Source organism: Streptomyces sp. NPDC091287, from assembly GCF_044768525.1.
Classification (GTDB): domain Bacteria; phylum Actinomycetota; class Actinomycetes; order Streptomycetales; family Streptomycetaceae; genus Streptomyces.
Map to the genome: position 1 here is coordinate 224,900 of NZ_JBIVUV010000013.1, position 45,589 is coordinate 270,488.

The 45,589-nt window shown below is 72.3% G+C and carries 47 protein-coding genes (1 of these 47 only partly in view); 32 read left to right on the forward strand and 15 right to left on the reverse strand.

What is annotated here, in order from left to right; translation table 11 throughout:
• On the reverse strand, positions 1–134 hold the 5' portion of the coding sequence (locus ACIQRW_RS23265; RefSeq protein WP_403763472.1) for a DMT family transporter. 817 nt of this gene lie to the left of the window's left edge; 134 of the gene's 951 nt are visible here — the first part of the coding sequence; it begins with the start codon at positions 132–134; the stop codon falls past the left edge of the window.
• Positions 135–199: 65 nt separating this feature from the next.
• Here ACIQRW_RS23265 and ACIQRW_RS23270 point away from each other — a divergent pair, with 65 nt between their 5' ends.
• The 3 genes from ACIQRW_RS23270 (at position 200) to ACIQRW_RS23280 (ending at position 2,458) form a co-directional block, all read left to right on the forward strand.
• Positions 200–805, forward strand: a complete 606-nt coding sequence (locus ACIQRW_RS23270; RefSeq protein WP_403763475.1) for a TetR/AcrR family transcriptional regulator — start codon at positions 200–202, stop codon at positions 803–805.
• A gap of 95 nt (positions 806–900) precedes the next feature.
• Complete coding sequence (locus ACIQRW_RS23275; RefSeq protein ID WP_403763478.1) at positions 901–1,629, forward strand: SseB family protein; 729 nt, start codon at positions 901–903, stop codon at positions 1,627–1,629.
• A 115-nt stretch (positions 1,630–1,744) separates the two neighbouring features.
• Entirely contained in the window at positions 1,745–2,458 is a 714-nt protein-coding gene (locus ACIQRW_RS23280) for an MIP family channel protein (protein ID WP_403763481.1), read from the forward strand.
• A 90-nt stretch (positions 2,459–2,548) separates the two neighbouring features.
• On the opposite strand, the gene ACIQRW_RS23285 is transcribed toward ACIQRW_RS23280, so the two are convergent.
• Positions 2,549–2,911 carry a DUF1844 domain-containing protein gene (locus tag ACIQRW_RS23285; protein WP_018959482.1) on the reverse strand — a complete coding sequence of 121 codons (363 nt, stop codon included), beginning with the start codon at positions 2,909–2,911 and terminating at the stop codon, positions 2,549–2,551.
• A 370-nt stretch (positions 2,912–3,281) separates the two neighbouring features.
• Between ACIQRW_RS23285 and infC the strand changes: the two genes are divergently transcribed.
• The 9 genes from infC to ACIQRW_RS23330 all read left to right on the forward strand — a co-directional run bounded on the left by infC (position 3,282) and on the right by ACIQRW_RS23330 (position 13,280).
• Positions 3,282–3,998 carry a translation initiation factor IF-3 gene (gene infC, locus ACIQRW_RS23290; RefSeq protein WP_361869557.1) on the forward strand — a complete coding sequence of 239 codons (717 nt, stop codon included), beginning with the start codon at positions 3,282–3,284 and terminating at the stop codon, positions 3,996–3,998.
• Positions 3,999–4,118: 120 nt separating this feature from the next.
• Entirely contained in the window at positions 4,119–4,313 is a 195-nt protein-coding gene (rpmI, locus tag ACIQRW_RS23295) for a 50S ribosomal protein L35 (protein WP_003970213.1), read from the forward strand.
• A 107-nt stretch (positions 4,314–4,420) separates the two neighbouring features.
• Positions 4,421–4,804: a 50S ribosomal protein L20 gene (gene rplT / locus ACIQRW_RS23300; RefSeq protein ID WP_007457565.1), complete on the forward strand. Its 384-nt coding sequence runs from the start codon at positions 4,421–4,423 to the stop codon at positions 4,802–4,804.
• A 127-nt stretch (positions 4,805–4,931) separates the two neighbouring features.
• On the forward strand, positions 4,932–5,777 hold the full coding sequence (locus tag ACIQRW_RS23305) for a TrmH family RNA methyltransferase (RefSeq protein WP_403763486.1): 846 nt from the start codon (positions 4,932–4,934) through the stop codon (positions 5,775–5,777).
• 172 nt (positions 5,778–5,949) lie between these two features.
• The gene (locus tag ACIQRW_RS23310) at positions 5,950–7,128 is read left to right on the forward strand and encodes an ATP-binding protein (RefSeq protein ID WP_403763489.1); all 1,179 of its coding nucleotides are present in this window, start codon (positions 5,950–5,952) and stop codon (positions 7,126–7,128) included.
• A 116-nt stretch (positions 7,129–7,244) separates the two neighbouring features.
• Complete coding sequence (gene pheS / locus ACIQRW_RS23315; protein WP_403763492.1) at positions 7,245–8,384, forward strand: phenylalanine--tRNA ligase subunit alpha; 1,140 nt, start codon at positions 7,245–7,247, stop codon at positions 8,382–8,384.
• Positions 8,384–10,897 (forward strand): phenylalanine--tRNA ligase subunit beta, encoded by a 2,514-nt coding sequence (gene pheT, locus ACIQRW_RS23320; RefSeq protein ID WP_403763494.1) that lies wholly within the window; start codon positions 8,384–8,386, stop codon positions 10,895–10,897. Before pheS ends, pheT begins: the two co-directional genes overlap by 1 nt.
• A gap of 416 nt (positions 10,898–11,313) precedes the next feature.
• Positions 11,314–12,663 carry a transcriptional regulator gene (locus ACIQRW_RS23325; protein ID WP_403763497.1) on the forward strand — a complete coding sequence of 450 codons (1,350 nt, stop codon included), beginning with the start codon at positions 11,314–11,316 and terminating at the stop codon, positions 12,661–12,663.
• 86 nt (positions 12,664–12,749) lie between these two features.
• Positions 12,750–13,280: an NUDIX hydrolase gene (locus ACIQRW_RS23330; protein WP_403763499.1), complete on the forward strand. Its 531-nt coding sequence runs from the start codon at positions 12,750–12,752 to the stop codon at positions 13,278–13,280.
• 88 nt (positions 13,281–13,368) lie between these two features.
• Here the strand turns inward: ACIQRW_RS23330 and ACIQRW_RS23335 are convergent, their stop codons facing one another.
• The gene (locus ACIQRW_RS23335; protein WP_403763502.1) at positions 13,369–14,229 is read right to left on the reverse strand and encodes a 3-hydroxybutyryl-CoA dehydrogenase; all 861 of its coding nucleotides are present in this window, start codon (positions 14,227–14,229) and stop codon (positions 13,369–13,371) included.
• 233 nt (positions 14,230–14,462) lie between these two features.
• On the opposite strand from ACIQRW_RS23335, the gene ACIQRW_RS23340 reads away from it, so the two are divergent.
• Complete coding sequence (locus tag ACIQRW_RS23340; RefSeq protein WP_403763617.1) at positions 14,463–15,734, forward strand: glycoside hydrolase family 10 protein; 1,272 nt, start codon at positions 14,463–14,465, stop codon at positions 15,732–15,734.
• A 129-nt stretch (positions 15,735–15,863) separates the two neighbouring features.
• Here the strand turns inward: ACIQRW_RS23340 and ACIQRW_RS23345 are convergent, their stop codons facing one another.
• Complete coding sequence (locus tag ACIQRW_RS23345) at positions 15,864–16,067, reverse strand: DUF1918 domain-containing protein (RefSeq protein ID WP_403763505.1); 204 nt, start codon at positions 16,065–16,067, stop codon at positions 15,864–15,866.
• A gap of 47 nt (positions 16,068–16,114) precedes the next feature.
• Complete coding sequence (locus ACIQRW_RS23350) at positions 16,115–17,155, reverse strand: DMT family transporter (protein WP_403763508.1); 1,041 nt, start codon at positions 17,153–17,155, stop codon at positions 16,115–16,117.
• On the opposite strand from ACIQRW_RS23350, the gene ACIQRW_RS23355 reads away from it, so the two are divergent.
• From ACIQRW_RS23355 to ACIQRW_RS23370, 4 genes are all read left to right on the forward strand, one after another.
• Positions 17,154–18,608 (forward strand): PLP-dependent aminotransferase family protein, encoded by a 1,455-nt coding sequence (locus ACIQRW_RS23355; RefSeq protein ID WP_403763511.1) that lies wholly within the window; start codon positions 17,154–17,156, stop codon positions 18,606–18,608. The genes ACIQRW_RS23350 and ACIQRW_RS23355 overlap by 2 nt on opposite strands.
• Positions 18,609–19,037: 429 nt before the next feature.
• The gene (locus tag ACIQRW_RS23360; RefSeq protein ID WP_403763514.1) at positions 19,038–19,613 is read left to right on the forward strand and encodes a histidine phosphatase family protein; all 576 of its coding nucleotides are present in this window, start codon (positions 19,038–19,040) and stop codon (positions 19,611–19,613) included.
• 132 nt (positions 19,614–19,745) lie between these two features.
• A complete protein-coding gene (locus tag ACIQRW_RS23365; protein ID WP_403763517.1) occupies positions 19,746–20,915 on the forward strand; it encodes a serine hydrolase domain-containing protein in 1,170 nt (389 codons plus the stop codon).
• Positions 20,916–20,989: 74 nt separating this feature from the next.
• Positions 20,990–21,487, forward strand: coding sequence for a peptidylprolyl isomerase (locus ACIQRW_RS23370; protein WP_215109274.1), 498 nt, complete (start codon positions 20,990–20,992; stop codon positions 21,485–21,487).
• Positions 21,488–21,653: 166 nt separating this feature from the next.
• Here ACIQRW_RS23370 and ACIQRW_RS23375 read toward each other — a convergent pair whose 3' ends face one another.
• Positions 21,654–22,052: a DUF5997 family protein gene (locus ACIQRW_RS23375; protein WP_403763520.1), complete on the reverse strand. Its 399-nt coding sequence runs from the start codon at positions 22,050–22,052 to the stop codon at positions 21,654–21,656.
• A gap of 58 nt (positions 22,053–22,110) precedes the next feature.
• Between ACIQRW_RS23375 and ACIQRW_RS23380 the strand changes: the two genes are divergently transcribed.
• Both ACIQRW_RS23380 and ACIQRW_RS23385 read left to right on the forward strand, forming a co-directional pair.
• Positions 22,111–22,935, forward strand: coding sequence for a LysR family transcriptional regulator substrate-binding protein (locus ACIQRW_RS23380; protein WP_403763523.1), 825 nt, complete (start codon positions 22,111–22,113; stop codon positions 22,933–22,935).
• 114 nt (positions 22,936–23,049) lie between these two features.
• Positions 23,050–24,435 carry a hypothetical protein gene (locus ACIQRW_RS23385; RefSeq protein ID WP_403763525.1) on the forward strand — a complete coding sequence of 462 codons (1,386 nt, stop codon included), beginning with the start codon at positions 23,050–23,052 and terminating at the stop codon, positions 24,433–24,435.
• On the opposite strand, the gene ACIQRW_RS23390 is transcribed toward ACIQRW_RS23385, so the two are convergent.
• The 3 genes from ACIQRW_RS23390 to ACIQRW_RS23400 are packed head-to-tail and all read right to left on the reverse strand — an operon-like array spanning position 24,414 to position 26,915.
• Entirely contained in the window at positions 24,414–25,412 is a 999-nt protein-coding gene (locus ACIQRW_RS23390; RefSeq protein WP_403763527.1) for a MerR family transcriptional regulator, read from the reverse strand. The two genes, ACIQRW_RS23385 and ACIQRW_RS23390, sit on opposite strands and share 22 nt — an antisense overlap.
• Positions 25,413–25,415: 3 nt before the next feature.
• Positions 25,416–26,261 carry a HEAT repeat domain-containing protein gene (locus tag ACIQRW_RS23395; RefSeq protein WP_403763530.1) on the reverse strand — a complete coding sequence of 282 codons (846 nt, stop codon included), beginning with the start codon at positions 26,259–26,261 and terminating at the stop codon, positions 25,416–25,418.
• Positions 26,262–26,306: 45 nt separating this feature from the next.
• Complete coding sequence (locus ACIQRW_RS23400) at positions 26,307–26,915, reverse strand: GPP34 family phosphoprotein (RefSeq protein ID WP_403763533.1); 609 nt, start codon at positions 26,913–26,915, stop codon at positions 26,307–26,309.
• Between the two features lie 184 nt (positions 26,916–27,099).
• Here ACIQRW_RS23400 and ACIQRW_RS23405 point away from each other — a divergent pair, with 184 nt between their 5' ends.
• A complete protein-coding gene (locus ACIQRW_RS23405) occupies positions 27,100–27,429 on the forward strand; it encodes a deoxyxylulose-5-phosphate synthase (protein WP_403763536.1) in 330 nt (109 codons plus the stop codon).
• On the opposite strand, the gene ACIQRW_RS23410 is transcribed toward ACIQRW_RS23405, so the two are convergent.
• Positions 27,416–28,279: a hypothetical protein gene (locus ACIQRW_RS23410; protein WP_403763539.1), complete on the reverse strand. Its 864-nt coding sequence runs from the start codon at positions 28,277–28,279 to the stop codon at positions 27,416–27,418. The genes ACIQRW_RS23405 and ACIQRW_RS23410 overlap by 14 nt on opposite strands.
• A gap of 211 nt (positions 28,280–28,490) precedes the next feature.
• Here ACIQRW_RS23410 and ACIQRW_RS23415 point away from each other — a divergent pair, with 211 nt between their 5' ends.
• Complete coding sequence (locus ACIQRW_RS23415; RefSeq protein WP_403763542.1) at positions 28,491–28,835, forward strand: hypothetical protein; 345 nt, start codon at positions 28,491–28,493, stop codon at positions 28,833–28,835.
• A gap of 69 nt (positions 28,836–28,904) precedes the next feature.
• On the opposite strand, the gene ACIQRW_RS23420 is transcribed toward ACIQRW_RS23415, so the two are convergent.
• Positions 28,905–29,321: a hypothetical protein gene (locus tag ACIQRW_RS23420; RefSeq protein ID WP_403763545.1), complete on the reverse strand. Its 417-nt coding sequence runs from the start codon at positions 29,319–29,321 to the stop codon at positions 28,905–28,907.
• Between the two features lie 7 nt (positions 29,322–29,328).
• Between ACIQRW_RS23420 and ACIQRW_RS23425 the strand changes: the two genes are divergently transcribed.
• Positions 29,329–29,979 carry a hypothetical protein gene (locus ACIQRW_RS23425; protein ID WP_403763548.1) on the forward strand — a complete coding sequence of 217 codons (651 nt, stop codon included), beginning with the start codon at positions 29,329–29,331 and terminating at the stop codon, positions 29,977–29,979.
• A 76-nt stretch (positions 29,980–30,055) separates the two neighbouring features.
• Here ACIQRW_RS23425 and ACIQRW_RS23430 read toward each other — a convergent pair whose 3' ends face one another.
• Positions 30,056–30,409: a VOC family protein gene (locus ACIQRW_RS23430; RefSeq protein WP_403763551.1), complete on the reverse strand. Its 354-nt coding sequence runs from the start codon at positions 30,407–30,409 to the stop codon at positions 30,056–30,058.
• A 139-nt stretch (positions 30,410–30,548) separates the two neighbouring features.
• On the opposite strand from ACIQRW_RS23430, the gene argC reads away from it, so the two are divergent.
• Genes argC through ACIQRW_RS23455 form a run of 5 tightly spaced genes read left to right on the forward strand, consistent with a single transcriptional unit; the run spans position 30,549 to position 35,430 of the window.
• The gene (argC, locus tag ACIQRW_RS23435; RefSeq protein ID WP_403763554.1) at positions 30,549–31,577 is read left to right on the forward strand and encodes an N-acetyl-gamma-glutamyl-phosphate reductase; all 1,029 of its coding nucleotides are present in this window, start codon (positions 30,549–30,551) and stop codon (positions 31,575–31,577) included.
• A complete protein-coding gene (gene argJ / locus ACIQRW_RS23440; RefSeq protein ID WP_403763557.1) occupies positions 31,574–32,728 on the forward strand; it encodes a bifunctional glutamate N-acetyltransferase/amino-acid acetyltransferase ArgJ in 1,155 nt (384 codons plus the stop codon). Before argC ends, argJ begins: the two co-directional genes overlap by 4 nt.
• The gene (gene argB, locus ACIQRW_RS23445) at positions 32,725–33,672 is read left to right on the forward strand and encodes an acetylglutamate kinase (RefSeq protein WP_403763560.1); all 948 of its coding nucleotides are present in this window, start codon (positions 32,725–32,727) and stop codon (positions 33,670–33,672) included. The genes argJ and argB overlap by 4 nt, the downstream gene beginning before the upstream one ends.
• Complete coding sequence (locus ACIQRW_RS23450) at positions 33,669–34,868, forward strand: acetylornithine transaminase (RefSeq protein ID WP_403763563.1); 1,200 nt, start codon at positions 33,669–33,671, stop codon at positions 34,866–34,868. The genes argB and ACIQRW_RS23450 overlap by 4 nt, the downstream gene beginning before the upstream one ends.
• Positions 34,869–34,893: 25 nt before the next feature.
• Complete coding sequence (locus tag ACIQRW_RS23455; RefSeq protein WP_006123291.1) at positions 34,894–35,430, forward strand: arginine repressor; 537 nt, start codon at positions 34,894–34,896, stop codon at positions 35,428–35,430.
• Positions 35,431–35,440: 10 nt separating this feature from the next.
• On the opposite strand, the gene ACIQRW_RS23460 is transcribed toward ACIQRW_RS23455, so the two are convergent.
• Both ACIQRW_RS23460 and ACIQRW_RS23465 read right to left on the reverse strand, forming a co-directional pair.
• Complete coding sequence (locus ACIQRW_RS23460) at positions 35,441–36,148, reverse strand: L,D-transpeptidase (RefSeq protein ID WP_403763566.1); 708 nt, start codon at positions 36,146–36,148, stop codon at positions 35,441–35,443.
• An 84-nt stretch (positions 36,149–36,232) separates the two neighbouring features.
• Positions 36,233–36,832: a pyridoxamine 5'-phosphate oxidase family protein gene (locus tag ACIQRW_RS23465; protein WP_403763569.1), complete on the reverse strand. Its 600-nt coding sequence runs from the start codon at positions 36,830–36,832 to the stop codon at positions 36,233–36,235.
• 195 nt (positions 36,833–37,027) lie between these two features.
• Between ACIQRW_RS23465 and ACIQRW_RS23470 the strand changes: the two genes are divergently transcribed.
• From ACIQRW_RS23470 to ACIQRW_RS23480, 3 genes are all read left to right on the forward strand, one after another.
• Positions 37,028–38,224, forward strand: coding sequence for an argininosuccinate synthase (locus tag ACIQRW_RS23470; RefSeq protein WP_403763572.1), 1,197 nt, complete (start codon positions 37,028–37,030; stop codon positions 38,222–38,224).
• 134 nt (positions 38,225–38,358) lie between these two features.
• On the forward strand, positions 38,359–39,786 hold the full coding sequence (argH, locus tag ACIQRW_RS23475; protein WP_403763575.1) for an argininosuccinate lyase: 1,428 nt from the start codon (positions 38,359–38,361) through the stop codon (positions 39,784–39,786).
• Positions 39,787–39,894: 108 nt separating this feature from the next.
• Complete coding sequence (locus ACIQRW_RS23480) at positions 39,895–40,866, forward strand: aldo/keto reductase (RefSeq protein WP_403763578.1); 972 nt, start codon at positions 39,895–39,897, stop codon at positions 40,864–40,866.
• 31 nt (positions 40,867–40,897) lie between these two features.
• Here ACIQRW_RS23480 and helR read toward each other — a convergent pair whose 3' ends face one another.
• Entirely contained in the window at positions 40,898–43,063 is a 2,166-nt protein-coding gene (gene helR / locus ACIQRW_RS23485; protein ID WP_403763581.1) for an RNA polymerase recycling motor ATPase HelR, read from the reverse strand.
• A 302-nt stretch (positions 43,064–43,365) separates the two neighbouring features.
• Here helR and ACIQRW_RS23490 point away from each other — a divergent pair, with 302 nt between their 5' ends.
• Both ACIQRW_RS23490 and ACIQRW_RS23495 read left to right on the forward strand, forming a co-directional pair.
• On the forward strand, positions 43,366–43,917 hold the full coding sequence (locus ACIQRW_RS23490) for a TetR/AcrR family transcriptional regulator (protein ID WP_403763584.1): 552 nt from the start codon (positions 43,366–43,368) through the stop codon (positions 43,915–43,917).
• Entirely contained in the window at positions 43,914–45,458 is a 1,545-nt protein-coding gene (locus ACIQRW_RS23495; protein WP_403763587.1) for an MFS transporter, read from the forward strand. Before ACIQRW_RS23490 ends, ACIQRW_RS23495 begins: the two co-directional genes overlap by 4 nt.
• The last annotated feature ends 131 nt before the right edge of the window (positions 45,459–45,589 follow it).

Genomic DNA, 45,589 nt, shown 5'->3' on the forward strand with positions numbered 1-45,589 from the left:
GCCAGGACGACCGTCAGCGGCAGGAACCGCCACATCAGGATCGTGAGGGCGGACGCGCTGCCGGCGCCTAGCTTGGCCCCGATGAACCCGGAGCTCCAGCACAGCACGAAGGCGACCGGGAGCAGGATGTTCATGACGCACCTCGCTATACAGATCGGTATACCTGCCCTCGACTATACAGATCGGTATACTCGTCGCCATGGGTACTTCCGAGGAGCTGCGACGGATCACCATGACGCCTGCCGCGCGACGGGCCCTGGCGGCCGCCGAGCGGCTCTTCTACGACCGGGGCATCCATGCCGTCGGGGTGGACCTGATCGCCGCCGAGGCCGGGGTGACCAAGAAGACCCTCTACGACCGCTTCGGCTCCAAGGAGCAGATCGTCGTGGAGTACCTCGCCGACCGCGACGAACGCTGGCGCGCCTTCCTCGCCGAGCGCCTCGACACCGCGCCACCCGTGCCTCGCGCTCGGCTCCTGGCCGTCTTCGACGCCTCGCGCGCCTGGATGGCGGACAACGGCTCCAAGGGGTGCAGCATGGTCAACGCCCATGCGGAGATCAGTGACCCGTCCCACCCGGCGCACGCGGTCATCACCGGCCAGAAGCAGTGGATGCTGGACCTGTTCACCCGGCTCGCCCGAGGCATCGAGGGCCTCGGCCCCGACGCCGCCGACCGGCTGGGCCGGACGCTCATGCTGCTGCACGAAGGAGCCCTGGTCGCCCACGGCATGAAGGTCTTCCCGGACCCCCTCGCCCACGCCCGCGAGGAGGCGGCCGCCCTGCTGGCCGCGGCGACGGAACGCTGAGTCCGTGCCGGCTCCCGGCGACGGCCGGAGCGCCGAGGCCCGCGCCCGTCCCACCTGCGGGCAGGCCCCCGGACCCCAGGCACTACCCTCGTCCCGTGGAGCTCAAGAACATCCCGGACCCCGGTTTCTCCGACGACGACGGCTCGGCGTCCCCCGCCCTGACCAGGGCCCTGGACGCCTGGTCCCGCGACCGGAGCTCCGTCGGCCCGGTCCTGACGGCCCTGCGCGACGCCCGGCTCCTGGTCCCCGTCGTCGCCGTGCTCGGCGAGGTCGAGGTTGACGAGAGGGGGCTCCGGCGCGAGAAGACCAGCGACATGGCCGTACCCACCCTCCAGGCCGGCGACCGGCGAGCGCTCCCCGCCTTCACCTCGACCGCGTCGCTGGCGCTCTGGGACCCGGAGGCGCGCCCCGTCGCCGTACCGCTGCACCAGGCGCTCCAGGCCGCCGCCCACGAGAAGGCCGACACCGTCGTGCTGGACCTCGCCGGGCCCGTCGCCTTCGAGCTGAGCGGGCAGGCGCTCCTGGCCCTCGCCGAGAACCGCACCAGCACCGACCCGCTCCAGGACCCCGCCGTCATCGCGGCCGTACGGGAGGCCGTGGCCGCTGACCCCGCCGTGGTCCGCGCCCACCTCGGTCCCGGCAGCGCGGACGGCACGCTCGCCCTCGTCCTCGCCCCGGACGCCGTGCCCGCCGAGGCGGCCCGCCGCATCGCCCGCGCTCTGTCGGCCAGCGAGGTGCTGCGGGCCCGGCTGGTGAGCGGGCTAGATCTGGCCGTTCTCCCCGCCGGCACGCCCACGCCGGGGGAGCCCCTCTTCGCCCGCTGACGTATCGGGCCGCACCGGGACGACCCCGTCGACGCGCGCCAAGCGCCCGCCGCCGTGAGAATTGTCGGGAATTCGGAGAAATCCGACCAACCGATCAAGCTCGCGAGGTGGTTCCATGCAGAAGCGGATCGTGGCGTCAGAGTTCCTCGGCACCCTGCTGCTGGTGTTCTTCGCCGTGGGGTCCGCGGTGGTCGCCGTCGAATACCTCGGCACGGTGGGCATCGCCCTCACCTTCGGCTTCACCCTCCTCGCGCTGGCCTACGCGCTCGGCCCGATCTCCGGCTGCCACGTCAATCCCGCGGTGACGCTGGGCATGTATATGGCGGGCCGGATCGACATCCGTACGGCCGTCGAGCGCTGGGTGGCCCAGTTCCTCGGCGCGGTCGTCGGCGCGGCCCTGCTGTTCCTGCTGGCGAAGCAGATCCCGGGCCTGGAGACCAGCGGCGAGTTCGGCACCAACGGCTACGACGACCGGTCGGCCGTCGGCATCAACATCGGCGGCGCGTTCCTCGCCGAGGTGGTCCTGACGTTCCTGCTCGTCTACGTGGTCCTCGCGGTGACCCACAAGGTGGCGGTCACCGGCTTCGACGGGCTGCCCATCGGCCTGGCGCTCGCCGCGATCCACCTGGTGGGCATCCCGCTGACCGGCACGTCGGTCAACCCGGCGCGCAGCTTCGGCCCGGCGCTCTTCGCGGGCGGCGCGGCCCTCTCCCAGCTCTGGCTGTTCATCGTCGCGCCCCTGGTAGGCGGAGCGATCGCCGCCTACGCCCACCGGCTCACCCACCCCTACCCCAACGTCCTGCCCGCGGAGACCGAGGACGCCATCTGACGAACCGACCCGGCCCGACCGCACACGCGGAAGCCCGCCGCCCCACGGGGGGACGGCGGGCTTCCTGGCGTACGGGGGAAGGGGTGGCGGTCAGCCGTAGACCGGCCCGGTGTACTTCTCGCCGGGGCCGTGGCCGGGCTCGTCCGGCACCAGCGAGGCCTCGCGGAAGGCGAGCTGGAGGGACTTCAGGCCGTCGCGCAGCGGGGAGGCGTGGAAGGTGCTGATCTCCGTGGCGCTCGCGTCCAGCAGTCCGGCCAGCGCCTGGACCAGCTTGCGGGCCTCGTCGAGGTCCTTGTGCTCCTCGCCCTCCTCGGTGAGGCCGAGCTTCACGGCGGCTGCGCTCATCAGGTTGACGGCGACCGTCACGATCACCTCGACCGCGGGGACCTCCGCGATGTCGCGGGCCATGTCGTCGAAGCCGGGGTTCTCACTGCTGGGGGTCGCGTCACTCATGCCCATACGATAAGGCCAGGCCACCGCCCTCCCGCGCGCGGGAGCCGCTTCAGGACCGCCGGGGCGGACAGGGAGACGATGGCGGGGGAGACGCAGGATTAGCGCCCCCGGGACCGGGCTGCTAACCTTGTGTAACGACCGGCCGGACATCTATGTGCCCGGCCCACAAGTGGAGGCTCCGATCTCCCACCTGACCGTCCTCACCGGACGGCGGGTCACCGGTCAGACGGTCCCCATCGTTCCGTACGGACGATGGAGCCGTCCGATGCGCCCCGCGGTTGACCGCGGCGGTGCTCCGGTAGTTCCTGGAGCCCCGCCTGTGTCCCGTCCGGGGCATTTTTGTGCTTCCGGCTCGGTTGGTCTTGACGTTATAAGACGTTACGCGGCTGTCCGCCAGGCGGTCGCGTGGTGCTACCGAGGAGGATCCATCAGCGCCGAGCCCCGCATCAACGACCGGATTCGCGTTCCCGAGGTCCGACTTGTCGGTCCCAGCGGCGAGCAGGTCGGGATTGTTCCGCTTGCCAAGGCCCTGGAACTCGCACAGGAGTATGACCTCGACCTGGTCGAGGTGGCGGCGACAGCCCGTCCGCCCGTGTGCAAGCTCATGGACTACGGGAAGTTCAAGTACGAGTCGGCCATGAAGGCCCGTGAGGCGCGCAAGAACCAGGCGCACACGGTCATCAAGGAGATGAAGCTCCGGCCGAAGATCGACCCGCACGACTATGACACGAAGAAGGGTCACGTCGTCCGGTTCCTCAAGCAGGGCGACAAGGTCAAGATCACGATCATGTTCCGTGGCCGTGAGCAGTCCCGCCCCGAGCTGGGCTTCCGACTGCTCCAGCGTCTCGCTTCGGACGTGGAGGACCTGGGCTTCATCGAGTCCAACCCGAAGCAGGACGGCCGGAACATGATCATGGTTCTGGGCCCGCACAAGAAGAAGACCGAAGCCATGGCCGAGGCCCGTGAGGCCCAGGCCGCCCGCAAGGCCGAGCGTCAGGGCACGACCGACGCGCCGACCGAGGGCGACACCGCCGAGGCTCCGGCCGAAGCGGTCGAGGCTCCGGCCGAGACACCTTCCGAGACGTGACCTCAGGGGCTGCCATCCAGGCGGCCCCGGGTCCCCCCGGAATCCCATAGAGATCTGACGCCCCTGCAGTCCGGTGCCCCGCACCGTGAGGGGCGCCACTGACGAGGAGAGAACGGCGCGATGCCGAAGAACAAGACGCACAGCGGTGCCAGCAAGCGCTTCAAGATCACCGGCTCCGGCAAGGTGCTCCGCGAGAGGGCCGGCAAGCGCCACCTGCTCGAGCACAAGTCGTCCAAGAAGACCCGCTCGCTGACCGGCACGGTCGTCGTGGCTCCGGCCGACGCCAAGAAGATCAAGAAGCTTCTCGGCAAGTGAGGCTCGGCCTCCGGCTCGCCCCGGAGGCACGACCTCGATCACACCGGGACCAATTCGTTTCCGGGCCGTGTGAAGACACCCACGGCCCCGCTACAAGGAGTTAACAAGTGGCACGCGTCAAGCGGGCAGTCAACGCCCACAAGAAGCGCCGGGCAATTCTCGAGGCGGCCAAGGGCTACCGCGGGCAGCGTTCGCGTCTGTACCGCAAGGCCAAGGAGCAGGTCACCCACTCCCTGGTCTACAACTACAACGACCGCAAGAAGCGCAAGGGCGACTTCCGTCAGCTGTGGATCCAGCGCATCAACGCCGCTGCCCGCCAGAACGGCATGACGTACAACCGCCTCATCCAGGGTCTGAAGGCCGCCAACATCGAGGTGGACCGCAAGATCCTGGCCGAGCTCGCGGTCAACGACGCCAACGCGTTCGCCGCCCTCGTCGAGGTCGCTCAGAAGGCCCTCCCGAGCGACGTCAACGCCCCGAAGGCCGCCTGATCCAGGCACCCCCTTCCAGGTGAGCGAACCGGACCCGCAGGCGCACGCCGCCTGCGGGTCCGGTGCGTTGGACCCCGCAGACACTCCACACCGCCACAGCCGTACGCAGAGAGGCTCGCCGCCGACCATGGGCACCCCCGAACTGATCTCCCCGCGTTCCCCCCGTGTCGCCGCCGCCCGCCGGCTGGCCCGCCGCAACTTCCGCGGCAAGGAGCGCAGGTTCATCGCCGAGGGGCCCCAGGCCGTACGCGAGGCCGCCGCCCACCGGGGCGGCGACGGCGAGCCGACGCTCATCGAGCTGTTCGCCACGCCCGAGGCCGCCGACCGGTACGCCGACATCGTCGAGGCCGCCCACACCGCGGGCGCCCGGGTGCACCTGGCCGACGACGACGTCCTCGCCGACGTCTCGCAGACCGTCACCCCGCAGGGCCTCATCGGCGTCTGCCGCTTCCTGGACACCCCGTTCCAGGAGATCCTCGCCGCGAAGCCCACCCTGGTGGCCGTTCTGGCCAACGTGCGGGACCCCGGGAACGCCGGGACGGTACTGCGCTGCGCGGACGCGGCCGGCGCGGACGCGGTGATCCTGACCGACGCCTCCGTCGACCTCTACAACCCCAAATCCGTACGGGCCTCGGTCGGTTCGCTCTACCACCTGCCCGTCGCCGTCGGCGTCCCCGTCGAACAGGCCGTGCGGGGCCTCCGGGACGCCGGGGTGCGCATCCTCGCCGCCGACGGGGCCGGGGCCGACGACCTGGACGACGAGCTGGACGCGGGCACCATGGGCACCCCCACCGCCTGGGTCTTCGGCAACGAGGCCTGGGGGCTCCCCGAGGAGACCCGCGCGCTCGCCGACGCCGTCGTCCGCGTCCCCATCCACGGCAAGGCGGAGAGCCTCAACCTCGCCACCGCCGCCGCCGTCTGTCTGTACGCCTCCGCCCGCGCGCAGCGCCCCCGGCGCGCCCCCGACGCGTAACGCAGCGCCGCTCCGACGGCCCGTCAGCACACGATCCCAGCCATTCCCGCGCCCCTCCCACCGGCGCACTCCTCTCCGCGCCCCCACAGGGTGTCGCCGGTTCACCACCGCCTAGTAGGGTGACGAACTCGGGGGCCCACTGCACCGGTTCGAGAGGTGGGGATACGGGAAGATGGCTGTCGGCATGAGCTCGCCGCGACCGGCGCACACCACCGCGGCACGCGCTGCGGAAGAGGAGCCGGACGGGTCGGCGGCCGGTCCGGACGGCCTCGGCGCCGGCCTCGGCCAGGACGCCCCCGGCATCGACCCGGACGACCTTCCCGACGGTCTCGTCGTCGCCGACGAGAGCGGGCGCATCGTCTGCTTCAACGCCGCCGCCGCCCGCATCACCGCCACCCCCCGCGCCGACGCCATCGGACGCCCCCTGGACGTCGCCCTCCCGCTGGAGGACCTCAAGGGGAAGCGCTGGTGGGAGCTGACCGACCCGTACGGCGGTCTCGCCACCCGCAAGGCCCAGCCCGAGCGCAACCTGCTGCTGCCCGGCGGCCGTGAGGTGCTGGTCTCCGCCCGTTACGTACGCGAGCACCCGCTCGGCCCGGTGCAACGGGTCGTGGTCTCGCTGCGGGGCACCGAGGCCCGCCGGCGTACCGAACGCAGCCACGCGGAGCTGATCGCCACCGTCGCCCACGAACTGCGCTCCCCGCTGACCTCCGTCAAGGGGTTCACCGCCACCCTGCTCGCCAAGTGGGAACGTTTCACCGACGACCAGAAGCGGCTGATGCTGGAGACCGTCGACGCGGACGCCGGCCGGGTCACCCGGCTCATCGCCGAGCTGCTCGACATCTCCCGGATCGACTCCGGCCGGCTGGAGCTGCGCCGCCAGCCCGTCGACGTCCCCGCCGCCGTGGCACGGCACATCCAGGCGCTCATCACGGGCGGCCAGGCCCCCGACCGTTTCCGGGTCCGGGCCCGGGGGCCCCTGCCCGCCCTGTGGGCCGATCCCGACAAGGTCGACCAGGTCCTCGGCAACCTCCTGGAAAACGCGGTGCGCCACGGCGAGGGAACCGTCACCATTGAGATCGCCCCGGCACCCGCGCCGGGGGCGGACGACGAGACGGGAACGGCTGTCACCGTGAGCGACGAAGGCCCCGGCATCCCCGAGGAGTCGATGGGCCGCGTCTTCACCCGCTTCTGGCGGGGGAGCAAGCGCGGCGGCACGGGCCTGGGCCTCTACATCGTCAAGGGCATCGTCGAGGCCCACGGCGGCACCATCACCGTCGACCGGGGACCCGGCGGCGGAGCCGAGTTCCGATTTATTCTGCCCGTGAGCATGCCCGCCTACCTGGTGTGAGCAGCCCGCGGGCTCCCCGACCGTCCTGCGGCCTTTAGACTCGACCTTTGGCACCTTTGCGTCCTGCGGTCGTCGAGCCGGGTCGCGCCACCAGCCAATCGGAAGCACGGGAAGAGATGTCGGCACCGAACAAGTCGTACGACCCAGTCGAGGTCGAGGCACTGAAACCGGAAGAGATCGAGCGCCTGCGGGACGAGGCGTTCGCCGCCTTCGCCGCCGCCGGCGACCTCGACGCGCTCGCCCAGGCGAAGACCGCGCACACCGGAGGTACCTCGCCGCTGTCCCTCGCCAACCGCGAGATCGGCGCCCTGCCCCCGCAGGCCAAGGCAGAGGCGGGCAAGCGCGTGGGCCAGGCCCGCGGAGCCGTCTCCAAGGCGCTCGCCGCCCGCCAGGCGGAGCTGGAGGCCGAGCGGGACGCCCGGGTGCTCGTCGAGGAGGCCGTGGACGTCACGCTGCCCTACGACCGCGTCCCGGCCGGCGCCCGCCACCCCCTGACGACCATCATGGAGCGCGTCGCGGACGTCTTCGTGGCCATGGGCTACGAGATCGCCGAGGGCCCCGAGGTCGAGGCGGAGTGGTTCAACTTCGACGCCCTGAACTTCGTGCCCGACCACCCGGCCCGCCAGATGCAGGACACCTTCTTCGTCCGGGGCACCACGCCCGACGGGAAGGCGACCGAGGGCGACGAGTCCGGCGTCGTGCTGCGTACGCACACCTCCCCGGTCCAGGCCCGCTCGCTGCTGGAGCGCAAGCCCCCCGTCTACGTGGTCTGCCCCGGCCGGGTCTACCGCACCGACGAGCTCGACGCCACGCACACCCCGGTCTTCCACCAGATCGAGCTGCTCGCCGTCGACGAGGGCCTCACCATGGCCGACCTCAAGGGCACCCTCGACCACATGGTCCAGGCGCTCTTCGGACCGGACATGAGGACCCGGCTGCGGCCGAACTTCTTCCCGTTCACCGAGCCGTCCGCCGAGATGGACATGGTCTGCTACGTCTGCCGCGGCGAGTCCGTCGGCAACCCGGACCGCCCCTGCCGCACCTGCGGCAGCGAGGGCTGGATCGAGCTCGGCGGCTGCGGCATGGTCAACCCCAAGGTGCTCGTCGCCTGCGGCGTCGACCCCCAGAAGTACAGCGGATTCGCCTTCGGGTTCGGCATCGAACGGATGCTGATGTTCCGCCACAACGTCGAAGACATGCGAGACATGGTCGAGGGTGACGTCCGGTTCACCCGGCCGTTCGGGATGGAGATCTGATGCGCGTCCCGCTTTCCTGGCTGCGGGAGTACGTCGACCTGCCGGCGACGGAGACCGGCCGTGACGTACAGGCCAAGCTCGTCTCCGTCGGCCTCGAGGTCGAGACCGTCGAGCAGATCGGCGCGGGCCTCAAGGGCCCCCTGGTCGTCGGCAAGGTCCTGACCATCGAGGAGCTGGAGGGGTTCAAGAAGCCCATCCGCTTCTGCACGGTCGACGTCGGCACCGCCAACGGCACCGGCGAACCGCAGGAGATCGTCTGCGGCGCCCGTAACTTCTCGGTCGGCGACAAGGTCGTCGTGGTCCTTCCGGGCGCGGTCCTGCCCGGTGACTTCGCGATCGCCGCCCGCAAGACGTACGGCAAGACCTCGCACGGCATGATCTGCTCCACCGACGAGCTCGGCATGGGCGACGACGGAACGCACGGCATCATCGTGCTGCCGCCGGAGCACGAGGTCGGCACCGACGCGATCGAGCTGCTCCAGCTCGTCGACGAGGTCCTCGACATCGCCGTCACCCCGGACCGCGGCTACTGCCTCTCGATGCGCGGCGTCGCCCGGGAGACCGCCATCGCGTACGGGCTGCCGCTGCGCGACCCGGCGCTGCTGGACGTGCCCGCGCCGAACGCGTACGGCTACCCGGTCAAGATCTCGGAGCCGTCTCGCTGCGACCGCTTCACCGCGCGCACCGTCACCGGTCTCCAGCCCGAGGCCCGCTCCCCGATCTGGATGCGCCGCCGCCTCCAGAAGGCCGGGATGCGGCCCATCTCGCTGGCCGTCGACGTCACCAACTACGTGATGCTGGAGCTCGGCCAGCCCCTGCACGCCTACGACCGCACCCGGGTCGAGGGGCCGATCGGTGTGCGCCGCGCCGCGCAGGGCGAGAAGCTCACCACGCTGGACGGCACCGTGCGCGTGCTGGACGCCGAGGACCTCGTCATCACCGACGACCGCGGGCCGATCGGCCTCGCGGGCGTCATGGGCGGCGCCAACACCGAGATCGCCGACGCCGACGGTGAGCACGCCCTCACCACCGAGGTCGTCATCGAGGCCGCGCACTTCGACGCGATCTCAATCGCCCGTACCGCGCGCCGCCACAAGCTGTCCTCCGAGGCGTCCAAGCGCTTCGAGCGCGGCGTCGACCCGCAGGCCGCCGCCGCTGCCGCCCAGCGCACGGTGGACCTGCTGGTCCTCCTCGCGGGCGGCACCGCAGAGGCCGGGGTCACCGAGATCACCGCCCCGTCCGCGCCGCGCACCATCGCGATGCCCGCCGACCACCCGGACCGGGTCGCCGGTGTGGGTTACGGCCGCGAGACCGTCGTCCGCCGCCTCCAGCAGGTCGGCTGCGACGTCTACGGGCAGGACGAGCTGATCGTCACCGTCCCGTCCTGGCGGCCCGACCTGAACGAGCCGAACGACCTGGCCGAAGAGGTCATCCGGCTGGAGGGCTACGAGAACCTGCCCTCCACCCTGCCGACGCCCCCCTCCGGCCGCGGCCTCACCGACCGGCAGCGGCTGCACCGCCGCATCGGCCGGGTGCTGGCCGGAGCCGGTTACGTGGAGGCGCTGAGCTACCCCTTCATCGGAGACGCGGTCCTGGACCAGCTCGGCCTGGAGGCGGAGGACGCCCGTCGCCGTACGGTCAAGCTCGTCAACCCGATCTCCGACGAGGAGCCGGCGCTGCGCACCACGCTGCTGCCGGGCCTCCTCGGCGCGCTGCGTCGCAACGACGGCCGGGGCAGCCACGACCTGGCGCTCTTCGAGACCGGTCTCGTCTTCCGGCCGACGGGTCGGGAGACGGCCGCCGTCCGGCTGCCCGTCGACCGCCGGCCCACCGACGAGGAGATCGCCGGTCTCGACGCGGCCCTGCCGCGTCAGCCGCGCCGCGCCGCCGTGGCCCTCGCGGGCGCCCGCGAGCAGGCCGGCTGGTGGGGCAAGGGCACCCCGGCGACCTGGGCGGACGCCGTCGAGGCCGCTCGCTCGATCGCCTCGGAGGCCGGTGTGGAGGTCATCGTCCGCGCCGACCAGCACGCCCCGTGGCACCCGGGCCGCTGCGCCGCGCTGTACGTCACCGTGAACGGCGAGGAGACCCTCTTCGGACATGCGGGCGAACTGCACCCGCGCGTCATCAAGGCGCTCCACCTGCCCGAGCGGACCTGCGCCGCCGAGGTCGAGCTGGACGTCCTGGAGCAGGCCGTCGACGGAGCGCTCCAGGCGCCCCGGATCTCCACCTTCCCGGTGGCGACCCAGGACGTCGCGCTCGTCGTCGCCGGGGACGTACCGGCCGCCGACGTGGAGCGGGCACTGCGCGAGGGCGCGGGTGAACTCCTCGAATCGCTGCGGCTGTTCGACGTCTTCACCGGTGAGCAGATCGGCGGGGGCAACAAGTCCCTGGCGTACGCGCTGCGCTTCCGCGCCGCCGACCGCACCCTGACCGTCGAGGAGGCGTCCGCCGCCCGCGACAGCGCGGTGGCCCTGGCCGCCGAGCGTACGGGCGCGGTGCTGCGCGGGGCGTAACACCCCCAGGGCGTTGAGAAGGGGCGTATCCGGCCACCGGATACGCCCCTTCTCCATCCCGCCGAGCGACGGAGGGACCACACGCCGGAGCAGGAGCCGGAACCGGGAGGAACGCGGTTCCGGCCTCCGTTCCGCAGCCACCCTCCTTCGTCGTCGGTCAGTGGGCCGTGCGGTCCGGGCGCCGTCCGCGCTGCCTCGGAGTGTCGGGCAGGTCAGCAGCGCGGACGGCGCGGGTGCGGGTCGTAGGCCGTTACGAGGGGGAGCCGACGACCCGGCCGCCTCTTGCGAGGGAGCTCATTCAACCGAGCCCGGGACCCGCGCGGCAGAGCGCACAGCAGGAGGGTTCGGGCATTCCGTTCACACCCCGTGTGAATCGTGCTCCACTAGGCTCATTGCGACACGCACCTGGGGGGACGATGGAGCCCAATGTCCTGCTCGAAGCCCTGATCGAGGAGGCCGGTGTGTCCCGTGCGGGCCTCGCCGGTCACGTCAACCGGGCGGGCCTGACCCGTGGGCTGAGCCTGCGGTACGAACACACGGCGGTCTCCCGCTGGCTCAAGGGCCAGCGTCCGCGGGGGCAGGTGCCCGACCTGATCTGCGAGGTGCTGGCCGGCCGGCTGGGACGGCCCGTCGGGCTCGACGACGTCGGGATGGGCGCCTTCGCCGGGGCGGGAGCGGACACCGGCGCCGAGGGCGCCTCCCTCTCCGGGTTCGTCGAGCGGGCCACCGCCCTGTGGCGCTCCGACGAACAGCAGCGCCCGCACCTGGCCACCGTGCCCGCCGTCACCGGCACGCCGGCGGTGATGCCGGTCTGGGAGTGGGAGAACCCCCCGGAGGACACCGACGTCTCGCGGCCGGGACCGGGCCGGGTCAGCGCGGCCGACATAGCGATGCTCAAGTCGGCCCGCGACCACTACGAGCAGATGTACCGCAAGACGGGCGGCCTCGCGACCAGGTCCCGGATCGTCCGCTTCCTCAACGCGGAGGCCGCGCCGCTGCTGCGCGGCGGCTACAGCGACGCCCTGGGCCGGAGCCTGCACCGGGCGACGGCGGGACTCGTGGCGGTGGCGGGCATCTGTGCCTACGACTCCGACGCCCACGGACTCGCCCAGCGCTACTTCCACCAGGCGCTGCGGCTCGCCAAGTCCAGCGGGGACCGGGGTCTCGGTGGCTATGTGATCGCGCTGCTGGTCACCCAGTCGCTGTTCCTCGGCGACTACCGCCGCTCCATCGCCTTCGCCGAGGCCGCGCTGCGGGCCGCCGGCGGTCACATCACCCCCGCCCTCGCCGCCGATCTGCACGCCATGCAGGCCAAGGCGTACGCCCGGCTGGGCGACGCGGCGAGCGCCCGGGCCTGCATCGGGCGGGCGGAGGCGCAGGCGGGCCGGATCCACACCGGCCGGGAGCCGGAGGAGACCGGGTACGTCCAGCCGGGTCTGGTCGACGTCCAGGTGGCGGAGGCGCTGCTCGGTCTCGGGGACCTGCCCGCCGCCCGGGAGCACGCGGCCTCCGCCGTGCGCGCCCCGGCGCACGACCGGGGGCGCGTGCACCGTCTCGCGATGTTGAGTCATATCGAGCTGCTTCAGGGCGAGGCCGATCGCGCGGCCGGTACAGCTGCCGAAATGGCGATGAGGGCCCGGGGGATGGAGTCCCAGCGGCTGCGTGACCGGCTGCGGCAGGTCCGGAGTGAACTGGCCGCGAGCGGCTGTTCCGAGGCGGTGGGGACCACCGACCTCATCGACGAGGCGCTCCGCGTGCCTCTGTGAGCTCTGCCGACGCCCCGTCGTTCGCTCCCCCTGACAGCCGAGCCTGCTGACATGTTGACCCCAACATGTCGAAAGGCGGCAGAACCGTGCAGTGGACGAACTTAGGCGAACGGAATGTGTATCAGAACCCGTGGTTCCGGGTGAATCTGGCGGACGTCCAGCTCCCCGACGGCAGCCACCTCGACCACTTCGTGATCCGGCTGCGACCCGTCGCGGCCGCCACGGTCGTCAACGAGGCGAACGAGGTGCTGCTGCTCTGGCGGCACCGGTTCATCACCGACAGCTGGGGGTGGGAACTGGCCGCGGGCGTCGTCGAGGACGGCGAGGACATCGCGGTGGCGGCGGCCCGTGAGATGGAGGAGGAGACCGGCTGGCGCCCCGGCGAGCTGCGCCCGCTGCTCACCGTGGAACCGTCGAACGGCCTCACCGACGCCCGGCACCACCTGTACTGGTCCGACGAGGCGCAGTGGACCGGGCCCCCGCAGGACGCCTTCGAGTCCTCGCGCCGCGAGTGGATACCGCTCAAGGTGGTCCCGGACATGATCGCCCGGGGCGAGGTGCCCGCCGCGAACATGGCGGCCGCCCTGCTGATGCTGCACCACCTGAGACTGGGCTGACCCGGCCGCGTACGAGCGCCCCGCACGCGCGAGGAGCCGGCCCCGGGGTGGCCGGGACCGGCTCCTGACAGCGAATCGCGCGGGTGGTTCAGGCGTACGGGTAGAACCCCGACCCGGACTTGCGGCCGAGGCGGCCCGCGTCGACCATGCGCTGGAGCAGCGGGGGAGCGGCGTACAGCGGCTCCTTGTACTCGGCGTACATCGAGTCCGCGACCGAGGCCACGGTGTCCAGGCCGATCAGATCGGCCAGCTTGAGCGGACCCATCGGGTGGGCGCAGCCCATCTCCATGCCGTTGTCGATGTCCTCGCGGCTGGCGATGCCCGACTCGAACATCCGGATCGCGGAGAGGAGGTACGGGATCAGCAGCGCGTTCACGACGAAGCCGGACCGGTCCTGGGCGCGGATCGGGTGCTTGCCGAGCACGTCCTGTACGACGGCCTCGGCGCGGGCGATCGTCTCGTCCGAGGTGGTCAGCGCCGGGATCAGCTCGACGAGCTTCTGCACCGGGGCCGGGTTGAAGAAGTGGATGCCGATGACCCGGTCCGGGCGCGAGGTGGCGACGGCCAGCTTCACCAGCGGGATCGAGGAGGTGTTGGAGGCCAGGATCGCGTCCTGCCGGGTCACCACCTGGTCGAGCACCTGGAAGATCTCGGTCTTGACCTGCTCGTTCTCCACGACGGCCTCGATGACGAGATCGCGGTCGGCGAACTCCCCGAGGTCGGTCGTGAAGCTCAGCCGGCCGAGGGTCTCGTCCCGCTCCTCCGCGCTGATCTTGCCGCGCTCGGCAGCCTTCGAGAGGGAGTTGTGCAGACGGGTGCGGCCGATTTCCAGCGCTTCGCCGGTGGTCTCGGCGACCTTCACTTCGAGGCCGCTGCGGGCGCACACCTCCGCGATACCTGCGCCCATCTGGCCACAGCCCACCACTCCGACGCGTGCAATGTCGGCCATAGAGTCCGTCACCTCGTGCCTTTCGCTGTTCTCCGTATCGCAGGGTCCCGTGTGATTCCGGTGCCCGCCTCGACCCCACGACGTTACTCCGAATGCCGACGCGGACGTCCCGCGGGTCATGACGGCCACGGATGGGAATGATGCGGTTACGTAGAGCCATCGGAGTCGGAGTGGGACGTGGCGGAGAGAGGTGGGCCAGGATGCGGCGAACGGGAGTGGCGAGAAGGGCGTTCGTGCTGGGTGCGGCCGGACTGCTGGCGGCGATGACGTCGGCCGGTGACGCGGTCGCTTTTCCGGCGGGGAGGAGAAGGGGCGGCGGCCGGTTCGCGGCGCCGGGTCAGGTGCGCGGCATGTGGATCGCCACGGTCGCCAACATCGACTGGCCGTCCAAGCCGGGGCTCACGGCGGCGCGACAGGAGACCGAGCTGTTCGCGTATCTGGACCGGGCGGTCGAGCTGCGGCTCAACACGGTGGTGTTCCAGGTCCGGCCGACCGCCGACGCCCTGTGGCCCTCGCCGCACGAGCCGTGGGCCGCCTGCCTCACCGGGACCCAGGGGAAGGACCCGGGCTGGGACCCGCTCGGCACGGCGGTGCGCGCCGCGCACGACCGGAGCCTGGAGCTGCATGCCTGGTTCAACCCCTACCGGGTGGCGAACCACACCGACCCCACCCGCCTCATCGCCTCCCACCCGGCCCGGCTGAACCCGAGCTGGATCGTGCCGTACGGCGGGAAGCTCTACTACAACCCCGGGCTGCCGGAGGTCCGCCGCTTCGTCCAGGACGCGATGCTGGACGCCGTGCGGCGCTACGACATCGACGCGGTGCACTGGGACGACTACTTCTACCCGTACCCGGTGGCCGGTCAGACCTTCGACGACGACGCGGAGTTCGAGCGGTACGGCGGCGGCTTCGCCGACCGGGCGGCCTGGCGGCGCGACAACATCGACCGGCTCGTGCGCGAGACGGGGGAGCGGATCCGGAAGATCAAGCCCCACGTCCGCTTCGGGGTCAGCCCCTTCGCGGTCTGGCGCAACGCGGCGACCGACCCGTTGGGTTCGGACACCCGGGCGGGCGTGCAGACGTACGACGATCTGTACGCCGACACCCGTAAGTGGGTCAAGGAAGGGTGGATCGACTACATCTGCCCGCAGATCTACTGGTATGTCGGCCAGGCCGCCGCCGACTACGCGAAGGTCCTCGCCTGGTGGAGCCGGACCGTCCGGGGCACGGGCGTCGATCTGTACGTGGGTGAGGCGCTGTACAAGGCGGGTGACCCCGCCCAGGCGGATCCCTGGCAGGACCCGGCGGAGCTCTCCCGCCACCTCACCCTCGCCGGGGACCACACGGAGGTGGGCGGCCATGTCTTCTTCTCCGGGAAGAGCGTGATGGCGGACCGGATCGGCGCGATGCGACGCGTGGTGGCCGACCACTACACGGACCGGGTCCGGCTCTATCCGGACCGGGGCCGCACGTATCCGCACCGCGGTCGCCCTTCGGTGAGGTGATCCGGGTCCCGGGGGTCCGGTCTCCACGGGGCGCGCGGTGGTCGGGTCGGCCCGGGACAGGGCATGGCTGAGGGGCGCGCGGGTGGCCGGGGTCCGGGTGTGCGAGCCCCGGCCACGCGCCTCCTGCCGCTACTGCCCGTCCTTCGGCACCTCCCTGTGCTGGACGACGCTGTCGGGGCCCGGTGACATCAGGTGTTCGTGGCCGTTTTCGAAGCGGAGCCGGTACGGGGGAGCGCCCCCGTCGCCGAGCACCTCGATGATCTCGGCGACCCGGTCGTGCTGTCCCACGGTCCTGCCGTGCATCAGCAGCCGGTCGCCCGTGTGTGCCTCCATCGGGAGCGACCTCCTCACAGGGGAAGACGGTGTCCGTGTCGACAAGTCTATGACCGTACGCGCCGGGATTCCCCCGCTGCGCCACGGTCGGCCCGCTGGGTGGCGGCGATGCAGACGAGCACGGCCACCGCCGCGACCGGAGCCGCGGCGGACATCTCCTCGCCGAGCAGGAGGAAGGACCACACGAGCGTCAGCAGCGGCTGCGCGAGCTGGAGCTGACTGGCCCGGGCGACACCGATCGCCGCCATGCCCCGGTACCAGACGTACAGTCCGAGGAAGGTCGACCCGGCGGCGACCCACACCAGACCGAGGACGCCGTGGGCGTTCAGGTGCACGGGTTCGAGGGGCAGGGCCACCAGGCTGCCCGCCACCGCGAGCGGCAGGCACAGGACCAGGGCCCAGCCGATCACGTGCCATCCCGGCATCAGCCGGGCCAGCCGGCCGCCCTCGGTGTACCCGGCCGCGCACACGAGCAGCGCGCCGAACAGGTACAGGTCGCCGGGGGCGAGAGCCCCGCCGCTCTGCTGCACGGTGAAGGCGATCACCACGGCGGCCCCGGCGAGAGCCGCGGTCCAGAACGTGCGCGAAGGGCGCTCCCCGGTGCGCAGGGATCCCAGCACCGCCGTGGTCAGCGGCAGCAGGCCCACGACCACGGCCGCGTGCGAGGTGGTGGAGGTCTGCAGAGCCAGCGTCGTCAGCAGCGGGAAGCCCACCACCACCCCGCCCCCGACGACCGCGAGCCCGGCCCAGTGCCGGCGTTCGGGCAGCGGGACGCGCGCGGCCAGCAGCACGCTGCCCGCGATCAGGGCGGCGAGCACGCTGCGCAGGGCGACCAGGGACCAGGGGCCGAAGCTCTCCAGGCCCCAGGCCGTGGCCGGGAAGGTGAGCGAGAACGCCACTACGCCGAGCCCGGCCAGCACGGTGCCGCTCCGGCCGGCCGGGGACCCCGGCGCGGGCCGGCTCACCGACCCGTCCGCGGTCGAAGTAGTGGCCGCTTCCGACAGGATCGCCGGAGCGGTCCGAGGGGTGCCTACCGGCTCGGCAACCGCTATCGATGAAGACGGGGTAGCGCTATTATCTGCTCTCATGCAAGAGCGTAGCAGTGTCGCCGAACTGGTCACTTCTTTGCGGGCCGAACTCAACCGCTACTCCGCCGGTGGAAAGCTGCCGTCCAGTCGTGCACTCGTCGAGCGGTTCCGGGTCAGCCCCGTCACCGTCTCCCGCGCCATCGCCCAGCTCGCCGCCGAGGGGCTCGTCGTCACCCGCCCCGGCTCCGGCGCCTTCCGGGCGCATCCCCGCGCCGCACTGCCCGCGCCGGGCGACACGTCCTGGCAGGAGGTGTCGCTGAGCGGCGACGGCGGGCCCGAGGTGGTGCCGCGCACCGTGGACGCCTCCGGCGTGCTGGTCACCCTCGCCGCACCGCCGCCCGGCGTCATCGAGTTCAACGGCGGCTACCTCCACGCCTCCCTCCAGCCCGAGCGGGCGCTCTCCGCGGCCCTGGCCCGCGCGGGCCGCAGGCCCGGCGCCTGGGGCCGCCCCCCGACCGACGGACTGCCCGAACTGCGCTCCTGGTTCGCCCGCGAGATCGGCCCCGCCGTCTCCGGCACCGACGTCCTGATCACCGCGGGGGGCCAGAGCGCCCTGGCCACCGCGCTGCGCGCGCTCGCCCCGCCCGGCGCCCCGGTCCTCGTGGAGTCGCCCACCTACCCCGGGATGCTCGCCGCCGCCCGCGCCACCGGGCTGCGCCCCGTCCCCGTGCCGATGGACGCCGACGGGGTACGCCCCGAACTGCTCGCCGACGCGTTCCGGGCCACCGGCGCCCGGGTCTTCGTCACCCAGCCGCTCTTCCAGAACCCCACCGGGGCCACCCTCGCACCCGCCCGCCGCCCCGAGATCCTGGCTATCGCCCGCGCGGCCGGGGCGTTCGTGGTCGAGGACGACTTCGCCCGCCGGCTCGTCCACGACGACGCCGGACCGCTTTCCGCGCCGCTGGCCGCCGACGATCCCGACGGCGTCGTCGTCCACGTCTGTTCGCTCACCAAGGTCACCTCGCCCAGCCTGCGGGTCGGGGCTCTGGCCGCCCGAGGGCCGGTGCTGGAGCGCCTGCGGGCCATCCAGGTCGTCGACAGCTTCTTCGTACCCCGGCCACTCCAGGAGGCCGCGCTGGAACTCGTCGGCTCCCCGTCCTGGGGCCGCCACCTCGCCGCCGTAGCCACCGAGCTGAGGTACCGCCGTACGACCATGGCGGCGGCTCTGGGCGGCGAGCTGCCGGAACTCGCGCTGCCACATCTCCCGGCGGGCGGCGGCAGCCTCTGGCTCCGGCTCCCGGGCGGCGGCGCGGGAACGGTCACCGACGAGCCGGCCGTCGTCTCGGCCGCCCTGCGCGCCTCCGTCGCCATCGCCCCCGGGCGCCCCTACTTCTGCGCCGAACCCCCGGCCGGCCATGTCCGCCTGAGCTTCGCCGCGGTCTCCGGGGCGGCCGAGATCGCGGAGGGCGTCCGCCGCCTCCGTACCGCCTTCGACGGGCTCCTGGGCGGCTAGGTCGTGTCCGCAAAGTCTCGTCTGGCCCACGACGCCTGGCACGCACTCTCGCGGCGTTGCCGAAATGCCCGAGTAGCTCCGCTACTAGGACACTCCGGCGCCTTGCGAGAGCACGCACCAGACGCCGCGGGCCCCGCCCAGAGGGCGGACGACGATACTTTGCGGACACTCCCTAGGGAGTGTCCGGCGCACGCCCCCGCCCGGTCGTTGCCACGTGGCGGGCGAGGTGTGCCTCGACGGCGCCGCGGGCGGTGGCGCACACCGCGCTCTCGGCGGAACGGGAGGGGTTGGCACTGATGCGGCTGTGGTGCATGTGCAGCAGTGACGCCAGGAGCGGGATCACCTGCGCTGCCGCAGCGCGAGGAGTTCGTGGATGCCCCGCTTGCGCACCCTCTTGACCAAACAGGCGTTCGGCCCCACCATCCCGCCATGACGCTTCGGGTCTCCCTGGTCGCAGCGGCGCGCAGCTCCTCCCGGCTGGCCGAACGCTTCGACGACGACCGGCCGCTCGATCAGGCCGGCTGGCACGAGGTGCAGCTCGTCGCCCACACGCTCGTCCCGCTCGGCGCCGCCGAGCTGCGCTACTGCTCGCCCACTCCGCGCAGCCGTGCCACCGGGGACGCCCTCGGCTTCGCGCCGATGGCGCAACCGGCCCTGCGTGACTGGGACATGGGCCGCTGGCGTGGGCTGACGCTGGGCGAGGTCACCGCCCGGGAACCGGCCGCCGTGGACCACTGGCTGGCGGACCCGCGCAGCGCGCCGCACGGCGGCGAGACGATGCTCGGCTTCATCGGGCGGGTCGGCGGCTGGCTGGACACCCGCCCCGCCGCCGACGGCCTCGTCGTCGCGGTCGCCGAACCCGCCGTGATCCGGGCCGCCCTCGTCTACGCCCTGAACGCCCCGCCCTCCGCGTACTGGAACGTCGACGTCCGTCCGCTGTCCACCATCACGCTGACCGGCCTGCCGGGCCGCTGGAGCCTGAGCCTGGAGGCGGGCATCCGCTGACCGGGGCGGGGCCGGGGGAGTCCAGGCCCTGGAGTGCCGCCCCTTCCCTCTTCCCTCCGGTCCGACCGGTCGGTACGTTGCGGGGGCATCCGGTTCCGCCGCCGGACGAGCGCCCGCGACGAGGGAGGCCCCGTGCCGCAGCTCCACGGCCACTGCGACGACCGGTTCGCCGGAGTCCGGGACGCCTTCGAGGAGAACTTCACCGAGCGCGGTGAACTGGGCGCGGCGGTGACCGTCCTGGTCGACGGGGAGCCGGTGGTGGACCTCTGGGGCGGCTGGGCCGACGCGGCCCGCACCCGCCCCTGGGAGCGGGACACCCTGGTCAACGTCTGGTCCACCGGCAAGGGCCCGACCGCGCTCTGCGCCCATGTCCTGGCCGACCGGGGCCTGCTCGACCTGGACGCCCCGGTCGCCGCCTACTGGCCCGAGTTCGCCGCGAACGGCAAGGAATCCGTCCTCGTACGCCACCTTCTCTCGCACCGCTCCGGAGTGGCCGGGCCCGACACCCCGCTCACCCTGGAGGAGCTGTACGACTGGGAGACGGCCTGCGCCCGGCTCGCCGCCACCACCCCCTGGTGGGAGCCGGGAACCCGCTCCGGCTACCACGCGATCAGTTACGGATTCCTCGTCGGCGAGGTGGTCCGCCGGATCACCGGGCTGCTGCCCGGGGCGTTCCTCCGGCGGGAGATCACCGGACCGCTGGGCATCGACTTCACCTTCGGCCTCCCGGAGGACCAGGTCCACCGGCTCGCCGAACTCGTCCAGGAACGCCCCGACCGGGCCGCCCAGGCCGGACTCCTGGCACGGATGACACCGGTCGCCGTCGCCTCCCTGCTCAACCCGTGCACCGGCCGGGCCGCCGCGAACACGGCCGCCTGGCGGGCGGCGGAGATCCCCGCGGCCAACGGCCACGGCACCGCCCGCGCGGTCGCCGCGCTCTACGGGATCCTGGCCGGACGCGGCAGCCTCGACGGCCGCCGGATCTTCTCCGAGAGGGCCGCGGCCCGCGTGGGCGAAGGGCAGGGCCCCTGCCGCGACCTCGTCCTCGGCGACGGCTTCGTACACGAGACGGAGATCGCCCTCGGCCTCTGGCTGAGCGGTGCGAACCGCTCCTACGGCCCCGACCCGCGGGCGCTCGGCCACGACGGCGCGGGCGGCTCCTGCGGTCTGGCCGACCCGGATGCCTCCATCGCCCTCGGGTACGTCATGAACCGGATGGGCTCCCGGCTCGCCGACGACCCGCGCAAGACGGCCCTGGTGGACGCCGTCTACGCGGCCCACGGGGAGACCACCGGGAGGTGAGCGGAACAGGGCGTCCGACGTGCCGACCCAACCCGGGTTTCACCTGCGGTTGCCAGGAATGTGAGGATGTCACCATGACAACCAAGGTCTACTTCGACATCACCATCGACGACGCGCCCGCAGGGCGCATCACGTTCAACCTGTTCGACGACGTCGTCCCCAAGACGGCGGAGAACTTCCGCGCGCTCGCCACCGGCGAGAAGGGCTTCGGCTACGCCGGTTCGTCCTTCCACCGCGTCATCACGGACTTCATGCTCCAGGGCGGCGACTTCACCCGCGGTGACGGCACCGGCGGCAAGAGCATCTACGGCGAGAAGTTCGCCGACGAGAACTTCACGCTCAAGCACGACCGCGTGGGCCTGCTCTCGATGGCCAACGCCGGAAAGAACACCAACGGTTCGCAGTTCTTCATCACCACGGTGCTCACTCCGTGGCTGGACGGCAAGCACGTGGTCTTCGGTGAGGTCGCCGACGACGACAGCATGGCCCTGGTCCGCAAGATCGAGGCGCTCGGCTCCTCCAGTGGCAAGACCCGCGCCAAGGTCACCATCGACAAGTCCGGCGTTCTCTGACCGGTCCGATAACCCGACGGGCCCGTGGTGGGGCCGTCCCACCGACGTAAGCGTCGGCGGGGCGGAACCCGGCCGCGGGCCCGTGGCGTGCGGCCGCCGGTTTCCGTGACACGGCCGTCGGCCCTGCCATCAGGCGCGTTCGACCGCCGGTCTGCCGATGGCCGGATTACTGCTGGCCGGACTGCGCGGCCCGCTCGGCGTTGCGCTCCTTGATCCGGGCGGACTCCTTGCGCACCTCGGCCTGCGTGGCGCGCTCCTTCTGGAGCCACTCGGGCATCTCGTCCTTCAGCGCGTCGACCTGCTCGGTGGTGAGCGCCTCGGTGACCCCGCCGCGGGCGAGCCCCGCGATGGAGATGCCGAGCTTCGCGGCGACGACCGGGCGGGGGTGCGGGCCCGTGCGGCGCAGCTCCACCAGCCAGGCGGGCGGGTCGGTCTGGAGGGCGTTGAGCTCGGTGCGCGAGACGGCACCCTCCTGGAACTCGGCGGGGGTGGCCTGGAGGTACACACCCAGCTTCTTCGCCGCCGTGGCGGGCTTCATGGTCTGGGCGGTCTTGTGCGACGTCATGGGTCCAGGGTATCGACCATGGGACATACCTCCGACCACCTGCCGGTAGCCTGGTTCCGTGACAGGCTCGAACATCCCCTCATCCTTCAGGCTCGCGTACGTTCCCGGCGTGACGCCCACCAAGTGGGTGAGGGTCTGGCACGAGCGGCTGCCCCACACCTCTCTGGAACTCGTCCAGGCCACCGCGGCCGAGGCACCGGAGCTGCTGGCGGACGGCGGCGCCGACGCCGGTCTCGTACGGCTCCCGGTCGACCGGGACGTCCTGAGCGCGATCCCCCTCTACACCGAGACGACCGTCGTCGTGATCCCCAAGGACCACGTCGCGACCGCCGCGGAGGAGGTGTCGCTCGCCGAGCTGTCCGACGAGATCGTGCTGCACCCGCTGGACGACCTCCTCGCCTGGGAGACCCTCCCCGGCCGCCCCGCCGTCGAGCGCCCGGCGACCACGGCGGACGCGATCGAGCTGGTGGCGGCGGGCGTGGGCGTCCTCCTCGTCCCGCAGTCCCTGGCCCGCCTCCACCACCGCAAGGACCTCACCTACCGTCCGGTCCCGGAAGCCCCCGAGTCACGCGTCGCCCTGTCCTGGCCCGAGGCGGAGGTCACCCCCGACCTGGTGGAGGAGTTCATCGGGATCGTCCGGGGGCGCACCGTCAACAGCACCCGGGGCCGCGCGGCCACCCCGCCGCGTCCGGCGAAGGACAACGCGAAGGACAAGGCGAAGGACAAGGCCAAGGACAAGGCCAAGGACAACAAGGCCAAGCGGGCCGGGGCGGGCGGCGGCGCGGGCGGCACCCGGAACAGGTCCGCGGCGGGCAGGAAGCCCCAGTCGGGCGGCCGCACCGGCGGCCAGGGCGGCAAGCGCGGAAAGCCGCGGGGCCGGTAGCGCACCGGGGCTCCGGCCCGCGCCCGTCGCATCCGGATTCGCCCCGCGAACGCCACCACACGCCGGTTGTCTCGTTGATGGAGCAACCGCCGTATGCAGGGGAGCGTCCGTCCGATGCCGAACATCCGCAGACCGATGCCGAACATCCGCTGGTGGTCGCCGACCGCGCGCGGGCCGTTGCCGAGCACCCGCAGAACCCAGCGCCTCGGCCTCGTCGGGATGCTGCTCATCGCCGTGGCCTTCGCCGGGTTCCAGCTGACAGCGGTCACCGGACGCGCCTCGCCCGACACGAAGAACTACCTCTCCTACGCTCTGAGCCTCAGCGGCGCGGACCGCCAGGAGGCGGGCCGACTGGCCATCGGCTACTCCTGTGCCAGCGGGCAGCACGCACCCCTGGAGTTCATCCCCTGGACCAGCAGGAAGGCCGCGGGAGAGTCGGAGGAGCGTTGCGTGCGCCGGTTGAACGACTCGGTCGCGTACTGGACCGACCACGGCAACACGTCGGGGATGACCGCACCGTTCGCCAACCAGCGCTTCATGGCCATTTTCGAGGCCAGGCCCGGCTATCCGCTGTTCCTGGTCCCCTTCGTGGCCGCCTTCGGAGCCACCTGGGGTCTCTGGCTCGCCGGGCTCGTCGTCGCGCTGGCCGGAAGCGTCTGCGTCCTGCTCACCCTCCGGGCCGCGGGGGCTTCCCGGCGCGCCGGGCTGGCCGGGCAGGCCCTGTACCTCGCCCTGCCCACCGGCACCGTCGCCATGAACCCCCTGAGCGACGGGCTCTCCCTGGCGCTCGGCACGGCGGTCGCCCTCGGCTGCGTCCTGCTGCTGCGGGACCGGCCCCGTACGGGCGCGGCGCTCGTCGCGGGCGGCCTCGCCCTGATGTTCCTCGTCCGCTACTCCCAGGCCCTGCTGCTGGCGGCCGCTCTCGCGGGCGTCTTCCTGGCCTGGGCCGGGTGGTTCCGGCTGAAGCGGCGGGCGCTCGCCCCCGTACTCCGGGTGTCCGCACTGTGCGGTGCGCTGGCGGCGATCGTCTACGCCGGGGCGCACCTCCTGTCCTGGCCCATGGGCCAGGACAGCGCCCAGGACCTGCTGACCCACCACTACCAGCGCCCCGACCGGCCCGACCCCTGGCCCGAGTTCTTCGTCCAGGAGCGGGTCTTCTGGTCGGCGTGGCTCCGACGCCAGGCCACCTACCCGGTCCTCCCCGTCCTGCTCGCGCTCTCGGCCTGGGCGCTGCTGAGACGGCGCTCCGTGGTGCTGCCCGTCGCCCTGGCGGCAGGGGCGGCGGGCCTGCTCAACCAGGCGGGCCACCCGAACCTCGACCAACTGCTCGGCCACCGCCTCATCGTGTTCGTCTGGCTGCTGCCCGTCCTGGCGATTCCGCTGCTCCTGGACCGGCCGCCGACCGACTCCCCGCCCCACGACGACACCACGCCACACGCCGCACCGGTTCCCGTGGGCGACGTCCCGGGCGAGATCCGTCACCCCACGTCGCGCAGCTGAAGAAGGTACGCCGCGGTCAGCGCGACGGCGCGGTCCTCGTCGTGCAGCAGCTCCCGGAGGGCACGTGAGGAAGCCGCCCCCGGGACGCCCGCCAGCGCCTGGGTCAGCCGCCCGCGCGCCGACGCGCCGGTGGTGTCGCGGGAGAGGCGGTCGACGAGCACGGCCGCGATCCGGTCCGCCGCCGTGTCGTCGCCGGCCAGCAGGCTCAGCGCGTCGGCCGCATCGGTGTCGTTCGTCCCCGCCACGACCAGGTCGACGAGCGCCGGGACCGCATCGGCCTCGCCGCGCGTCCCGAGGGCCAGGGCGGCGTAGCCGCGGACCACGGCGTCGGGGCTCCCCAGGGCGTCCCGCAGCAGTGCGGTGGCCTCACCGCCGGGCATCTCGGCGAGGGACCGGACGGCGCGTTCCCGCACCGCGGCCTCCGATGAGCCGAGCCCGTCCGCCAGCAGCGCGGGGCCGCTGCCGCCCGATCGCGCCAGGGCCCATCGAAGGGCCCCGGCCACATGCGGGTCGCCCTCGCCGAGCACCGCCTCGACCAGGGCCTCCACCGGAACCTCGTCGACCGAGGCGAGGGCGGCGCGCTGGCGGGCGTCGGCGCTCTTGGACCCCAACGCCCCCAGGAGCGTGACGACCTGGAGGACGTCCTCCCAGCCGACCGGATCCGCGGCGTGGATCCGGTGCAGCCGGGTGAGCAACTCGGTCTCCACCGCGATGCGTTCACGCGTCCGGCGGATCAGGTCGTCGACGAGCGCGGAGGGTGTGCAGCCGGGATCGTCGAGGGCGCGCCCGATCTCGCGCAGCGACAGCCCCACCGCCCGCAGGCTCTCGACATGGAAGATCCGCTGGATGTCCTTCTCGGAGTACTCCCGGTAACCGGACCCGGTGCGGCCCGACGGCCGCACCAGCCCGAGCGACTCGTAGTGCCGGAGCATGCGGGCACTGACTCCGGACCGCCGCGCGACTTCACCGATCAACACGCCCTAGGGACCTTCCTCATCGGAGCGGCCGGAGCGGCCGGAGCGGCCGGAGCGGCCGGAGCGACCAGAGCCATCGGAGCCATCGGAGCCGTGGGAGTCACCGGCATCACCGGCATCACCGGCGTCACCGACGTCACCGACGTCACCGGAGGCGCCCTGGCCGCCGAGGGCCACGACGCGCTTCGCCTCCTCCACGGCGAGCGTGAATCCGGCGTCCGGGTCGCTCAGCAGCCGTTGGGTGGCGAGCGCGTGCGCGTGGACGAGCGGGTCGGGGTTCCTCGTCGCGGCGGCCAGAGCCGGCGCCATCGCGTCCCCCAGGGCGACCAGCGCCTGGCTGAGACTCAGCCGGGTCTCCCGCCCGCCGCGCCCGAGCTGCGTCGCCAGCAGTACCGCCAACGCGGCCTCCTCCCCTTCCGGTACGAGCACCACCGCCGCCCGCCAGGCACTCCGCGCCACCTCGTCGTCGGCGTCGGTCAGGAGCGCCCGGGTGATCGCCGGCCACGCCCGCCGGTCCCCGATCTTGGACAGCGTGTGCAACGCCTGGCTCCGCGCCCGCGCCCGCTCGGAGCGGAGTTCGCGGAGCAGCGGGGGAAGGGTGACGGACACCGGGTGACGGGTGAGCGCCCAGGTCAGCATGTCGCGTACGAAGAACTCCGGCTCGACCGCGCACCGCTCGACGAGCGTGCCGACGAAGCGCGGGTCCGGCGTCGAGCCGACCGCCAGAGCGGCGCGCAGCCGCACCGACGCACGGTCGTCCTCCAGCCCCCGCAGCGCTCGTACCGTGTCCGTGTCGTGTCCCGTGACCGTCATCGAGACCACCTCCTCGGCCAGCAGTGAAGAGCTTGTCACCGTGTCAAGGTCAACCCTGGCGTGTGCCTCGGCCGGGGGCCCGGCTCACGGACCGCGCCAGACGTTGGCGAAGGCCGTGTTCTCGATGGTCCGCCGCTGGCGTACGGCCTCCAGCTCCATCACCGCTTCGTTGACGGTGGCGACCACGGTCGTCACCGTCTCGTCGTCGAGGCCGGGCTCGTCGTCGCCGGACCGTCCGCCGTCGATGCCCACGGCCGATGCGAGGGCGGCCAGGACGGGTTCCCCCTCCTCCCGGCGGCCGATGGCCCGGTGGCGGCCGGGGGTGTCGACCAGCTCCACGCGCCTGGGGCCGAAGGGCAGTCGGCCGCTCCTCTTCTGTGTGAGCTCGCCGTCCTTCTCCAGAGCGTCCTGGTAGGTGGCCGAGAGGTCCCGGCCGCGGCGCCACAGCCAGTCCTCGATCCGCTCGTAGGGCGGTTCCCGGGTGATCAGTGCGGCGGCCTCGCCGAGAAGCCGGTCGTCCGGCGTCGACGACCCGCCCGGCACGATGAGGTCGCCGTCCACGGTGACGGTTCCCGCACCGATGAGATCGAGCAGTTCGGCCCCCGCGAGGGCGAGCGACAGGTCGCCCTGCCCCACGGTGTGCTCCGGTACCGGATCCATGGCGATGATGAACAGGTCTTTCGCCGTGGTCATGAACGGCTCCCCTCAGAGGCATGGGCAGGGCGGGCCCCACCGGCCGCCCCGGCCAGGAGCCGGTTCGGCGGCGGGGCGACTGCTGCGACCAGTATCGCCTCCACCCGTGCCGTCCGGCCCTGGACCGGGGCCAGGTCCGAAGAAGTCGATGGCCGTCTCCCGGTGTGATCCCTAGGCTGAGCCGGTGAGCCATGGGAAAACCTCGTACGTCTGCCTCCCCTGCCGGGTCTCCTTCAAGCAGCCCCACGACCGGGCAAGGCAGCGGAACTGTCCGCGCTGTGCGGAGCCGATGATCCACGCGGGATCGGCGTTCGCGGCGCCGAGGAGGCGGGACGTCGCGGCCTGGCGGGCCCTCGCTGTGCTGCTGAACGCCGGCGTGGGATTCCACAAGAGCTGCTGCGGCGGGCCCGGATTCCGTCCACGGACTCCGCGTGAGGTGCGCGAGCGGCTGACGTACGCGCGGCGCAGCGGCACCCCGGTCGCCAAGGCGCTCGTCCGGTTCAACGTGCCGTAGGGCGTGATGGCCGTGGCTCGGACGCGGTCGGGCGGGCGGCCGGGTCCCCGGGGCTCCGTGGCGAGGCGCGGGGCACCCGCAGCCGGTCGTGGAGGACCGCGAAGGCCGTGCACGTGACGGGGAGGGTCACGGCCGCCGCGACCAGGACCCCGACGATGACGGGGGCGAGGATCCCGGCGTAGTACGCGGCGAAGAAGTTGCCCGTGGCCTGTTCGACGAGGTTACGGACGAGGGGCCGCAGCGGCAGGGCGACCTGTGCCACCAGCCGGAACACCCCGGCGGCGACAGCGGCCGACGGCAGCGCGAGGGCCAGGACGCGGGGCGCGCCGGTCCGTGTCCACGTCAGCGACCAGGAACGGCGCAGGGCCGCGCGCGGGCCGAGACCAGCGGCCGCGGCGGCCGGGGCGAGGGTGAGCGCGAGACGCAGCAGCGCGGCGATGAACAGGGCCGCCGCGGGGGAGACCATGACGAGCGTATGGGGCCACGATCCGCGTTCCAGGGGCTCCGGGGTGTCGAGGTGGTAGCCGGTGAGACGGTCCGCCACGACGAAGACGAGCAGGGGCAGCGGCCAGACGATCAGGCCACGCAGCGTGTACACGGCGAGCACCGGTCGCAGCCGTGCGGGCGCCGGGCCCCACGAGCGGCTGTCCCGGGCTGTCGCGGCGTAGTCCGCTGACTCCGCCCCGACAGCCCGGGAGCACACCGTCTGTAGGGCCGCGCTGCCGACGCCGAGGAGAAGCAGGAAGAGCGGGAGCGTGCCGAGGGCGACCGACGTCAGGTCGGTGTGGTCGTGCAGGTAGGGGTCCTCGGCGCGGTTCTCCGCCGGGCGTCGCCGCACCTGCCGTGCCACTGCTCGCCGAACCCCGCAGCCGGCTCTGGATCATGACCGGTCGCTTTGTGTGTCACCATGTGTACGCAGTGTCACTGCGCTGTCGCCTCGGTGCCCCGTGCGTCGGCGCGCCTGCGGAAACACGTCTTCCCGCCCGGCCCCACCCGCGACCGGCCCGGTCTGCCGGGAAGAGGGCCACGGCAACTCCCCCATCACCAGAAGGATTTCACCCATGCGCTTCCGCTCCACCTTTGCCGCCGTTCTCGGCGCCGCTCTGCTGCTCGCCGCCGTCCCCTCCTCCGCCTCGGCCGCCGAGGGGCAGTTCCGCTACGACTATGTGACCGTCGAGGGGTATGAGGCGACCGGCTTCCTGACCAGCCCGCCCAGCGGCGAGTGCGTCAACCTCCCGGGCGTCGGCCTGGAGAACCCCGAGCCCGGGCACTCCCCGAAGAACCGCACGGACGCCTGGGCGGAGGTCTTCACTGACGTCGACTGCGAGGGTGCTTCCTTCCCCCTCCGCCCGCACACCGGCGGGGCCTCGGAGCGGCTGAAGGTGCGTTCGGTCGTCTTCCACTGACGCGCTGCCGCACACCGAGCCGTCGCACACCCCTGACCCACCGCTGCACACGCCGCCGCCCGTGACCCCCTACGGAGCCACGGGCGGCCGGACGTCCTGGGGGGCATCCTGTGCGGGGCCGGCCTTGGGGGAGCCCACGCCCCGCAGGGCGGTCATCGCGATGACCGCGGTGGTGGCGGCGACCAGAGCACAGACGACGGCGACGATGTTCAGCCCACTGGTGTACGCGTCACGGGCGGCGGCCAGCGCCTGGTCGCCCAGCTCCGGGGAGAGCCGGCCTGCCGCGACCATGGTGCTCTCCAGGCTGTCCCCGGTGGCCCGGGCGGCTTCCTCGGGCAGCCCCTCGGGCACCTGGACCTGGCTGCGGTAGACGGCGCTGCCGACGCTGCCCAGGGCTGCGCTGCCCAGGGCGACACCCAGGTCACCGCTGATCGAGGAGAGCGCCGCGGCGGATCCGCCCCTCTCCGGCGGGGCGGAGCTGACCACCAGGTTGGTGCGGCTCGCGCTGCTGACCGGGGACCTGCCGGGGGCCCGGGAGCTGCACGAGCGGGCGCGGCGGCTCGCGGCCGAGCAGTCGGACACGTTCGGCGAACAGTACGCCGAGATCGGGCTCGGGCTGGGGGCCCGCAGAGCCGGCGAACTCGACGCGGCCGAGGCCCACCTGCGCCAGGTCCTCGACCTGCACCGGCGGGAGGGGTACGAACCGGAAACGCCCCCGCTGATCCTGGTCGAGCTGGGGTTCATCGCCGAACTTCGGGGCGACGCGGACGAGGCCCTGCGCCTGCAGCGGGAGGGCCTGACGGTGGCCCGCGCCACCGGCGACCCGCGGGCGGTCGCGCTGGCGCTGGAAGGGCTGGCCGGAGCGGAACTGCTGAGGGGCCGGCCCGGGGCCGCGGCCCGGCATCTGGGAGCCGCGGCGGCGGCCAGGGACGCGGTCGGGCTGCCGCTGCCCGCAGGGGAGCGGTACGACGTCGACCGCATCTCGGCCCGGACCGTGGACCTCCTCGGCCGGGAGGCCTACGAGGCCCGGTTCGCCGAAGGCGGCGAGTCGGCGGAACAGCTCCTGGGCCCCGACGTGCGCACTGGGCAGCGGCGCTCCCTCCCGTTCCACGTCGGGGGAACCGTGGGCACGACGAACGCGTAGAGGAGGGGCCCGCGACGCTCCCCACGCCGGGCGAAAGCGTCAGGCAACCTCCGCCCCAACCGCTGCCCGGCCCCGCTCAGCTCTTCCGCTCACCCAGGACACAGAATTCGTTGCCCTCCGGGTCGAGGAGGGTCACCCAGTGCTGCTCGTCCCGCACGGTGTCGGCGCGCCGGGCACCGAGGGAGAGCAGCCGGGCGACCTCGGCCTCCCGGTCGTCGGGGCGGAAGTCCGGGTGGAGCCGGTTCTTCGACGTCTTGCCCTCGGGGACAGGAACGAAGAGCAGCCCCGGCATCCGGTCCGGCTCGGGCCGAATCTCGATGATCTCCTCGGATTCGTCGACCACGACCCAGCCGAGAGCCTCCGCCCACCAGCGCCCGAGGGCGATGGGGTCGGCGGAGTCGACGATGATCTGTTCCCATTCGAGTGCCATGGGCGCGAGCATAAACAGGGTCGGCCGGCTGCCAGGGCCGGGGGTGAACGTCGTCGACCGTCGCTGCCCGCAGCCGGTACAGCTTTGCATAAAAGTGCGTCGATGCGTATAGTCATGCCATCGATCAGGAGGGTTACCGATGGTGGTACGAGCAGCAGTGGCAGGGGCGAGCGGCTACGCCGGCGGGGAGCTGCTCCGTCTTCTGCTGGCGCACCCGGACGTCGAGATCGGCGCCCTCACCGGGCACTCCAACGCCGGGCAGGCGCTCGGGTCGCTCCAGCCGCATCTGCGGACCCTGGCCGACCGGGTGCTGGAGCCCACCACCGCCCAGGTGCTCGCCGGCCACGACGTCGTCTTCCTGGCGCTTCCGCACGGGCAGTCAGCCGCCGTCGCCGAACAGTTGGGGGAGGAGGTTCTCGTCGTTGACATGGGGGCCGACTTCCGGCTGAAGGACGCCGGTGACTGGGAGACGTTCTACGGCTCCCCGCACGCCGGGACCTGGCCGTACGGGCTGCCCGAGCTGCCGGGCGGGCGGGCCGCGCTCGCCGGGACCCGGCGCATCGCCGTGCCCGGGTGCTACCCGACCGCCGTGTCCCTCGCGCTCTTCCCGGCGTACGAGGCCGGCCTCGCCGAGCCGGAGGCCGTGATCGTCGCCGCGTCCGGCACCTCGGGTGCGGGCAAGGCGGCCAAGCCGCATCTGCTCGGCTCCGAGGTGATGGGCAACATGACCCCGTACGGCGTCGGCGGCGGGCACCGCCACACGCCCGAGATGATCCAGAACCTCAGCGCCGCCGCCGGGCAGCCGGTCACCGTCTCGTTCACGCCCACCCTCGCGCCCATGCCGCGCGGCATCCTCGCCACGTGCAGCGCGAAGGCGAGGCCCGGCGTCAGCGCCCAGAGCCTGCGCGGGGCGTACGAGAAGGCGTTCGCGGACGAGCCGTTCGTGGACCTGCTGCCCGAGGGGCAGTGGCCCGCCACCGCCGCGGTGTACGGCTCCAACGCCGTACAGCTCCAGGTCGCGTACGACGCGGCGGCCGGGCGGATCATCGTGATCAGCGCCATCGACAACCTCGCCAAGGGCACCGCGGGCGGCGCCCTCCAGAGCATGAACATCGCCCTCGGACTCCCCGAGGACACAGGTCTTTCGACGATCGGAGTGGCACCGTGAGCGTCACGGCAGCACAGGGGTTCTCGGCGGCGGGCATCGCCGCGGGAATCAAGGAGAGCGGCAACCCGGACCTGGCCCTCGTGGTCAACAACGGGCCGCGTCGCGCCGCCGCGGGCGTCTTCACCTCCAACCGGGTCAAGGCCGCCCCGGTGCTCTGGTCGGAGCAGGTACTCAAGGGCGGCGAGGTCACCGCCGTCGTCCTCAACTCCGGTGGCGCCAACGCCTGCACGGGTCCCCAGGGCTTCCAGGACACCCACGCCACCGCCGAGAAGGTGGCCGAGGTGCTGGACGGGCACAGCGCGGGCGAGGTCGCCGTCGCCTCCACCGGGCTCATCGGTCTCCTGCTCCCCATGGACAAGCTGCTCCCGGGCATCGAGCAGGCCGCCGCCGCGCTCAGCGAGCACGGCGGTGAGAAGGCCGCCATCGCCATCAAGACCACCGACACCGTGCACAAGACGGCCGTCGCGGGCGGCGACGGCTGGACCGTCGGCGGCATGGCCAAGGGCGCGGGCATGCTCGCCCCGGGCCTCGCCACCATGCTCGTCGTCCTCACCACCGACGCCGATGTCGAAGCCCCCGTGCTGGACGCCGCCCTCCGCGACGCCACCCGCACCACCTTCGACCGGATCGACTCCGACGGCTGCATGTCCACCAACGACACCGTGCTGCTGCTCGCCTCCGGCGCCAGCGGAATCACCCCGGAGCAGGGGGAGTTCGCCGAGGCCGTACGGGCCGTCTGCGGGGACCTCGCCCGGCAGCTCATCGGGGACGCCGAGGGCGCCTCCAAGGACATCCGGATCGAGGTGATCAACGCGGCCACCGAGGACGACGCCGTCGAGGTCGGCCGGTCCATCGCCCGCAACAACCTCCTCAAGTGCGCCATCCACGGTGAGGACCCCAACTGGGGCCGCGTCCTCTCCGCGATCGGCACCACGAAGGCCGCCTTCGAGCCGGACCGGCTCAACGTCGCCATCAACGACGTCTGGGTCTGCAAGAGCGGCAGCGTGGGCGAGGACCGCGAACTCGTCGACATGCGCTACCGGGAGGTCAGGATCACCGCCGACCTCGCCGCCGGCACCGAGTCGGCCGTCATCTGGGCCAACGACCTCACCGCGGACTACGTCCACGAGAACAGCGCGTACAGCTCATGACCACAGCGCGGAAGCACACCGCACTCCCGAAGGCGCAGATCCTCATCGAGGCGCTGCCCTGGCTGACCCGGCACCACGGCAAGACCGTCGTCATCAAGTTCGGCGGCAACGCCATGATCGACGAGGAGCTGAAGGCCGCCTTCGCCCAGGACGTCGTCTTCCTGCGGCACGCCGGCCTCAAGCCCGTCGTCGTGCACGGCGGCGGCCCGCAGATCAGCGCCCAGCTCGACAAGCAGGGCCTGGTCAGCGAGTTCAAGGCCGGGCTGCGGGTCACCACTCCCGAGGCGATGGACGTCGTCCGGATGGTGCTCGCCGGACAGGTCCAGCGCGAGCTGGTCGGCCTCCTCAACCAGCACGGCCCCCTCGCCGTCGGCATGACCGGTGAGGACGCCCACACCATCACCGCCACCCAGCACCGGCCCACCATCGACGGCGAGCTCGTCGACATCGGCCGGGTCGGCGAGATCACCGCCATCGACACCGGGGCCATCCAGGCGCTGCTGGACGACGGCCGCATCCCGGTCATCTCCTCCATCGCCCGCTCCGCCGACGACCATCACGTCTACAACGTCAACGCCGACACCGCGGCCGCCGCGCTCGCCGCCGCGCTGAACGCCGAGACGCTGATGGTCCTCACCGACGTCGAGGGACTGTACGAGGACTGGCCCAACAGCGACGACGTCATCAGCCGGCTCACCGCGAGCCAGCTGGAGAAGCTGCTCCCCGAGCTGTCCAGCGGCATGGTCCCCAAGATGCAGGGCTGTCTGCACGCCGTGCGCAACGGCGTCGAGACCGCCCGCGTGATCGACGGCCGCGTCCAGCACTCGATCCTGCTGGAGATCTTCACCGACGAGGGCATCGGCACGATGGTCGTGCCCGACGCCCCCATCGACGTACACGGAACACCGGCAACGCACGGACACCAGCAGCAGGGGGAATCATGACCGGCGCCGAAGGACTCACCCAGCGGTGGCAGGGCGCGCTGATGGACAACTACGGCACGCCCCGGCTGCCGCTCGTCCGCGGCGAGGGCGCCTACGTCTGGGACGAGGAAGGCACCCGCCACCTCGACTTCGTCGGCGGCATCGCGGTCAACGCCCTCGGCCACGCCCACCCCGCCGTCGTCGAGGCCGTCTCCACCCAGATCGCCTCCCTCGGGCATGTATCGAACCTGTTCATCGCCGAGCCGCCCGTCGCGCTCGCCGAGCGGCTGCTCCAGCTCTTCGGCCGTCAGGGGCGGGTCTTCTTCGCCAACTCCGGCGCGGAGGCCAACGAGGCCGCCTTCAAGATCGGCCGGCTCACCGGGCGTACCCACATGGTCGCCACCGACGGCGGCTTCCACGGCCGGACGATGGGCGCGCTCGCCCTCACCGGCCAGCCCGGGAAGCAGGAGCCCTTCCGCCCGCTGCCCGGTGACGTCACCCACGTTCCGTACGGGGACGCCGCCGCGCTGAAGGCCGCCGTGACCACCGACACCGCGCTGGTCATCATCGAGCCGATGCAGGGCGAGAACGGCGTCGTCGTCCCGCCCAAGGGCTATCTGGAGGCCGCCCGGGAGATCACCCGGGCGACCGGCACCCTGCTCGTCCTGGACGAGGTCCAGACCGGAATCGGCCGCTGCGGCCAGTGGTTCGAGCACCAGGCCCACCAGGGCGTCGAGCCGGACATCGTCACCCTCGCCAAGGGTCTCGGCGGCGGACTGCCGATCGGCGCGACGGTCGCCTTCGGACCGGCGGCCGACCTGCTGAAGCCCGGGCACCACGGCACGACGTTCGGCGGCAACCCGGTCGCCTGTGCCGCCGGACTCGCCGTCATCGACACCCTCGCGGCCGACGGCGTGCTCGCCGACGTCAAGCGGCTCGGGGAGAGGATCCGCGACGGCGTCGAGGCGCTGGGACACCCACTGGTCTCCCACGTCCGCGGCGCTGGCCTGCTGCTGGGTATCGTGCTCACCGGACCCCTCGCACCGCAGGTGCAGCAGGCGGCCCAGGGAGCCGGCCTCCTGGTGAACGCGCCCGCCCCCGATGTCGTACGGCTCATGCCGCCGCTGATCATCGGTGACGCGGAGGTGGACGCGTTCCTGGAGATCCTGCCGAGCGCTCTCGACGCGGCATACGGGGACGGACGATCCGGAGCATGACCCTCCGGAGAATGAGGCGACGACGATGACCGAGGCGCAGGAATCCGAGCACGGCGGGCCGTCCGTGCCGCAGACCCGCACCGCCCGCCACCGCCGGATCGTGGACATCCTGAACCGGCAGCCGGTCCGCTCGCAGAGCCAGCTGGCCAAGCTCCTCGCCGACGACGGGCTGAGCGTCACCCAGGCGACGCTCTCCCGGGACCTCGACGAGCTGGGCGCGGTGAAGATCCGCAACACCGGCGGCGAGCTGATCTACGCGGTGCCGAGCGAGGGCGGATTCCGCACCCCGCAGGCCCCGCTGGGCGGCTCGGCCAAGGAGGAGCGGATGCGCCGGCTCTCGGCCGAACTGCTCATCTCGGCGGAGGCGTCGGCCAACCTCGTGGTGCTGCGCACCCCGCCGGGCGCGGCCCAGTTCCTCGCCTCGGCCATCGACCAGGCCGAACTGCACGACATCCTCGGCACCATCGCGGGCGACGACACGCTGATGCTCATCAGCCGTGACCCGAACGGCGGCCAGGCGCTCGCCGATCACCTGCTGAGGCTCGCTCAGAACGACCGCTGAGCATCCCTGTTCAGTAGCGCGTGATCGCGGTCGGGCCCGAGGAGGTGCCGACCGCGATGTGCGGTTCGCGCTCCGGGTCCGCCCAGGCGAGGATCTCCGCCATGGCGTCGGCCGGGACCGAGACGCACCCGGCCGTCGCCCCGCGTCCGTTCACATGCAGGAAGATTCCCGCGCCCCTGCCCCGTACCGGCCGGTCGTAGTTGAAGCCGATCACCAGGGCGCGGGCGTACTGCGTGCCGTAGGAGACCAGGTGCTCGGCCTCCGCCGCCCGACAGTGGCCGGGGCGCGGCTCCACCCAGCGGTTGTACGCGCGCGAGTCGTTGTCCTGGCACCACCAGGAGTCCTCGGTGACCTCGCGGTAGGGGTACGTCGTGCCGGCCGGGGCGTCCTCGATGCCGAAGGCGTACGGCAGGTCGTACAGACCGGTGGGCGTGGTGCTGGTGCCCTGCTCCCGGGTCGCCCCCTCGGCCAGCCCGTTCGCCCCGAACCGCGCGGGTGCCGACCCGGCCTCCGTCCACCTGCCCCCGCGCCGCTCCCACCAGGTCACGGTCCCCGTCGTGGAGCCGGTACCGGGGGCCTCGGCGGTGATCAGCTGGGAGCCGCCGCCCGTGTCCGCCAGCCGGTACGGCAGGGGAGGGGCATCGGTCCGGCCGGGCCCGGCCCCGAGGGAGCCGGCCAGGGCGAGGAGTACGGCGGCGGTCACCAGTGATCTGCGCATGCTCCGGACCGTACGGCGGCCGGCGGGCACGCCCCACCGGACCTGCTCCGTACGGCCCAGCGGCTCACTCCGGACGGGACGGGCTCACTCCGGGAGCGCGGTCGGCAGGGGCGGCAGCGGGAGCGGCAGGCCCGGCAGTCCGTCGATGCTCGTCGCGATGTCCTCCTTCTTCGCGAAGTAGGCGCTGAGGCTCTCGTCGTCGTCGCGCCGGAACCGGTCCGCGTGCAGCGTGCGGTCCTCGTCGTAGCTCAGGAACGGCACGCCGAACCCACAGGTGTCGCGGATCAGTTCGGCGGTCACCACGATGATCGCGCGCAGCCCGTGCGGGGCCGGATCGACACCGGGGAAGCGGGCGAGGAGCCCGGGGAACCGGGGGTCGTCACGGAAGACCGGCTCACCCCGGCCGTGCACGCGCACGATGTTCGGCGGCCCCTGGAAGGCGCACCACATCAGGGTGATGCGCCCGTTCTCCCGGAGGTGGGCGACGGTCTCGGCGTTGCTCCCGGCGAAGTCCAGGTAGGCGACGGTCCGCTCGTCGAGGACGGCGAAGGAACCGGTGAGGCCCTTGGGGGAGAGGTTCACCGTGCCGTCGGAGTCCAGCGGGGCGGTGGCCGTGAAGAAGATGTGCTGTTCCTCGATGAAGGTTCTGAGCCGTCCGTCGATGCGTTCGTGCGTTTTTCCCATGAGGTGATTATCAGCCCTCGATCCGGGCGGTGAGCAGGGAATTTCATCATCCGGACCCCGGTGCGCGACGCCGCTCCGCTGGCCGCCTCCACGCGCCCGCGCGACCGAGCGACTACGCTGACCTGCTATTTTGACAAACAATACGGTGGACTGCATAGTTATACCCATCAGTGATTGCACCGTAAGGAGAAACCCGTGACCGAGCGCGTCGTTCTCGCCTACTCGGGCGGCCTGGACACCTCCGTCGCCATCGGCTGGATCGCCGAGGAGACGGGCGCCGAGGTCATCGCCGTTGCCGTGGACGTCGGCCAGGGCGGCGAGGACCTGGACGTCATCCGCAAGCGCGCGCTCGCCTGCGGTGCCGTCGAGGCCGAGGTCGCGGACGCCAAGGACGAGTTCGCCGAGGAGTACTGCCTCCCGGCGATCAAGGCCAACGCCCTCTACATGGACCGCTACCCGCTGGTCTCGGCCCTCTCCAGGCCGACCATCGTCAAGCACCTCGTCGCCGCCGCCCACAAGCACAACGCCGGGATCGTCGCCCACGGCTGCACCGGCAAGGGCAACGACCAGGTCCGCTTCGAGGCCGGCATCTCCGCGCTCGGCCCCGACCTGAAGTGCATCGCCCCGGTCCGTGACTACGCGATGACCCGGGACAAGGCGATCGCCTTCTGCGAGGAGAAGAACCTCCCGATCGCGACCACCAGGAAGTCCCCGTACTCCATCGACCAGAACGTCTTCGGGCGCGCCGTAGAGACGGGCTTCCTGGAGGACATCTGGAACGCGCCGATCGAGGACATCTACGAGTACACCGACGACCCCGCCGTCCAGCGCGAGGCCGACGAGGTCGTCATCTCCTTCAAGGAGGGCGTGCCCGTAGCCATCGACGGCCGTCCCGTCACCGTCCTCCAGGCGATCCAGCAGCTCAACGAGCGGGCCGGCGCGCAGGGCATCGGCCGGATCGACATGGTCGAGGACCGGCTCGTGGGCATCAAGTCCCGCGAGGTGTACGAGGCGCCCGGCGCCATCGCGCTGATCACCGCCCACCAGGAGCTGGAGAACGTCACCGTCGAGCGCGAGCTGGCCCGCTACAAGCGACAGGTCGAGCAGCGCTGGGGCGAGATGGTCTACGACGGCCTGTGGTTCTCCCCCCTCAAGCGCGCCCTGGACGGCTTCATCAACGAGGCCAACCAGCACGTCACCGGCGACATCCGGATGACCCTGCACGGCGGCCGCGCCGTCGTCACCGGCCGGAAGTCCGAGGAGTCGCTGTACGACTTCAACCTCGCCACCTACGACTCGGGCGACACCTTCGACCAGTCCAAGGCGCAGGGCTTCATCGAGATCTTCGGTCTCTCCTCCAAGATCGCGGCGAAGCGTGATCTGCAGGCATAGCCTGACGCTTACCTCGCCTGACCCTCCCTCGTTGTACAGCCGCCTCCCCGTCGTCACGCGGCAGGGAGGCGGCCGCATATCCGCACCTTGGCCTCTGTCCTGGCCTTTGCCTTTGTCTTTTTGAGGAGCACGCAGTGAGCAGCAACAACGGTGACGTCCGGCTCTGGGGCGCGCGTTTCGCCGACGGACCGGCCGAGGCGCTGGCCAAGCTGTCCGCGTCCGTCCACTTCGACTGGCGGCTCGCGCCGTACGACATCGCCGGCTCCCGAGCCCACGCGAGCGTGCTCAACAAGGCGGGCCTGCTCAGCGAGGACGAGCTGACCCGGATGCTCGCCGGGCTCGATCAGCTCGAAGCGGACGTCGCTGACGGCTCCTTCACCGGGACCATCGCCGACGAGGACGTCCACACCGCGTTGGAGCGCGGACTCCTGGAGCGCCTCGGCGCCGACCTCGGCGGCAAGCTGCGGGCCGGACGGTCGCGGAACGACCAGATCGCCACGCTCTTCCGGATGTACCTGCGCGACCACGCCCGGACCATCGGCGGCCTGATCGCCGATCTCCAGAGCGCCCTGGTCGGCCTCGCCGAGGCCCACGCGGACGTCGCGATGCCGGGCCGCACCCACCTCCAGCACGCCCAGCCCGTGCTCTTCGCCCACCACGTGCTCGCCCACGTCCAGTCCCTGTCCCGGGACGCCGAGCGGCTGCGCCAGTGGGACGAGCGCACCGCCGTCTCCCCGTACGGCTCCGGGGCGCTCGCCGGATCCTCGCTCGGCCTCGACCCGGAGGCGGTCGCCGCCGACCTCGGGTTCGAGCACGGCTCGGTCGCCAACTCCATCGACGGCACCGCCTCGCGGGACTTCGTCGCGGAGTTCGCCTTCATCACCGCGATGATCGGCGTCAACCTCTCCCGGATCGCGGAGGAGGTCATCATCTGGAACACGAAGGAGTTCTCCTTCGTCAGCCTCCACGACGCCTTCTCCACCGGCTCCTCGATCATGCCGCAGAAGAAGAACCCGGACATCGCGGAGCTGGCCCGGGGCAAGTCCGGCCGCCTCATCGGCAACCTGACCGGCCTGCTCGCCACGCTCAAGGCGCTCCCGCTCGCGTACAACCGGGACCTCCAGGAGGACAAGGAGCCCGTCTTCGACTCCTGCGACCAGCTGGAGGTCCTGCTCCCCGCCTTCACCGGGATGATGGCCACCCTCACCGTCAACCGCGAACGCATGGAGGAGCTGGCCCCGGCGGGCTTCTCGCTCGCGACCGACATCGCGGAATGGCTGGTCAAGCAGGGCGTTCCGTTCCGGGTGGCGCACGAGGTGGCCGGCGCCTGCGTCAAGGAGTGCGAGCAGCAGGGCATCGAGCTCGACCAGCTCACCGACGAGCAGTTCGCCAAGATCTCCGAGCACCTCACCCCCGAGGTCCGCACGGTGCTCAATGTGCGGGGCGCCCTCGCCTCCCGCGACGGCCGGGGCGGAACGGCCCCCTCCGCCGTCGCCGTACAGCTCGCCGAGGTGAAGGAAGACCTGGCCGCGCAGCACGCCTGGGCGACCGCCCGCCAGTAGGAAGGCCGGCCAGGTGCGCGCGGGGAGGCGTGCCGCACCGGATGGACGAAGGGCATCGCGCGCTCACCGGGGTAGGAGTAACCGAAACTCGACCCCGAGGAGCCCGCGATGCCCTTCGCCGCCCTGGCCGCCGCGACGACCCCGACCGCCCACATCGGGCTGGGCCTTGCCGCCGTCGGGAGGCCCGGCTACATCAATCTCCACCGAGACCGGGACCTGCCCGCCGACCGCGACGCCGACGCCCTGCGCGCCCGCACCCACGAACTGCTGGACGCCGCCTACGCCCAGGGCGTCCGGTATGTCGACACCGCACGCTCCTACGGCCGTGCCGAGGAGTTCCTCGCGGAGTGGCTGGACGCCCGGCCCTCGTTCACCGACCTCGTCGTCGGCAGCAAGTGGGGGTACGCCTATACCGCCGACTGGGACGTCGAGGCCGAGGAACACGAGGTCAAGGACCACAGCCTCACCGCCTTCGAGCGCCAGTACGCCGAGACCCGGGCCCTCCTCGGCGACCGGCTCAGCCTCTACCAGGTCCACTCGGTCACCCCGGACAGCCCCGCGCTCACCGACAAGGAACTGCTCGACCGGCTCGCCGCCCTGGCCGCCGACGGCGTCACCGTCGGCCTCTCCACCAGCGGCCCCGCCCAGGCCGAAGCGATCCGGGCCGCCCTCGCCGTCACGGTCGACGGCGAACCCCTCTTCCGCACGGTTCAGGCCACCTACAACGCCCTGGAGACCTCGGCCGCGCCCGCGCTCGCCGAGGCCCACGACGCCGGGCTCACCGTGATCGTCAAGGAGGGCATGGCCAACGGGCGCCTCGCCGGGGACGAGGCCCCCGCCGTGTTCCAGGAGATCGCCGCCGCCGCGGGCGTGGGCGGCGACGCGGTCGCCCTCGCGCTGGTCCTGCACCAGCCCTGGGCCGACGTCGCGCTCTCCGGCGCCGCCACGGTGGGCCAGCTCTCCGGCAATCTGCACGCCGCCGTCGTCGACCTGGACGACGAGCAGCGGGCCGGCCTCGACGCCCTGGTCGAGGAGCCGGAGGCCTACTGGCGGCACCGGGCAGGACTGCCCTGGCACTGAAAGCCCGCCCACAGGCCCAGCCCCGACGGCCTCAGGAGCTCGTCAGGACGACGAGTTCCCGGGTCGCCCGGGTCATCGCGACATAGCGGTCCACCGCCCCCTCGACGCCCGCGCCGAACCTCTCCGGGTCGACGAGGACGACCAGGTCGAACTCCAGGCCCTTCGACAGCTCCGGGGTCAGCGACCGCACGCGGGGCGTCGCCCGGAACGCGGGATCTCCGATGACACAGGCGATCCCGTCGTCGTGCGCGGCGAGCCAGTCGGCGAGGACGGTGTCCAGGTCCCCGACGGGGCCGTACGTGACGGGGATGCCGCTGCTGCGGACGGAGACCGGCACGTTGGCGTCGGGGAGCACGGCCCGGACCACCGGTTCGGCCTCCGCCATGATCTCCTCCGGTGTCCGGTAGTTGATGGTCAGGGAGGCCAGGGTGATCCGGTCGAGCCCGACCCGCTCCAGCCGCTCCTGCCACGACTCGGTGAACCCGTGCCGGGCCTGCGCACGGTCCCCGACGACGGTGAAGCTCCGGGACGGGCACCGCTGGAGCAGCATCTGCCACTGGGCGTCGGTCAGTTCCTGCGCCTCGTCCACGACGATGTGCGCGAACGGACCGGCCAGCAGGTCGGGTTCGGTGCCGCTCGGCCGGTCGGCGGTGGCCAGGGACTCCCGGAGATCCGCCCCGCGCAGCATCACCAGCGCACCCTCGCCGTCCGCGTCCGCGTCGGCCAGGGTCTCGTCGGCCAGCAGGCTCTCGACGACCCGGTCCATCTGCTCGCGTTCGGCGGCGGCCGCGGCCTCGTGACGGCGCCTGCGCCGGGACGCCTCCGGGTCGCCGAGCCGCTGCCGTGCCGCGTCCAGGAGAGGCAGGTCGGACACCGTCCAGGCCCGGGCGTCATGGCGCTGCAACCGCCCGACCTCCTCCGAGGTCAGCCAGGGGGCGCACTTGCGCAGATAGGCGGGTACGGACCAGAGGTCGCCGACCAGGTCGGCCGCCTCGACCAGCGGCCAGGCGCGGTCGAAGAGGGCGAACAGCTCCCGGTTGCGCCGCAGCGAGGCGCGCAGTTGTGCCTCCGGGGCGTCGCCGTCGTGCTTGTCCACGAGGATCGTGAGCAGCTCCTCCCAGATCTGGTCCCGCGCCTCGTTGTGCGGTGTGCCCGGGTCCGCCGCCCCGAACGCCGAGGCCCAGTCGGCGGCGCTCAGCCAGATGTCGGACCAGTGCGTCTGGACCCGTACGCCCGTGGCGGGCGGCTCCTCGTAGAACCGGACGGCCGGCTCGACCGCCTTCACCAGGTCCGCCGACGCCTTCAGACGCGCCACCTCCGGGTCGGCCTCGGCGCCCGCCTGCGCTCCCTCGGCGACCAGGTCCCGCAGGGTGCACGTCTGCACGCCCTCCTCCCCGAGGCTGGGCAGGACATCGGCGACGTACCCCAGATAGGGCTCGTGCGGCCCGACGAACAGCACGCCACCGCGGCGGTGCCCGAGGCGCGGGTCGGAGTAGAGGAGGTAGGCGGAGCGGTGCAGGGCGACGACGGTCTTCCCGGTGCCGGGCCCGCCGTCGACGACGAGCGCGCCCCGGGAGCCCGCCCGGATGATGGCGTCCTGGTCGGCCTGGATGGTGCCCAGGACATCGCGCATCCGGGCCGACCGGTTGCCGCCCAGACTGGCGATGAACGCGGACTGGTCATCCAGCGCGGCATGACCGGCGAAGCCCTCCGGTGCGAACACCTCGTCCCAGTAGTCGCTGATCCGGCCGCCGGTCCAGCGGTAGCGGCGGCGGCTCGCCAGGCCCATCGGATCGGCGTGGGTGGCCCCGAAGAACGGCTCGGCGGCGGGGGAGCGCCAGTCGAGCAGCAGCCGGCGGCCCGTGCTGTCGGTCAGCCCGAGCCGTCCCACGTACAGCGGCCCGGAGCCGTCCGCGGCGACCATGTGCCCGAGGCACAGGTCGAGGCCGAACCTGCGCAGGGCGCGCAGCCGGCCGGTCAGCCGGTGGATCTCCACGTCCCGGTCCATCGCCTGCCGGCTCGCCCCGCCGGGCGCCCTGCGTTCGGCCGCGAGCCGGTCGGTCAGCTCGGCGATCGACTGTTCCAGGCAGTGGGCGATGGCCGCGAAGTGCTGCTCGTCATCGGCGATCAGCGCCGGGTCGGCCTTGGGGGAGAGGCGGTCGGGGAGGTCGAACGCGCTGGCGGTCAGGGGTTTCACGGCATCGTTCCGATCTGCGGTGCGTACGGAGGGCGGCGTCCCATCCCGGCTACGGCGGACGATTCTGCGGCATATGGGGGGCCTTGCCGCAAGGCCCCCCGTGCGCTATAAGTTGAGAGTGGCAAGGAGTGGATTCACCTCCGGCCACTTTTTTTGTTTCCCGCCTCGCTCCGCCCCCGGCTCTTCCGCCCCCGGCTCTTCCTCCCCCGCCCCACCCCCTCTTGCCTTCCCCTCGTCCTGCTGCGCGCCCGCGCACGCCCTACGGTGAGACGAATCTGTCTCAGATGGGTTATGGTTGTCTCATGACTCTCGACCGTGAGCAGGTGCTGCGCAGCGCCGCCGCCCTGCTGACCCGCAAATCGACCGCCACGATGGACGAGGTCGCCAGGGCGGCGGGCATCGGCCGGGCCACCCTCCACCGCCACTTCGCCGGGCGTGACGCCCTGGTGAGGGCGCTGGAGAATCTCGGCATCCAGGAGTTCGAGGCGGCCCTGGACGCCGCCCGGCTCGATGAGGACACCTCCGAGGAGGGGCTGCGCCGCCTCATCGCGGCCGTCGAGCCCAGCGCCGGACTGCTGTCCTTCCTCGTCAACGAGAACCAGCTCTTCGAGGGCGACGAGGTCAACGAGGGCTGGAACCGGGCCGACGCCCGCGTCTCCGCCTTCTTCCGCCGGGGCCAGGAGCGCGGCGAGTTCCGTATCGACCTCTCCCCCGCCTGGCTGACGGAGGCCCTCTACGGGCTCGTCGGCACCGGCGCCTGGGCCGTCCAGGCGGGGCGGGTCGCCGCACAGGATTTCCAACACATGATCGTCGAGTTGCTGCTCGGCGGAGCACGCCGGAGCGTAGAGCAATGACCAGCATCGACCAGAACCCGGACACCACGGACGCCGTACGCCGCCCGGGGCGGTGGATCGCGCTCGCCGTCCTCGTCCTCGCCGTGCTGCTGGTGGCCGTGGACGCGACCGTCCTCGGTCTCGCCACCCCGTTCCTCAGCGAGGACCTCGAACCGACCGGCACCCAGCTGCTCTGGATCGGTGACGTCTACTCCTTCGTCATCGCCGGCCTGCTCGTCTCGATGGGCAGCCTCGGCGACCGGATCGGCCGCAAGAAGCTGCTGCTGGTCGGCGCCGTCGCGTTCGGCGCGGTCTCCGTGCTCAACGCGTACGCGACCACGCCCGAGATGATGATCGTGGCCCGGGCGCTGCTCGGTGTCGCGGGCGCCACCCTGATGCCGTCCACCCTGGCCCTGATCCGCAACCTCTTCCACGACCCGCGCGAGCGCAGCCTCGCCATCGGGATCTGGGGCGCGATGGCCTCGGCGGGCGCGGCCGTCGGCCCGGTCGTCGGCGGGTTCCTGCTCGAACACTTCTGGTGGGGTTCGGTCTTCCTCATCAACCTGCCCGTGATGGCCGTCCTCGTCGTCGTCGGCATCAAGCTGATCCCGGAGTCCAAGAACCCGGCCCCCGGCCCGTGGGACATGCTCAGCGTCGGGCTCTCCCTGGTCGGCATGATCGGTGTCGTGTACGCCATCAAGGAAGCGGCCGCGCACGGGGTGAGCTGGGAGGCCGGGGCGGCGGCCGTCGTCGGCGTCGGCGCGCTCACCTGGTTCGTCCGCAGGCAACTGCGGCTGCCCGCGCCCCTGCTGGACATGCGGCTCTTCCACCACCGGGGCTTCTCCGGCGCGGTCCTCGCCGACCTGCTGACCATCCTCGGCCTGTCGGGTCTGGTCTTCTTCCTCTCCCAGTTCCTGCAACTGGTGCAGGGCCGTGGACCGCTGGAGGCCGGGCTCGCCGAACTGCCCGCCGCCATCGGCGCGGTGACCGCGGGTCTGCTGGCCGGGTTCGCCGCCCGCCGCTTCTCGGTCCGCTCCGTCGTCTCGGGCGGCCTGGCCGCGGTCGGTCTTGCCCTCGGCAGTGTGACGCTGCTCGACCAGAACACCGGGTATCCGCTGCTCGGCGCCATGCTGCTGGTCGTCGGCGTCGGCGCGGGCTTCGCCTTCACCGTCACCGCCGACGTGATCCTCTCCAGCGTGCCGAAGGAGCAGGCGGGCTCCGCGTCCGCCGTCTCCGAGACCGCGTACGAACTGGGCGCGGCCCTCGGCATCGCCCTGCTCGGCTCCATCGTCACCGGCGTCTACCGGGGCTTCCCGACCCCGTCCGGCATCCCCGCCGACGTCGAGTCGGCCGCCCACGAGTCACTGGGCGGCGCGGTCGAGGCGGCCGGGGCGCTGCCCGCCGCCCAGGCCGGGCCGCTGGTCTCGGCGGCCCAGGAGGCGTTCGTTGACGGACTGCGGTCGGCCGCGGGCGTCGGTGCGGCGGTACTGCTGGCGGCGGCGGTCGCGGCCTGGTTCCTGCTGCGGGGCCAGAAGCTGGAGGACGGCGTCGAGCACCCGTAGGGCGTACGGAGCGAGGAAGGGCCCGCGCCCCCGAGGGGGCGGTTTCTAGGGGTCGTCGCAACACGTGGTTGTGTTGGTCAGGCCGTGAGCAGTTTATGCAGGCGCTCGGCTGGGGTTTCCCAGCCGAGCGT

Coding starts and splice junctions, on each gene's coding strand:
- ACIQRW_RS23270 (WP_403763475.1), top strand. CDS start 200: ATGGGTACTTCCGAGGAGCTGCGACGGATCACCATGACGCCTGCCGCG.
- ACIQRW_RS23280 (WP_403763481.1), top strand. CDS start 1,745: ATGCAGAAGCGGATCGTGGCGTCAGAGTTCCTCGGCACCCTGCTGCTG.
- ACIQRW_RS23285 (WP_018959482.1), bottom strand. CDS start 2,911: ATGAGTGACGCGACCCCCAGCAGTGAGAACCCCGGCTTCGACGACATG.
- rpmI (WP_003970213.1), top strand. CDS start 4,119: ATGCCGAAGAACAAGACGCACAGCGGTGCCAGCAAGCGCTTCAAGATC.
- ACIQRW_RS23305 (WP_403763486.1), top strand. CDS start 4,932: ATGGGCACCCCCGAACTGATCTCCCCGCGTTCCCCCCGTGTCGCCGCC.
- ACIQRW_RS23310 (WP_403763489.1), top strand. CDS start 5,950: ATGGCTGTCGGCATGAGCTCGCCGCGACCGGCGCACACCACCGCGGCA.
- pheS (WP_403763492.1), top strand. CDS start 7,245: ATGTCGGCACCGAACAAGTCGTACGACCCAGTCGAGGTCGAGGCACTG.
- pheT (WP_403763494.1), top strand. CDS start 8,384: ATGCGCGTCCCGCTTTCCTGGCTGCGGGAGTACGTCGACCTGCCGGCG.
- ACIQRW_RS23325 (WP_403763497.1), top strand. CDS start 11,314: ATGGAGCCCAATGTCCTGCTCGAAGCCCTGATCGAGGAGGCCGGTGTG.
- ACIQRW_RS23335 (WP_403763502.1), bottom strand. CDS start 14,229: ATGGCCGACATTGCACGCGTCGGAGTGGTGGGCTGTGGCCAGATGGGC.
- ACIQRW_RS23345 (WP_403763505.1), bottom strand. CDS start 16,067: ATGGAGGCACACACGGGCGACCGGCTGCTGATGCACGGCAGGACCGTG.
- ACIQRW_RS23355 (WP_403763511.1), top strand. CDS start 17,154: ATGCAAGAGCGTAGCAGTGTCGCCGAACTGGTCACTTCTTTGCGGGCC.
- ACIQRW_RS23350 (WP_403763508.1), bottom strand. CDS start 17,155: ATGAGAGCAGATAATAGCGCTACCCCGTCTTCATCGATAGCGGTTGCC.
- ACIQRW_RS23360 (WP_403763514.1), top strand. CDS start 19,038: ATGACGCTTCGGGTCTCCCTGGTCGCAGCGGCGCGCAGCTCCTCCCGG.
- ACIQRW_RS23370 (WP_215109274.1), top strand. CDS start 20,990: ATGACAACCAAGGTCTACTTCGACATCACCATCGACGACGCGCCCGCA.
- ACIQRW_RS23375 (WP_403763520.1), bottom strand. CDS start 22,052: ATGACGTCGCACAAGACCGCCCAGACCATGAAGCCCGCCACGGCGGCG.
- ACIQRW_RS23385 (WP_403763525.1), top strand. CDS start 23,050: ATGCCGAACATCCGCAGACCGATGCCGAACATCCGCTGGTGGTCGCCG.
- ACIQRW_RS23400 (WP_403763533.1), bottom strand. CDS start 26,915: ATGACCACGGCGAAAGACCTGTTCATCATCGCCATGGATCCGGTACCG.
- ACIQRW_RS23415 (WP_403763542.1), top strand. CDS start 28,491: ATGCGCTTCCGCTCCACCTTTGCCGCCGTTCTCGGCGCCGCTCTGCTG.
- ACIQRW_RS23430 (WP_403763551.1), bottom strand. CDS start 30,409: ATGGCACTCGAATGGGAACAGATCATCGTCGACTCCGCCGACCCCATC.
- argC (WP_403763554.1), top strand. CDS start 30,549: ATGGTGGTACGAGCAGCAGTGGCAGGGGCGAGCGGCTACGCCGGCGGG.
- argB (WP_403763560.1), top strand. CDS start 32,725: ATGACCACAGCGCGGAAGCACACCGCACTCCCGAAGGCGCAGATCCTC.
- ACIQRW_RS23450 (WP_403763563.1), top strand. CDS start 33,669: ATGACCGGCGCCGAAGGACTCACCCAGCGGTGGCAGGGCGCGCTGATG.
- ACIQRW_RS23455 (WP_006123291.1), top strand. CDS start 34,894: ATGACCGAGGCGCAGGAATCCGAGCACGGCGGGCCGTCCGTGCCGCAG.
- ACIQRW_RS23460 (WP_403763566.1), bottom strand. CDS start 36,148: ATGCGCAGATCACTGGTGACCGCCGCCGTACTCCTCGCCCTGGCCGGC.
- ACIQRW_RS23465 (WP_403763569.1), bottom strand. CDS start 36,832: ATGGGAAAAACGCACGAACGCATCGACGGACGGCTCAGAACCTTCATC.
- ACIQRW_RS23480 (WP_403763578.1), top strand. CDS start 39,895: ATGCCCTTCGCCGCCCTGGCCGCCGCGACGACCCCGACCGCCCACATC.
- ACIQRW_RS23490 (WP_403763584.1), top strand. CDS start 43,366: ATGACTCTCGACCGTGAGCAGGTGCTGCGCAGCGCCGCCGCCCTGCTG.
- ACIQRW_RS23495 (WP_403763587.1), top strand. CDS start 43,914: ATGACCAGCATCGACCAGAACCCGGACACCACGGACGCCGTACGCCGC.